The following is a 57,671-nucleotide window of genomic DNA, read 5'->3' as shown; positions in this document are numbered from 1 at the left end:
GAAGTCCGGCGGATCGCTGCCCTGGCCTCCGATGAACTCAGGGCCCTCCCGGGGGTTTCGGGCGTCGGCGGTCACGTGGGACGCGCCATCTCTGCGGATCAGGTGGTTGGCAACAGCTCTGCTGAGCTGTGGGTGTCGATCGCACGGGACGCCAACTTCGGCGAAACGGAGCGGGCGGTACGGGACGTGGTCCAGGGCTACCCGGGCATCGCGCACAACGTGCTGAACTACTCCCAACAGACCGTCGGCGACATGCGCTCCAGCCTGGAGCCGGGATTCGCGGTCCGCGTCTACGGAACGGAAATGCCGGTGCTCCGTGAAAAGGCAGAAGAGGTCCGCCAGGCCCTCCAGAAGATTGACGGTGTGAACAACCCGACCATCGACGCTGCCGCCATGACCGCGATCGTAGAGGTCCAGGTCAATCTCGAGGCTGCCCAAAAGTTCGGCATCAAGCCCGGTGACGCGAGGCGCGCCGCTGCGACACTGATGCAGGGCATCGTCGTCGGGAACCTCTTTGAGGAGCAGAAGGTGTTCGAAGTGGTTGTTCGCGGCGCGGTTGGCGTCCGGGATGACCTGACCAGCATCCGTGAGCTGCTCCTTGACGCTCCTAATGGCGGCCACGTCCAACTGGGCCAGGTCGCCGACGTTCGCATGGTCCCCAGCGAAGTTGTTATCCAGCACGATGCCACCTCGCGGCGGATCGACGTCGTGGCTGACGTCAGCGGACGCCCGCTGGCAGATATCCAGCGGGACATCGAGGCGGCCATCCAACAAATCCAGTTCCCGCTCGAACACCACGCCGAGATCCCCACGAAATACAGCCAGCTGCAGGCCGCAGACACCCTGGTTCATGGACTCGGAATGGCGGCCATCCTGGCTGTGCTGCTTCTGCTTCAGACTGCACTGCGGAGCTGGAAGCTTGCCCTCGCCGTCTTCCTGACGCTTCCCGCCGCGATGGCGGGAGCAGCGGTCGCCGCATGGATCGGGGCGGAGTCCCTGTCCTGGCTGTCGCTGACGGCGTTTGCGGCCGTGGTGGCCATCGCTGCACGTAATGCGGCGCTCCTGTCCGCGCGTGTTGACGAACTCTGGCGGGAGTCCGAACAGATGTCACGCACTGACCTGGTCATGACGGCGGCCCGGGACCGGATATCGCCGATCCTGAAATCCGCCCTCATTACGTTCCTCGTGCTGATACCGCCCGCCATCCTCGGCGGCGCGGTAGGCCAGACCCTGATCGTGCCCATGCTGCTGATCCTAGCCGGCGGGCTCGTGACCACAACGCTCGTGGGGATCTTTGTGCTCCCGCTGCTCACACTCTGGTTCGGTCCCCGCACCGAGCCGGAAGAGTGGTCAGAGGTCTACGAATCGGAAGTTCCAGTCACCCCTGTTATGCCGGAAAAGGTGGAAGTATCATGACCAGCAAATGGACCCTGCGGCGCCTGCCAGTGGCGGCCGCTGCCTGCGCAGCACTGCTGTTTTCACTGCCCGCCTGTGCTCAACCCTCAGCCATGGCAGAAACCGCATCTGAAGCGGCTGCCAAGGTGGAAAAGAATGCCACCACCGGCATAGCACGCATCACCCTGAGCGAGCGGGCCATTGAACGGCTGGAGCTGCTCACCGACACGGTCAAGCCGGGTCCGGGGGACGCAGGCGTCCTGTTCCCATACGCAGCGCTGCTGTACGACGCGGAGGGGAAGACCTGGGTCTACATCAACCCCGAGCCACGGGTGTACGAGCGCCAGCCCGTCACGGTGACCAAAATCGAAGCGGGCGCGGTCACAGCCAGTGTCGGCCCAGCTGTTGGAACGCCTGTGGTAACAGTAGCCGCGGCTGAGTTGTTCGGCGCAGAGTTCGTTACGGGCAAATGACATGCGCCGGATAGTCGCGGCAAGCCTAAGGTTCAGATCGATCATCATCGCGATGGCGGCGGCGCTGCTGATGGTAGGCGGCGCCCAGCTCAGCAGTGCCTCGGTGGACGTGTTCCCTGAATTCGCGCCGCCGAAAGTGGAGGTCCAGACAGCCTGCCTGGGACTTACCGCCGCTGAGGTGGAAGAACTCGTTTCGGTTCCCATGGAAGAAGCCTTCAACGGCATCGACGGCCTCCACCACATGCGGTCCAAGTCGGTACCGCAGCTGTCCTCGATTGTGATGGAATTCGAGAACGGCACGGATCTGCTCACTGCCCGACAGTTGGTGTCCGAGCGGATGGCGACGGTCATTCCGACGCTGCCCACCTGGGCGGCGCCGCCGATCATGCTGCAGCCCCTGTCCTCCACCAGCCGGGTCATGAAGATCGGGCTGTCCTCGGACACCCGGTCCCTGATCGAGATGTCAATGATTTCCTACTGGAACATCAGGGCCCATCTGCTCCGCGTTCCCGGCGTGGCAAACGTGGCAATCTGGGGCGAACGTCTCCAGATGCTTCAAGTCCAGGCTGACCCGGCCAAGCTGGCCGCAAACAAGGTCAGCCTGGAAACCGTCATGAGCACCACCGCCAATGCCCTCGACGCCGGCCTGCTCCAGTATTCCACCGGTGCCGTGATCGGCACCGGAGGTTCCCTGGACACACCCAGCCAGACAATTGGGGTCAGGCACGTCCAACCCATCACCACACCTGCGGACCTCGCGAAGGTGGCACTGGAGGATCGTGAGGGGCAGCCCCCGCTCCAGCTGGGCGACGTGGCCAATGTGGTGGAGGACCACCAGCAGCTGATCGGTGACGCCGTCATTAACGGCGGACCGGGTCTGATGCTGATCGTGGAAAAACTGCCTTGGGGCAACACCCTCGAAGTGACAAAGGGGGTGGAAGAGGCCATGAAACAACTCGAGCCCGGCCTGACCGGAATCGCTGTGGACACGGCCATCTTCCGGCCTGCAACCTTCATTGAGGAATCCCTCGACAACCTGGGCGTAGCCCTGCTGCTCGGATGCCTGCTGGTCATCCTGGTATTGAGTGTCTTCCTCTTCCAGTGGCGGACGGCATTGGTCAGCGTCCTGGCCATCCCGTTGTCACTGGTGGCGGCGGCCCTCGTGTTGTATTGGACCGGCGGCACGATCAATACCATGGTGCTTGCGGGGTTGGTGATTGCCGTCGGGGTGGTGGTGGACGATGCCATCATCGACGTCGAGAACATCGTCAGACGGCTCCGGCACCACCGGGCCAGTGGCGCCACCGGAAGCACCGCCAGGGTGGTGGTCAACGCCTCGCTTGAGGTCCGCGGACCGATTGTGTACGCCACGCTGATCATCGTCGCCGCCACGGTTCCGATCTTCTTCCTGGACGGGCTGACAGGGGCGTTTTTCCGGCCGCTGGCCACCTCCTACACGCTCGCGGTGATCGCGTCCATGGTCGTGGCGCTGACCGTCACGCCGGCAATGGCGTACATCGTCCTGCGAAATGCCAAACTGGAGGACCGGGATCCGCCCGTGGTCAGGGTCCTGAAGCGCTGGTACGCCAACGCGCTCCGGCCCATTGTCCGCCGTCCTGTCCCCGGCTACCTGACACTGGCCGCCGTCGGGATGGTCGGCATTGTGGCGGCGCCGCTGCTGGGCCAATCGTTGCTCCCGGAATTCAAGGAGCGTGATTTCCTGATGCACTGGCTCACGCAGCCGGGCACGTCAAACGCCGAGGAAGTCCGCGTCAGTGAGCTGGCCTGCAGGGAACTCATGACGATCCCCGGCGTGAACAACTGTGGGGCCCACACCGGACAGGCATTCAATGCCGATGAGGTGGTGGGCGTCTACTTCGGTGAGAACTGGATCAGCGTCGACCCCGGGGTGGATTATGACCAAACCCTGGCAGCAGTGGCGGCGGTCGTGGACGGCTATCCCGGAATCCAACGGGACGTGCAGACGTACCTCAAGGAACGCATTCGCGAGGTACTCACCGGAACCGGTTACGCCGTCGTCGTCCGTGTGTACGGCGACGACCTTGCGACGCTGCGCCAGGAGGCTGACAAGATCAAAACCATTCTGGGCGGCATTGACGGAGCCATCGGCGCGAAGGTTGCCCTCCAGGCCAACATTCCGCAGATCGATGTGGAAGTGAACCTGGAAGCGGCGAACCGCTACGGGCTGAAGCCGGGCGATGTGCGGCGTGCCGCGGCGACCTTCGTTGCCGGTGAAGAGGTAGGCGACATTTACCGGGACGGGAAGGCCTACGACGTCCAGGTGTGGAGCCCGCCGGAGGCCCGGACGAGTGTCACGAACATTGAGAACCTTCCCCTCGATACGCCGAGCGGGGTCAAGATCCGGATGGCTGATGTCGCCACGATTTCGGTCAAGCCCACGCCCAACGTCATTGAGCGTTCGGAGGGATCCAGGCGCATCGACGTCAGTGCCAACGTCAAGGAAGGTGATCTGGCGAAGGTCGTGGAGAAGCTCAATTCCGATATGGAATCTGTTCAGTTCCCGGTGGGCTACAGCGCGGTTGTCCTCGGCGAATACGCCGAACGCCAGGCCGCATCCCAACGTCTGCTGCTCTACTCCATTGGCGCGGTCATCGTCGTCTTCCTTCTACTGCAGGCTGCTTTCAAGAGTTGGCGGCTGGCCACCCTGGCCATCCTGACCCTGCCGGTGGCTCTCGTGGGCGGAGTGATCGCCGCACACCTCAGCGGCGGAATCCTGTCCCTCGGTTCGCTGGTTGGCTTCCTGACGCTCATGGGGCTCGCGGCACGCAATGGCATCCTGCTCATCAACCACTGCCAGCATCTGGAGCAGTTCGAGGGCATGGCCTTCGGACCCGCGCTGGTGCTTCGGGGGGCTGCAGAGCGGTTGTCGCCGATCCTTATGACCACGCTGGCCACTGCCCTGGCCTTGGTTCCGCTCGTGGTAATGGGTAACATCCCGGGCCACGAGATCGAACATCCCATGGCGGTGGTGATCCTAGGCGGGCTGGTCACGTCGACGATGGTCAACCTGTTCATCGTCCCGTCGCTGTACCTGCGTTTCGCCAAAGGCGTCCGCGGCCGCCGGCACGGGGCACACGAGCTGGAACCCGCGCCTGCGGTCTAGCAGATCCCCACGAGTATGAAAGGCACGTGAGATGGCTTTTCGAGCACATCGGTTCACGGCATACGGGTCCGCATTGCTGCTGGCCTTCGGATCGCTGACAGTGGTGTCGGCACCCACAGCGGGTGCCGCGCCGCCGGCCCCGGAACTCTGCGGGCCCGGCTCCGCGATCAACTTTGACCGTTCGGATTTCCAGGCTTCCCCGCGGATCGATAACAAATGGTTCCCGCTCAAGCCTGGCATGCAGTACACGACGACGGGGACCGTGACCTCTGCCGAAGGGATCAGCACACGCACTGTCGTCCATACAGTCACCGGGCTGACCAAGGTAATTGACGGCGTCAAGACCCGTGTCCTGTGGGACCGCGACTACTCGGACGGCGAACTGGTGGAATCCGAACTGGCCTTCTTTGCGCAGACTGGAAAGGGAACGGTCTGGCTATTCGGCGAATATCCGGAGGAATACGAAAACGGCGAGTTCGTTGGTGCGCCCAGCACTTTCATCAGCGGGCTTGCCAAGGCCCAGGCCGGCATCGCCATGCAGGCCAGGCCCCGGACCGGCACGCCGGACTATGTCCAGGCCTATGCACCCAAGGTTGACTTCCTTGACTGCGGGACAGTTTTCAAGAAGCACCAGCGCGTCTGCGTCCCGACTGGCTGCTACGACGATGTACTGGTGATCGATGAATACAACCCGCTGGAACCGCCTGAGGCAGGCCACCAGCGGAAGTTCTACTCAGCCGGAACAGGGCTAGTGAAAGTCACCGCCGTCGGCGGTCCCGACCAGGAATTCATGGACCTCGTGAAAGTGAAGAAGCTGGGCGCCGCGCAGTTCGCGGCCGTCAACACACAAGCGCTGGAACTGGATGAGCGGGCATACTCAGTCAGCAGAAGCGTCTATGCGAAGACACCGCCGGCTGAACTCGACGGACCCTGACCACCGTGCTGGCGAGGGTTGGTGACCGGGGGTCCTGACCCGCACAAGACCAGGGAGGGCGGCACTCCTCGGGCCGCCCTCCCTGTTCGTTGCTGTCCGGAGACGGTTCGGAGTGCCTAGCGGACGTCCTCGTCGACCCAATCCATGGACTTCGTCACGGCCTTCCTCCACAGGCGCAGCTGCCGGTCCTGCTCGGCCTGGTCCAGTTTCGGTTCCCACCTCTTGTCCTCGGACCAGTTGGACGAGAGTTCGCCGAGGTCCTTCCAGAAGCCGACGGCGAGGCCGGCTGCGTAGGCGGCGCCCAGTGCGGTGGTTTCCACTACCTTCGGCCGGATCACCGGAACGCCCAGGATGTCCGCCTGGAACTGCATCAGCGCGTCGTTGGCAACCATGCCGCCGTCGACCTTCAGTTCAGTGAGCGGAACGCCGGAATCCGCGTTGACCGCGTCCAGCACCTCGCGGGTCTGGAAGGCTGTGGCCTCCAGCGCCGCCCGGGCGATGTGGTTCTTGTTGACGAACCGGGTCAGGCCCACGATGGCGCCGCGGGCATCCGAACGCCAGTACGGGGCGAAGAGCCCCGAGAAGGCCGGAACGATGTAGACGCCGCCGTTGTCCTCAACGGCCGCCGCCAGCGTTTCCACCTCCGGCGCGCTGCTGATCATGCCCAAATTGTCCCGGAGCCACTGAATCAGGGAACCGGTGACCGCGATGGAGCCTTCCAGCGCATAGTGCGTTGGGGCATCGCCGAGCTTGTACCCGACCGTGGTGAGCAGACCGTTCTTCGAGTGAACAATCTCCTCGCCGGTATTGAAGATCAGGAAGCAGCCGGTGCCGTACGTGTTCTTGGCTTCACCAGCCTCGAACGCCGCCTGCCCGAACGTGGCGGCCTGCTGGTCACCCAGGATGCCTGAAACCGGAACTTCGCGCAGCAGCTGAGAGGTGTGCACGGTGCCGTAGACCTCCGAGGAGGACTTGATGGCCGGCATCATGCTCAGCGGCACTCCGAAGATGCCCAGGATCTCCTCGTCCCAGGTCAGGGTCTCCAGGTCCATGAACAACGTGCGGGAGGCGTTGGTGACGTCCGTGACGTGCACGCCGCCGTCCACCCCGCCCGTCAGGTTCCAGAGGACCCAGGCGTCGGTGTTGCCGAAGACGAGGTCGCCGGCTTCCGCTTTGGCCCGGGCGCCGTCAACGTTGTCCAGGATCCACTTGATCTTTGTCCCTGAGAAATACGTGGCCAGCGGCAGCCCCACCTTCTGCTTGAACCGCTCCGGGCCGCCGTCCTTGGCCAGCTCATCCACGATGTCCTGGGTCCGTGTGTCCTGCCAGACAATCGCGTTATAGACGGCCTCGCCGGTGGTCTTGTCCCAGACAACCGCTGTCTCGCGCTGGTTGGTAATTCCGACGGCGGCAATATCGTGCCGGGTCAGGTTCGCCTTGGAGAGGGCGGACGCGATCACTTCGCGGGTGTTGTTCCAGATCTCAGCAGGGTTGTGCTCCACCCAGCCCGCCTGCGGGAAGATCTGCTCGTGCTCCATCTGGCCCGAGGAAACGATGTTGCCGCTGTGGTCAAAGATGATGGCGCGGGAGCTGGTGGTGCCCTGGTCAATGGCGATGACGTATTGGTTCATGGTGACGTCCTTGTCTGTATTTTTGTGTGTGTTTGAAAATGGTTACTAGCCGGCGACGGCAGGCATGATCGCGGGAACCCAGAACGCCACCAGGCCGGCAAGGCTACCGCCGACCAATGGCCCTACGACGGGGATCCAGGAGTAGGCCCAGTCACTGGAACCCTTGCCCTTGATGGGCAGGATGGCGTGGGCGATGCGGGGCCCGAGGTCGCGGGCCGGATTAATGGCATAACCCGTGGGTCCACCCAGGGATACGCCGATGCCCACCACGAGCAGTGCCACCGCCAGCGGCCCCAGGCCCGAGGGCGTCCCGCCGAACGTCAGGATAACGAATACAAGGACAAACGTGCCGATGATCTCCGTGATCAGGTTCCAGGGCGTGGAGCGGATGGCCGGACCGGTGGAAAACGTCGCCAGCTTGTTGGCTTCCACGGGTTCGGCATCGAAGTGCTGCTTGTATGCGACCCAGCAAAGGACAGCACCCAGGAAGGCGCCGAGCAGTTCGCCACCGAAGTAGGTGAACGTGGACGCGACATCCACCGGGACGTCCGGAGCATACTCCTTGCCGCCCTTAACCAGTAGGCCCAGCGTGACGGCCGGATTGAGGTGGGCGCCGGATTTGGCGGCAACGAAAACACCCGCGAAGACGGCGATCCCCCACCCCCAGGTCACCATCAGGAACCCGCCGCTGTTGCCTTTTGTGCCCTTCAGGGCAACGTTGGCCACGACGCCGCAACCCAGCAGGGTGAGCATCGCCGTTCCGAAGACTTCGGAAAGAAAAACAATTCCAAGAGACATCATTGACTCCTCTATTTTCTATTGTGCGGTCCTTCGCGGGTTGAAGGACCGTTGAACCGGAGCGCTTTGACGCCCCGGCTGCAGCCTGGTCTGCCTAGGCGACCAGGCTGTGGATCTGTACGCGGTGGAATCGCTCCAGTACTTCCCGCGCATGCTTGATCTCGTCGGTCTTGGCTGTGGCATCCCAGCCCAGCGGGGCGGACAGGACGTCCGCAACCTCGACAAGAAGTTCTCCGGTGACAAGTCCACGGAAGGCGAGCGACGTACGCCTGATCAGGACATCGATGAGGTGCCCGATCTGCTCGTTCCGGGCCATAAACTCCAGCTCACGGACGCTGAGTTCACGGGTGGAACGGAGCAACCTGTCCGGGCCGGCATCAAGGTAGCGGATCACGTCGTCAGCCCTCGTGCCGTAGCGGGTCAGCAGGACGGCGGAGCGGTCCGCGTCCCGGCCGGCACCCATATGAGCCTTGATCCATTTCTGGACTCCGGCGTCATCCTCGGGGAAGCCGGCGCCGCCTCCGATGGCGAGTTTCGCCGTCGAGACCTTCCGTTCCATCCTCAGCTCGGCAAGCACATCATTTGCCATGTGCTCGGCCAGAGCCCGGAAAGTGGTCCACTTACCGCCCACCAGGCTGAGTACGACGGCGGTTCCTGCGCCGGGTGCCCCGGCAGCCGGGGTGCGCCGTTCAATCCGGTAGTCGCGCGAGACAAACCCCGGCTGGGTGGCGTCGTGGCGTGGCAGCGGGCGGACACCGGAGAACGTGTAGACGATCTGGTCACGCTGCACGGTGATGTCCGGGAAGACGTGGCCGATCAGGTTGAAGAAGTACTCGATCTCCTCATCCGTGCACACTGCGTCCTGCGTCATGTCGGCAAGGACGTCAGTGGTTCCCACCAGGACCCGGTCGCCCATGGGATAGATGAGGACGATCCGGCCGTCCGTGTGCTCAAAGAAGATCTCCCGGCCTTTGCAGGCCTCGAGCAGGACCGGGTGGTCCAGCACAATGTGCGATCCCTTCGTGCCGCCCATAAAGGCCGACGCCGCCCCCATGGCTTCGTTGGTCAGGTCCACCCAGGCGCCGGTGGTGTTGACGATGACGTCCGCGGTGAAATCAAACAGCTCGCCAGTCAGTTCGTCGCGGAGCTGGACCGTGGTGCCGGACTGTGCGGCAGCCCCGCCGAGCGAATGGAGTGCGAGGTAGTTGCTCGCCCGTGCTGTTGAGCTTTCCGGTCCGCCGCTGCCTTGCCCCGCTTTTTCGCCGTCCTGGAGCACATCGAGCGTAAGGCGCTCGGGGTTGTGGACCGAGGCGTCGAAATAGGTGGCTGCGTATTTGATGCCGGGATGCAGCTGCGGCAGCTCGGCGAGGGCACGCTTGCGTCCGCGGAACTGGTGGCGCTGCACGGAGCCGCCGTCCCGGGAGAACGAGTCGTACATACTCAGGCCCAGTTTGATCAGGAAGGCGCCGCGCTCTTTGGGCTTGCCCTGCTGCTTGTGCGTGAGGAACCGCAACGGTGCGGACAGGACGCCGGAAAAAGTGCTGAAGATCGGGATGGTGGTCTGGAGGGGCTTCACATAATGCGGCGCGATCCGCAGGAGGCGGTTGCGTTCCACCACGGATTCGCGGACGAGGCGGAATTCCCCGTTTTCCAGGTAACGGATGCCGCCGTGAATCATATGGGAGGACGCGCCGCTGGCACCCTGGCAGTAATCGCCACGCTCCACCAGGGCCACGTCCACTCCCTGCAGGGCGAGGTCCCGGAAGGTTCCCACGCCGTTGATGCCACCGCCGATGATCAACACCTTGGCGTGCGGACGATTCCGCAGACCCTGCACCGATACGCGCGGCACGGTGCTGTGGGCGGGCGTGGCTCCGCTGTGGCCGAATGTATGTTTGAGTCCCAACACTGCTCCTTGGGTTTATTGGCGTGCGGGCATCCGCCGGATGCACCGTCGTTCTTCAACTATTGTTTGGAGTAATGGAAAATGGAGTCAAGCACTATGCACAAACGTGCAGAATGGAGTCCGAATGACGCTCTCCCGGCACTCAGATGCGCTTCGGGCTGCACAGATGTATTACCTCCAGGACCTGACGATGGACGCGATCGCCCGGGAATTGCGGACATCCCGGTCCACTGTTTCGAGGCTTCTGTCGGCGGCCAGGGACACTGGACTGGTCCAGATCCAGATCCGCAACCCCCTTGATACGGGCCCCGAACTCGAAAGCATGATCCGGCGCGAGTACAACGTGGACGTGCACGTTGTTCCGGTGCTGGAGTCCTTGAACGAGGCGGAAACACTGGACCGCGTGGCCATGCAGGCTGCACGCACCATCGGCCCGCTGGTGGATTCCAATGCGATCATTGGCATCGCGTGGGGTTCCACGCTCAGCGCGGTCAGCAGGCACCTCACCCGCAAGATCACCCATGACACCGTTGTGGTGCAGCTGAACGGCGCCGGAAACATGCACACCACCGGTATCACCTACGCCAGTGACATCATGCGCCGCTTCGGAAGCGCCTACGGAGCCCGGGTGGAACAGTTCCCCGTTCCGGCGTTCTTTGACCACGCCGCCACCAAGACCGCCATGTGGAATGAGCGCAGCGTGCAGCGGATCCTGAACCTGCAGGCCAGGATGAGCATCGCAGTCTTCGGCGTCGGATCCGTGGACGCGGACTACCCCAGCCACGTCTACGCGGGTGGGTACCTGGACGAAAGCGACCTCAAGGTGCTGGCCCATTCAGATGTGGTGGGTGACGTCGCCACGGTGTTTTTCCGGCGTGACGGATCCTCTGACGGCATCGTCCTGAACGAACGCTCCACCGGTCCGGCGCTCTCCCAGCTGCGCCAGGTCCGGCGTCGAATCTGCGTGGTCTCCGGGGCATCGAAGATCAACGGTCTGCGCGGTGCCCTCTCCGCCGGCCTCGCCACCGACCTGATCTTGGATGAAGCCACCGCGCGCCGCCTGGTGGGCTTTGGCGGTGCCGCCCGGCCCAATGGGTAAAGTCAATGCTATGAAAACCTCACCCCGCCTCAGCCTCAACAACGGCGTGCTGATTGACCAGTTGGGATTCGGGCTGTACAAAGTTCCGGCAGCGGAAACATCCGGCCTGGTGGCCACGGCCCTCGGCACCGGATACCGCCACTTTGACACGGCAGCGATGTACGGCAACGAAACCGGCGTGGCGCGGGGGCTCGGCCCCGCCATGGATTCCGAAGGCAGAAGCGGCGGCTCCGGGGAATCCTCGCCCGGCCTGCGGCGCGAGGACGTATTCATCACCACGAAGGTCTGGAACGATGACCAGGGGTACGACTCAACCCTCCGTGCCTTCGATACCTCCATGGTCAACCTCGGCCTGGACTACGTGGACATGTACCTGATCCACTGGCCCTGCGCCAAGCGGGATCTGTTCACCGACACATACCGAGCCCTCGAAACGTTGTACCGCGAAGGCAAAGTCCGGGCCATCGGCGTCTGCAACTTCCAGCCCACGCACCTGGACCGGCTGCTCGAGAGCGCCGAAGTGGTGCCCGCCGTGAACCAGATTGAACTGCACCCGTGGCTCCAGCAGGCGGAGCTGAGGGACAAGCACCACGCCCTGGGCATCCGGACGGAAGCCTGGAGCCCCCTGGGGCGCGGGCACGTGCTGGCGGATCCCGTGGTGCTTGCCCTGGCCGCCGAACATGGCCGGACTCCTGCCCAGATCATCCTCCGGTGGCATGTCCAGCTGGGAAACATCGCCATCCCCAAGGCAAGCTCCGAGGCCCGGATCCGGGAAAACCTGGACGTCTTCGGCTTTGACCTGTCAGACCGCGACATGGCAGCCCTTGCCGAGCTTGACCGCGGTCAGCGCACCGGGTCCCACCCCGACAACGTCAACTAGGACCGAGGGTCATGAAAACCGCCGATCATCAGCCATCCCCTGTGCCCTCCTTCTTCAGCGCCGGGCTGGCCGCCCGCACCCAGGCCGCCGACATCGTGATTAACGGCAGCACCGTGGCGTACTGGACTTACGAACCGATCCAGGCCACACCGGACACCCGCACCATCCTGGTCATCCATGGTTTCCGCGGCGATCACCACGGCCTGCTCCGGGTTGCAGACCAGTTGCCGGAAATGCGCATCATCATGCCGGACCTGCCGGGGTTCGGCAGCTCCGCCGCGTTCGTGTCCGGGAAACATTCGGTGGAGCAGTACGGCACCTTTGTCACCGACTTTATGGCGGCGCTCGGCCTCGGCCCGGACACCGTGCTGTTGGGGCACTCCTTCGGCTCGATCGTCGCCGCCCATTTTGTCGCCACCCACCCGGGTACCGTCACACCGCTGATCCTGATCAACCCCATCGCCATGCCTGCCCTGGAAGGCCCCAAGGGCATCATGACCAAGCTGGCCGTCCTCTACTACCGGCTGGCGGCCCGTCTCCCCCGCCCGCTGGGACTGGCACTGCTGCGCAGTCCGCTGATCGTCAGGGTCATGAGCGAGGCCATGGCCAAGACCGGCAACAAGGACCTGCGCCGTTTCATCCACGGCCAGCACCACGCCTACTTCAGTGCGTTCGCCGACCGGGAAAGCCTCCTCGAATCGTTCACGGCGTCCGTGAGCGGCCACGTGGCAGAGGTTGCCGGGAAACTGACATTGCCGGTGCTCCTGGTCGCCGGCGAAAAGGACGAGATCGCCACCCTGCCGGACCAGCACCGCCTCGCCGCGCTCCTTCCGGACGGCGTCCTCAAAGTCATTCCCGGCGTCGGCCACCTCATCCACTACGAAACGCCCGGACCGGCCGCCGGCTTCATCCGCAGCTTCCTTAAGGACCACCCCGCGTGAAGATTGTCATCGATGCACGATTCACCCGGACCGACCACCACGACGGCATCAGCCGTTACGGGGCCAGCCTCATCGCCGCCACGGCGAAGGTGGCCGAGGTTTCCATGCTTATCAGCGACACGCGCCAACTGGCGCTGCTCCCGGATGTTCCGTACACGTTGATAAACAGTCCGCTGTCCCCGCTGGAGCTGTTCGTGGCCCGCAGGATCAACCCGCTGGGGGCAGACGTTGTGGTGTGCCCCATGCAGACCATGGGCAGTTGGGGGCGCAAGTACGGCCTGGTCCTGACCCTGCACGACCTCATCTACTACGAGCACCCCGCTCCCCCGGGATTCCTGCCGGCACCCGTCCGCGTGCTCTGGCGGCTCTACCACAAAGCGTTCTGGCCGCAGCGCGTCCTCCTCAACCGGGCGGACACTGTGGCCACCATCAGCCGGACCACGGAAGCGCTGATGGCCAAGTACCGGCTCACCAAAAGGCCGGTGCGGATCATCAGCAACGCCCCGCAGCCCGCGCAGGAACCGCGCGACCCTGCCACCGGGGCGGACCATTCGCTGGTGTACATGGGCTCGTTTATGCCCTACAAAAATGTTGAAACAATGGTGGCCGGCATGTCCGAGCTGCCTGATTTCACCCTGCACCTGCTGAGCAGGATCACCGCCGAGCGCCAGGCCGAGCTGGAGATCATGGTGCCGCCGGGTGCCACGGTGGTCTTCCACAACGGGGTCACCGATGACGAATATGCCGTCCTGCTCAAGCGCGCCACCGCACTGGTGAGCCTCTCCCGCGCCGAAGGCTACGGTCTTCCCCTGGTGGAGGCCATGGCCCTCGGCACGCCGGTCATCGCCAGCGACATCCCGATTTTCCGCGAGGTGGGCGGCGACGCGGCAACCTACGTTGATCCCGCATCCCCGGCAGAGTTCGCCGCGGCCGTGCAGAAACTGCGGGACGACGCCCACTGGCGGCAGGTGTCCCGCCGTTCCGTGGCACGTGCGCAGGAGTTCAGCTGGGACGAATCCGCGCAGCAGCTGGTGGACGTGGCCCACGACATCATGGCGCGGCGCAGCCGCTGACTGGTGCCGCCAAAGGAAGCCGCTAGAGGACGTCCACGCCGTCCAGCCTGACCTGGACCGGTTCCGTGGTCCTCTTGGCGGCGGCCGCAGCCCTTGTTGCACGTAACACCCGGGTGACAGTGGCTGCCTGCCCGTATGCGAAGAACAGCAGGGTCCGGGCGTCCTCCCCGGCCCCCGCGGCACCTCCGGCACTCCCTGCTCCCCCGACGGCCGCTGGACCGGTGAGGACCAGCGGCGCCGGTCCCGCGGTCCGCAGCGTCACGCCGGCGGCGGCCAGCTCCTTCTCCACGGTCCCGGAAAAATGTACGACGGCGGCCCGGGGGCCGGTGACCGAGGCAATCCTGACCGCCGGCGGCAGCTGGAGTTCCATCCGGAGTTCCAGCTCGCGCCGGGCGTACCCGGCCGGGTCCCACCGCAGCAACGCGCCAACAGCAACACTTTCCGTCGCGGTGATTACCACCAATCCGCCGTCGGACGCCGGGCGCACCAAAGCCGCGGCGTTGAACCAGCGGCGGACCGTGTCTTCCCCGGCGCGGAGGTTCTCCCGGCGGAGCAGGGAGTCGCCGTCGAGGAGCAGCGCCGCTGCGTAACCGCCTTCCGCCACGGGCTCGGCCCCGACGGTGGCCACCACCAAGGCCTTGGCGCTGCCAACGCCGGCCTTGATGTTGCCGCCCGAGGACGTAATGACGGTTTTTCCGGGAAATGCCCTGCCCAGCTCTTCGGCTGTGCGCAGGACGCCCGTGGCGCCCTTACGGAGCTTGTGCCCCGCGCAATGGGCACACTGCCACTCCGGCGCCGGCGTGGAACACCAGCGGCATTGCGGGACCGCAGAACTGCCGGTGGCTCCGGCCAGGGCAAGGGGACCCTGGCAGGCCTGGCAGCGGGCGGGTGCGCGGCACGTCTCACAGACGAGCGACGGCGCGTAGCCGGCGCGGGCCACCTGCACAAGGACGGGCCCACGTTCCAGCCCGTCCTTGGCAGCCCGCCACGCGGCACCGGGAAGCCGCGCAACCAGGGCCAGGGGGTCGCGTTCCTGTTCGAAGCTGTCCGCCGTGTTCAGCACCCGGGGCACGGTCCGCCGTGCGAACGCCCGATCGGCCTCAACGGGCATGGCCCAGCCGGCCTCCACCAGCCGCTGGAGTTCCGTGCTCCTGGAATGACCGGCCATGAGGCAGGCTGTGCCTTCCAGGTCCGCGCGCAGCAGCAGCACGTCGCGGGCATGGGCGTACGGGGCGCGCTGTTCGATGTGGAGGTCATCGCCGTCGTCCCAGCAGGCAACAAGGCCCAGATCCCGGACCGGGGCAAACGCTGCTGAGCGCGTGCCGATGGCTACGCGCGCGGACCCGGCAAGGAGGCGCAGGAAGTTCCGGTAGCGGGGGGTGGGCCCGTCGTCGGATGTCAGGCGGGCGATATCGTCGGCGGGCAGCACCGCCAGGAGCGCCTTTTCCAGCTGGTCCAGGTCCCGGTAGTCCGGCACCACCACCACGGCGCCGCGGCCGGAGGCACGGACTGCTGCCACGGCCGTTGCAATCAGTTGCGGCCAAGCTGCCGGGCCGAATCCCTGAATCGGGTTGAAGACCGCCCGTGGGGATCCGCCGTCCCTCAGGTGGCGGACAAATGCCGGGCCGTTGCGGTAACCGGCCCAGTCTGCTTCTATCCCGGCAGGGACGTCCTGGCCGGTCAAAGCCCCGGCATCGGTCGGCAGGTCCGGTGACGCCGGCTCTGCTGACGGCAACGAGAGGAAGTCCTTCTCGAGCCTCGCCATGCGCGGAGGCACCGCGACGCGAAGGACGTCACTGACCGTGCCCGCATACCGGGCCGCGACGGCGGACACCAGATCCCGGACAGCCGGCGTCAGGACGACGACGGGAGAGACCACCTTCTGCAGGGGCACCAGGGTGTGGCCGGCGTCGGATTCTTCAGTCCGTTCAATGATGAACCCGGACAGGTCCTGGCCGTTGAAGCTGACCTTTACCCGGACGCCGGCCTGTGCGGCCCCGTCCAGTTCGGCCGGCACGCTGTAGTCGAAAGGCCGGTCCAGATGCGGCAGCGGCGTCTCCACGAGGACCCTGGCCACCGGAAGGTGCGCGGCCAGCGGGGGCCCGGACGGCCTGGCCTTCGCCGGGAAGCCCTGCAGCAGCGACAACTGGACGGCGCCGGGAGGGACAGACTCATCAGAGGCCATGGCGGACTGGCCTACGCGTTGAAGAAGGCCTTCAGGTCCTCCACCCGGTCCAGGCGCTCCCAGGTGAAGTCGGGATCGTCACGGCCGAAGTGTCCGTGCGCGGCGGTCTTCGCGTAGATGGGACGCTTGAGGTCCAGGGCATCGATGATGGCACGCGGGCGGAGGTCGAAGATCTCCGCGATGGCGGCGCTGATCCTGGCCGGGTCCACCGTCTCGGTGCCGAAGGTCTCGACGTACGTGCCCACGGGGCGGGCCTGGCCGATGGCGTAGGCAATCTGGATCTCGGCGCGCTTTGCCAGTCCGGCCGCCACGACGTTCTTGGCAACCCAGCGCATGGCGTAGGCAGCGGAACGGTCCACCTTGGAGGGGTCCTTGCCCGAGAAGGCGCCGCCGCCGTGGCGGGCCATGCCGCCGTAGGTGTCCACAATGATCTTGCGTCCGGTCAGGCCGGCGTCACCGACGGGCCCGCCGATGACAAACTCACCGGCCGGGTTCAGGATGTTGGCAGCCCGGGAAATGTCCAGGTTGGCTGCAGCCAAGACGGGCTCAATGACAAAGGCGGCGAGGTCCGCGCGCAGCCGGTCCAGGCTGGTGCCTGCGGCGTGCTGGCTGGAGATGACGACGGTTTCGACGGAGACCGGGACGTCCTTGTCGTAGCCGATGGTGACCTGGGTCTTGCCGTCGGGGCGGAGATAGGACAGTTCGCCGGACTTGCGTACCTCGGTGAGGCGTTCGGACAGGCGGTGCGCGATCCAGATCGGCACCGGCATGTAGGACGGGGTTTCGTCGCTCGCGTACCCGAACATCAGGCCCTGGTCGCCGGCGCCCTGGAGGTCGTAGTCGTCCTCCTGGCGGCCTTCGCGGGCTTCGAGGGAGTTGAAGACACCCCCGGCGATGTCGTTGGACTGCTGTCCGATGGAGACGGACACGCCGCAGCGGGCACCGTCAAAGCCGTTGGCCGAGGAATCGTAGCCGATGCCCAGGATGGTTTCCCGGACGATCTGCGGGATTTCGACGTAGGCGTCGGTAGTGACCTCACCGGCAACATGGACCAGGCCGGTGGTGGCCATGGTCTCCACGGCGACGCGGGACTCGGGATCCGCGGCGAGCAGTGCATCCAGGATGGCGTCACTGATCTGGTCGCAGATCTTGTCCGGGTGGCCTTCAGTGACCGACTCGGACGTGAAGAGCCGGAGGGCGGAGGGCGTGGCCCCGTGGGTGTGGGGAATGTGCAGCGGTAAAGTCACTCAACTACCTTACTGGTTGGGAATCGGACGTCCGGCGGCGTGTGTCCCCGTGCTAAGGAAACGGTGCGTGGCTTTCGGTCAGGCGCGTGGCGAAACGTGGTTCAGCTCATAGCCGACCCGCGTGATGACGGCGGCCGAAACCTCTGTTTTGGTTCCGGCGGCCAGTTGTGGTTCGGCGCCGGAGCGGGCAAGGATGACTACCGAGTTGCTGTCCTGGCCAAAAACCTTGTCCGATCCCACATGATTGACCACCAGGAGATCGCAGCCCTTGCGCTTGAGCTTTGCCTCCGCGTAGGTCAGGACGTCGCCCTGGCCGTCACCGGTCTCTGCCGCGAAGCCCACAATCAGCTGGCTCCGGCGGCTGGCATGGTTTTCGGGAGCGTGGTCCCGGACCTCGACCAGTTCCTGGAGGATGTCCGGGTTCCGGACCAGGGAAATGACGGGGTCCGCGGTGTCATCACGTTTCTTGATCTTGGTGCCGGAGATCTCCGCGGGGCGGAAGTCCGCCACGGCCGCAGCCATGATCACGACGTCGGAATCCGCCGCGGCTGCCAGCATGGCCTCGCGCAACTCCAGCGCGGTCTCAACGGTCACGACGTCGACCCCTGCTGGCGCCGGAACCTCCATATGGGCGGCAACCAGGCGGACCGTGGCACCCGCGTTGCGGGCGGCGACGGCCAGCGCCACGCCCTGCTTACCGGAGGACCGGTTGCCTAGGAAACGGACGGGGTCCAGCGGTTCCCGCGTTCCGCCTGCACAGACTGTGACGGTCCGCCCGGCCAGCGGAAGCTGGTAATCGGACTGGCCCTGGGCGAGTGCCATGGCGGCGTCGAAGATGGCTTCGGGCTCAGGCAGGCGGCCCGGACCGGAGTCGGTGCCGGTGAGCCGGCCGCTGGCCGGTTCCAGGACGGCCACTCCCCTGCTCCGCAGCGTTTCAACGTTGGCGCGGGTGGCGGCGTGCTGCCACATCTCCGTGTGCATGGCGGGGGCAAAGAGTACCGGGCCGCTGGCCATGAGCAGCGTGTTGGTGAGGAGGTCATTGGCTTGTCCGGTGGCCGCGCGAGCCAAAAGATCGGCCGTCGCGGGCGCCACCACAATGAGGTCGGCCTCATGGCCGAGCCTGACGTGGTTGACCTGGTGCACGTCGTCGAAGACGCTGTTGCTGACCGGGTTCCCGGACAGGGCCTCCCACGTGGCGACACCCACAAAGCGGGTGGCTGCCTCGGTGGGAATCACCGTGACATTGTGGCCGGCTTCAGTAAAAAGCCGGAGGAGCGATGCGACCTTGTAGGCCGCAATCCCTCCCCCGACTCCGAGGACTATGCGCACGTGACCTCCGTCAACAGGGCAGTCTGAACTTACTCTGCGGCTTCGATCGGCGTGGAAACGAGCTTGCCTTCGTTGATTTCGCGCAGGGCGATGGACAGCGACTTCTCGTTCAGCTTGGTGTCGACCAGGGGGCCGACGTACTCGAACAGGCCCTCGTGCAGCTGGGCGTAGTAAGCGTTGATCTGACGTGCACGCTTGGCACCGAAGATCACCAGGCCGTACTTGGAATCAGCTGCCTTAAGCAGTGAGTCGATCGGCGGGTTGATGATGCCTTCAAGGTTCGTGGACACGAATTCTCCAAATTCTAACGGGCTGGCTGCTACCGGCTACTAGTGCGGGTGCGGGGTCAGCCCCATGAGTGAAACAAGCTCGTCCGCTGCCCGGCGAACGTCATCATTGATGACGGTGTGGTTAAACTCCGGTTCAGCGGCAAGTTCCAGTTTAGCCGTTTCCAGCCGCTGCTGCTGCTCCTGCTCAGTTTCCGTGCCGCGACCCACCAGTCGGCGGACCATTTCGTCCCAGCTGGGCGGCGCCAGGAACACAAACTGGGCGTCAGGAACGGCCTGCTTGACCTGGCGTGCACCCTGCAGATCGATCTCCAGCAGGACGGACCTGCCGGCCGCGATGGCCTCGTCCACGGAACTCCGCAGCGTGCCGTAGGTGTTCTGGCCGTGGACTACGGCCCATTCCAGGAACTCGCCGGCCGCAACGAGCGACTCGAACTCTTCCATGGACTTGAAGAAGTAGTGGACGCCATCCTGCTCACCGGGCCGCGGAGCGCGGGTGGTGGCCGATACGGAAAGCCAGACTTCGGGGTAGTTATCCCGGATGTAGGTGGACACGGTGCCTTTGCCAACAGCCGTCGGACCAGCGAGGACTGTCAGTCCCGGTTTCTTGCTCACGTATTCCTTTGCGGCGGAGTTTGGGTTCGGGCGCCTCTAGGAAACGCCCTATTTCTCGTCTATAAAATCTACCAGCGCCTGGCGCTGGTGAATGCCCAGCCCGCGGAGACGGCGGGATGCCGCTATGCCCAACTGCTCCATAATGGCTGCAGCCCTGACTTTTCCGATGCCCGGCAGGGCCTCCAACAGCTCCACCACCCGCATCCGGGCCAGGGCGTCATCCGCGGCGGCGGCACCGATAAGGTCCGCTGCCGACGTCTTGCCGTTTTTGAGGCGCTCTTTGGCGGCCGCCCTGGCGGCCCGCGCGGCGGCCGCCTTGTTCAGGGCCGCCGCGCGTTCCGAAGGAGATAAGGGTCGCAGGCTCATGGAGGACACCCCCGGATTCATCGGCTGAGTCCAAGGCGACCGCCGTTGGACTTGTCCTGAAACCTACCCCTTGGTGGGCGGTGAATCAATGGATGCCAGCATTGAGGGCGCCTATTTGCCGATGAGCCCCTCAAGAGTGCGCAACGCAGCATCACGGAGACCCTGGGTCCCTGGACCGGCAGCCAGGATATCCCGGCTGGACGTCCCCAGGACCTGCGGGTACGCCGCCCCGAAGGTTCGGCGCAGGTCTGCCGGTGTGGCACCCTGGGCGCCCAGTCCCGGGGCCAGGATGGGTCCACGGACCGCCGGGAGGTCCAGGTGCAGGTCAGTCAACGCTGACCCCACAGTGGCGCCGACGACGAGTCCAACGGACCCCAGGCCGCCGGCATAACGGCTGTTCTCTGCCGCTGCCGCCTCGACGATCCGCCGGGCCACGGAGTCGGCTCCGCCCACATGCTGCACGGAAGCCCCCTCCGGGTTGGAGGTCAACGCCAGGACAAATACGCCCCGGCCGTAGTCCGCTGCCAGGTCAAGCGCCGGGCGGAGCGACTCAAACCCCAGGTACGGGCTAAGGGTCACGGAGTCGGCAGCCAGGGACGAGCCGTCCCGCAGCCAGGCGTCTGCGTAGGCAGCCATCGTGGAGCCGATATCGCCCCGCTTGGCGTCAGCAATGGTGAGGACCTGCGCCTGCGTTGCCGCGGCCAGGACCTCTTCCAGGACTGCCATCCCGGCCGAACCGTGGCGCTCGTAGAGCGCCACCTGCGGCTTCACCGCGGCAGCGAGCGAACCGATGGCTTCCAAGACCGTCAGCGAAAACCGCCTCAGCCCTGCGGCGTCGTCGGCGAGTCCCCAGTCCTTCAGGAGTGCCGGGTGCGGGTCAATGCCCACGCACAGCGGGCCGCGGGCCGCCATGGCCGCCCCGAGCCGGGAGCCAAAGGACTCCCGGCCGGCGGGGCTTGATGCGGCGGAACCGGCCTCAGGCATTCTGCGAAACCGCAGACTCGGCCGCCGCGTTCTCCGCAGCTGCCTTCTGGGACGCCACCAGGGCGGCGGCGTGCTCCTGCAGGCTGGTCACTGACCACTCGTAGGTACGCATCGCCTCGATGGCCTGCACCGCCGCGTTGAACTCGGCCACCGTGGTGATGCAGGGGATGCCGATGGAGGTCGCGGCGGCACGCAGGGCGTAGCCGTCGCTGCGGGCCTCGCCGCCGGAGGGGGTGTTGAAGACCATGTCGATCTCGCCGGCGATGACGAGGTCCGCGATGGTGCCCTCACCTTCGGCACTGCTGCCCTCGGCGACCTTGCGGACCGTGCTGGCCTGGATGCCGTTGCGGCGCAGGACGTCGGCGGTGCCACCGGTGGAGACGATCTCAAAGCCGAGGTCCGAGAGGCGCTTGACGGCCATGATAACCGCACGCTTGTCCCGGTTGGCCACGGAGACGAAGATCTTGCCTTCAGTGGGCAGGGCGTTGTTGGCTGCTGCCTGGCTCTTGGCGAAGGCGGTGTCGAAGTGCTTGTCGATGCCCATGACTTCGCCGGTGGACCGCATCTCCGGGCCGAGCAGCGAGTCCACTACCTTGCCTTCCGGAGTACGGAAGCGGCTGAACGGAAGCACTGCTTCCTTGACCGAGACCGGCGCGTCGAGCGGCAGCGTGGAGCCGTCGCCGGTTTCCGGAAGCATCTTGTAGGCGGTCCGGAGCTGGTGGATGGTGACGCCCGTGCCGATCAGCGCGGCGGCCTTGGCCATCTGGACGCCCGTCGCTTTGGAGACGAACGGCACGGTGCGGGAGGCACGCGGGTTCGCTTCGAGCACGTAGAGAACGTCTGAGGCCAGCGCGAACTGGATGTTGATGAGGCCGCGCACGCCCACGCCCTCGGCGATGGCGCGGGTTGCCGTGCGGACACGCTCGATCACGTTGTTGCCCAGGGTGATCGGAGGGAGGACACACGCGGAGTCGCCGGAGTGGATGCCGGCTTCCTCGATGTGCTCCATGATGCCGCCCAGGTACATGTCGGTGCCGTCAAAGAGGGCGTCGACGTCGATTTCGACGGCGTCCTCCAGGAAGCGGTCGATCAGCACCGGGTGGTCCGGGGTGATTTCGGTGGCGTTGGCGATGTACCGGGAGAGGTTCGGCTCGTCGTAGACGATTTCCATGCCGCGGCCGCCGAGCACGTAGGACGGGCGGACCAGGACAGGGTAGCCAATCTCGTCGGCGATCTTCTTGGCGTCGTCGAAGGAAACAGCGGTGCCATTCTTCGGGGCGATCAGCCCGGCATTGTCGAGTACGCGGGAGAACTCGCCGCGGTGCTCGGCGAGGTCGATCGCTTCCGGGGACGTGCCCAGGATGGGGACGCCGGCGTCGGCCAGCTGCTGTGCCAGCTTCAGCGGCGTCTGGCCACCGAGCTGCACAAAGACGCCCATTACGCCGCCTGTGCGTTCCTCGGCGGCGATGACCTCGAGGACGTCCTCAAGGGTCAGCGGCTCGAAGTACAAGCGGGTGGAGACGTCGTAGTCGGTGGAGACGGTCTCCGGGTTGCAGTTGACCATAACGGTCTCATAGCCGGCCTTACGCAGCGCCATGGAGGCGTGGACGCAGGAGTAATCGAATTCGATGCCCTGGCCGATGCGGTTGGGGCCGGAACCGAGGATCAGGATGGACGGCTTGGAGTGCAGCGCAATCTCGTCCTCCTCGTCGTATGACGAGTAGTGGTACGGGGTGTAGGCGGCGAACTCGGCGGCGCAGGTATCCACCGTCTTGTAGACCGGACGGATCCCGAGGGCCTGCCGGACACCGCGGACCACGGCTTCGGGGTTGTGCGTGAGGGCGCCGATCTGCTCGTCCGAGAAGCCGTGGCGCTTGGCGCGCTTGAGCATCTCCACGGTCAGGGATCCGGCCTTCCGGATCTCGTGGGAGATCTCGTTGAGCAACTGGAGCTGGTCCAGGTACCAGGGGTCGATCTTGGTGGCTTCGAACAGCTGTTCCACGGTGGCGCCGCCGAGCAAGGCACGCTGGACCTGGTGCAGGCGTTCCGTGGTGGGCCGCTTGGCCTTCTCGATCAGCTCCGGGACTTCCCATTCGGGGACGGAGGTGAAGTCCAGCTGCGAGCCCTTCTGTTCCAGGGAGCGGAGCGCCTTCTGCAGCGCTTCGGTGAAGTTGCGGCCCATGGCCATGGCTTCGCCCACGGACTTCATGGTGGTGGTGAGGGTGTCATCTGCGGCCGGGAACTTCTCGAAAGCGAAGCGCGGAACCTTGACCACCACGTAGTCCAGGGTGGGTTCGAAGGACGCCGGGGTCTTCTGCGTGATGTCGTTCGGGATCTCGTCCAGTGTGTAGCCGAGGGACAGTTTGGTGGCGATCTTGGCGATGGCGAAGCCCGTGGCCTTGGACGCCAGGGCGGAGGACCGGGACACGCGCGGGTTCATCTCGATGACCACTACCCGGCCGGTGTCCGGCTCGATGGCGAACTGGATGTTGCAGCCGCCGGTGTCCACGCCCACCTCACGGATGACGGCGATGGAGATATCGCGCAGCCGCTGGTATTCACGGTCCGTCAGCGTCAGTGCAGGTGCCACGGTGATGGAGTCGCCGGTGTGCACGCCCACGGGGTCGAAGTTCTCGATGGAGCAGACCACCACGACGTTGTCGTTTTTGTCGCGCATCATCTCAAGCTCGTATTCCTTCCAGCCGAGGATGCTCTCTTCAAGCAGCACTTCGCTGGTTGGGCTGTACTGCAGGCCCTGGCCGACGATGCGGCGGAGGTCATTTTCGTTGTAGGCCAGGCCGGAGCCGAGGCCGCCCATGGTGAATGAGGGCCGAACCACCATCGGGTAGCCGAGGTCCTCGGCCGCGGTGAAGGCCTCGTCCAGGGTGTGGATGATGTGGCTGCGGGCCGATTCGGCCCCGCAGCGTTCCACTACGCCCTTGAACTTTTCGCGGTCCTCGCCGAGCTCGATGGCGGCGATGTTCGCGCCGATGAGCTCTACGTTGTACTTTGCCAGCACGCCGTTCTTGTCCAGCGCGATGGCCGTGTTCAGCGCAGTCTGCCCGCCGAGGGTGGGCAGGATGGCGTCAGGGCGCTCCTTGGCGATGATCTTCGCCACCACCTCGGGGGTGATGGGCTCGATGTAGGTGGCATCGGCGAACTCGGGGTCCGTCATGATGGTGGCCGGGTTCGAGTTCACCAGGATGACCCGCAGGCCTTCCTCCTTGAGGACACGCAGTGCCTGGGTGCCGGAGTAGTCGAACTCAGCGGCCTGGCCGATGACGATCGGGCCGGAACCGATGACCAGGACGCTCTTAAGGTCAGTTCTCTTAGGCATTACTTCTTGTCCTCAGTCTTGGAATCGGTGGTGTTCTTGGTGCCGGCTGCTTTTGTGTCCGCCATCAGGTCGATGAAACGGTCAAACAGGTAGGCGGCGTCGTGCGGGCCGGCCGCGGCTTCCGGGTGGTACTGCACCGAGAAGGCGGGTATGTCCAGGCACGCGAGGCCTTCGACGACGTCGTCGTTAAGGCTGATGTGGCTGACCTCAACGCGGCCGTATCGCTCCTCGGGAGCCTGCGTGGCGCCGTCGAGCGGTGCGTCCACGGCGAAGCCGTGGTTCTGCGAGGTGATCTCCACTTTGCCGGTGCGGCGGTCCAGGACGGGCTGGTTGATGCCGCGGTGGCCGTAGCGGAGCTTGTACGTCCCAAAGCCCAGGGCGCGTCCCAGGATCTGGTTGCCGAAGCAGATGCCGAAGTACGGCAGTTTTTCGTCCAGGACGGAACGCAGCAGCTTGACCTGGGCATCGGCCGTGGCGGGGTCGCCCGGGCCGTTGGACATAAAGAAGCCGTCCGGGTTGACGGCCTTGACGTCCTCGAGGGTGGACGTTGCCGGCAGGACATGGACCCGGACGCCGCGCTCGGCGAAGCGGATGGGGGTCATGGCCTTGATGCCGAGGTCGATCGCGGCAATGCTGAAGCGCGGCTCGCCGTCCCAGCCGTGTTCCTGGGGGTCCACCACATAGGCTTCGCTGACGCTGACTTCCTCGGCCAGGCGGGCGCCTTCCATCGGGGCGCTGGCCAGGACTGCGTCCAGGAGTTCCTTGTCCGTGGCCTTGGCCGCGCCGCCGGAGAAGATGCCGGCCCGCATGGTCTTGTGCTCGCGCAGGTGGCGGGTAATGGCGCGGGTGTCCACGCCCTGGATACCGACTATCCCCTGCTCAATGAGCTCCGCGTCCAGGGAGCGTTCGGAGCGCCAGCTGGAGGGGCGGCGGGCAGCATCGCGGACGATGTAGCCGGCCACCCAGATACGGCGGGACTCGGCGTCGTCGCTGTTCACACCAGTGTTGCCGATGTGCGGCGCCGTCTGCACCACCAGCTGGCGGGCGTAGGAAGGATCGGTGATGGTTTCCTGGTAGCCGGTCATGCCGGTGGCGAACACCGCTTCGCCCAGGGCAGTGCCCTGCGCGCCGTAGCTGGTGCCGCGGAACATGCGGCCGTCCTCGAGGACCAGCACCGCCGGTGTGGGAACTGTGGTGGAAAGGGCTGCTGGTGCCGCAGTCCCTGCTTTTACTGTCGCTGTTTCTGTCACTGTCTTACTTTCCACTCTGGGGATCTGCCTGGCGGGCCGCGGCGATCAATTGCTGAAGGGAGTCATAGAGGGCGTCTTTGTCGGCGGCCCGGCGGGTCCGGAAGCCCGTGTCGAATTCGTGGGTCCCGAGGTCCCAGGTGAGGACCAGGAGTCCGTCCTTTTCAACGAATTTGCCGGCCATTCCGCTTTCCTGCCGGACGGCGGTGAGGCTGCCAGCCGGGATGTAGAGCGCCGGGGCACCGGTTCTGTCGAAGAGGACGCCGTGCGGGTACACGCTGAGAACGGCATTGGTGCGGATGCCGAGGCGGTGTACCGCGATCCGGTCCAGCCAGTCTCCGGCGGTGGTGGACGCAACGTACTGGCCGTCGGCTCCGGCGAGCGGGACCCCGGGCGCCTCGGGTACGTCGGGCAACCGGCCGACGTCGGCCTGCCGCCTGAGTCGGTTGCGCCAGCCTACCCAGATCATCAGCAGGACGACGGCGATGAGCGCGGCCGTGATGAGGCCGGTGAGTAGTTTGGTGTCCATCAGGAGGCGCCTGCCGCGGACGGTTCGCGGTACGGCGTGTTGAGCTGGCCGTCCAGGACGGTGGGGTGGCCCTTGTAGAACGTGGCCACCACCTTGCCCGGCAGCTCCAGGCCGGCGAACGGGGAGTTGTGGCCCATGGTTGCCATCTTGGCTGGGTCAACGGTCCACCGGGCAGCCGGGTCCACCAAAACAATGTTGGCGGGTTCGCCGGCGTCCAGTGGACGGCCCTGGTCCGCCACTCGGCCGATCAGGGCCGCCGCGGTGGAAGTCACGCGGGCGAAATCGGCCCAGGTCATGAGGCCGGTTTCGATCATGGTGTGCTGGACCACGGACAGCGCGGTTTCCAGCCCGGTCATGCCCATCGCGGCCTGCGCCCACTCGCATTCCTTGTGCTCGCTCGGGTGCGGGGCGTGGTCGGTGCCCACCACGTCAATGGTGCCGTCCGCCAGGCCGGCGCGCAGTGCCTGCACATCTGCATCCGTCCGCAGCGGCGGGTTGACCTTGTACACAGGGTTGTAGCTGCGGACCAAGTCGTCGGTGAGCAGGAGGTGGTGCGGGGTGACTTCGGCGGTGACGTTGATGCCGCGTTCCTTGGCCCAGCGGATGATCTCCACGGAGCCGGCGGTGGAGACGTGGCAGACGTGCAGGCGGGAGTCCACGTGCTGCGCCAGCAGGACGTCACGGGCGATGATGCTCTCCTCGGCCACCGCCGGCCAGCCGGTGAGTCCCAGGACGGCGGAGACGGCGCCCTCGTTCATCTGGGCCCCGGCGGTAAGGCGGGGTTCCTGCGCGTGCTGGGCCACCACGCCGTCGAACGCTTTGACGTACTCCAAGGCGCGGCGCATCAGCACCGGATCATGGACGCAGATGCCGTCGTCGGAGAACATGCGGACCTGGGCACGGGAATCTGCCATGGCACCGAGTTCGGCGAGCTGTTCGCCGGCCAGGCCGACGGTCACGGCGCCGACGGGACGCACGTCCACCCAGCCGGCCGCGCGGCCCAGGCTGTGGACCTGTTCCACCACACCGGCTGTGTCCGCCACCGGGTTGCTGTTGGCCATGGCGTGGACCGCGGTGAAACCGCCCAGGGCGGCGGCGCGGGTGCCGGTCTCCACGGTTTCGGCATCTTCGCGGCCGGGTTCGCGCAGGTGCGTGTGCACGTCCACCATGCCGGGCAGTGCCACCAGGCCGGCGGCTTCGATGACGGCGGCGCCGTCCACGTCTGGGTGGGTGGCAGCGGCTGCGCCCCGGGCGGCGATGACGCCGTCACTGATGAGCAGGTCCTCGGCCCCGGCGCCCAGGATTGATGCACCGCGGATCAGGTAGGTTCCGTTGTTCTCTGCCATCAGTTGCTCTCCTTGGTGGAATGGTTGCGGGTCGCGCCCGCTGTGGCGGCTGGTTCGCGGGTATCCCCGGAGAGCAGCAGATAGAGGGTGGCCATCCGGACCGAGACGCCGTTGCGGACCTGTGCAAGCACAGTGGAACGGGGCGAGTCGGCGGCGGCGGAGGAAATCTCCAGGCCACGGTTCATGGGTCCGGGATGCATGATGATGGTGTCCTTCAGTCCCAGGCTGTCCAGCGCCCGGAGCCGGTTGTCATCGAAGCCCCAGCGGCGCGAGTATTCGCGGGTGGACGGGAAGAACGAGGCGTTCATCCGCTCGCCCTGCACGCGCAGCATCATCACGGCGTCCACACCCTGCGCCAGGGTGTCATCCATGTCGTAGCTGACCTTGCACGGCCAGTGTTCGACGCCGATGGGCAGCAGGGTGGGTGGCGCCACAAGGGTGATTTCGGCGCCGAGCGTGCGGAGCAGCCAGACGTTGGAGCGGGCCACGCGGGAGTGCAGGACGTCCCCGGCGATGGCTACGCGCATGCCTTTGAGGTCCGCCCCGGTCGAGGCAGAGCCGGCCAGCTGTGACCAGTGCCGGCGCATGGTGAAGGCATCCAGGAGGGCCTGCGTGGGGTGTTCGTGGGTGCCGTCGCCGGCGTTGATGACGGCGGCGTCGATCCAGTCCGTCGCGGCGAGCCGGTGCGGCGCGCCCGAGGCCCAGTGGCGGATCACGACGGCGTCCGCGCCCATGGCTGCCAGCGTTTGGGCCGTGTCCTTGAGGGATTCGCCCTTGGAGACGGAGGAGCCCTTTGCGGCGAAGTTGATGACATCGGCGGACAGCCTCTTGGCGGCCGCTTCGAAGGAGATCCGCGTGCGGGTTGAGTCTTCGAAGAAGAGGTTCACCACGGTGCGGCCGCGGAGGGCCGGGAGCTTCTTGACTTCGCGGTCCCCGACGGCAGCCATTTCCTCGGCGGTGTCGAGGATGCGGATGGCGTTGGCCAGGCTGAGGTCTTCAGTGGAGAGGAGGTGTTTCACGCGCCGCCCTCGATAACCACTTCGTTGACTACGGAACCGTCGGCTGCGGTGTCGGTTTCCTCCAGGCGGACCCGGACCTTCTCGGCGGACGAGGTGGGCAGGTTCTTGCCCACGTGGTCGGCGCGGATGGGCAGCTCACGGTGGCCGCGGTCGATCAGCACAGCGAGCCGGACGATCCGGGGACGGCCGAGGTCGATGATGGCGTCAAGGGCGGCACGGATAGTGCGGCCGGAGTACAGGACATCATCGATGAGCACCACAACCTTGTTATCGATTCCCGTTCGCGGGAGCTGTGTGGGGTACGGCGGCCTGGTGGGCTGGTGGGAAAGGTCATCGCGGAACATGGTGACGTCCAGCTGCCCGACAATGGCGGTGGCGTCCACGGTGGGGTCCGCGGCCGCAATCTTGTGTGCGAGGCGGACGGCCAGCGGGTAGCCGCGGCGCGGAATGCCCAGCAGAACCAGGTCCTTGGACCCTTTGTTGGCCTCAAGGATCTCGTGGGCGATTCGAGTGAGTGCACGGTCGATGTCCGCCTGGTTGAGGACAACCCTGGCTGGAACCGGTGCGTTTGTGACAGAAGTCAAACTCTCGTCTCCCCTTTCCCCGCCTCACGGGACGGAATTAAAAAAGGATCATTTGCGTCTCAAAATTACCACATCGGCAGGGGCATCATAGGCTTCCAGTATGTCCATGCACCCTCATCAGCCGGGTTCCGGCCAGGCCGGCGGGCCGGCCGGCCCACCGGATCCTTTCCCCACGCAGGCGAACCCCAGCTGGATGGGCCGGGTTGAACCGGAGTACTACCGGCCCGCGCCCGGAACCAACGCGGCCAGGCTGCCGCCGCTGGGGCCTCCGCAGGCAACCCTGGCTGGCCGCCGGCCCGCAGGCCTTCTGGCACTCACGGTGGGCGGCGCCGCCCTTGTTTTCCTGAGCCTGTTCCTGGTGGTGCCGTTCTTAGTGGCCAACATCGGCGTGGGCGGGTTCCTGGCAGGGTTTGTGCTGTCACTGATCCCGCTGTCCGCGGTGCTCCTTGCGGTTTATCTGATCGACCGGTGGGAACCGGAACCCAAGCGGCTCCTGGTCTTCGCGTTCACCTGGGGCGCTGCGGTGTCCATCGCGGTCACGCTGCTCATCCAGCCGTTCTTCGCCCTGACTTTCCAGTTCAGCGAGGTGGCTGACTTCCAGACGTTTATGGCCACCGTCCAGGCGCCTGTAGTGGAAGAGTTTGCGAAGTCCCTGGGCCTGCTGATGATCCTGCTGCTGGCGCGCAAACACTTCGACGGTCCGGTGGACGGCATAGTCTTCGCCTTCACCATCGCCGGCGGCTTCGCGTTCACCGAAAACATCCTCTACTTTGGCCGGGCCATCGCTGAATCCGCCAACCCGGGAACGGATCTGGCCCAGGTCTTCCTCCTCCGCGGCGTGATGTCACCCTTCGCCCATGCCATCTTCACGGGGTCCACCGGCCTCATCATGGGTTTCGCCGCCCGCCGCTGGCACTCCGGAGCCTCGGTGCTGGCCTTTGTCATCGGGCTGATCCCCGCGATGCTGCTGCATAACCGGTGGAACAGCATGGGCGCGGGGTTCCTGGCGGAATACATCCTGGTCCAGGTGCCCATCTTTGTGCTGGCCGTTGTGGGCATCGTCCTCCTCCGCGTCGCTGAAAACCGACTCACCCGCCAACGGCTGATGGAATACTCCGCGGCTGGCTGGTTCAGCCCCGCCGAGGTGGAACTGCTGGCCACCCCGCGCGGCCGGCGGACCGCCCTGCAGTGGGCGGCCGGCTACCACCGCCGCCCGCAGATGAAGGCGTTCCTCCACGCTGCCACCCAGCTCGCCTTCATCCGGCAGCGCATCCTCAGCGGCCGCGACGTCCGGCTGCACCAGATGGAGGAGCAGCAGCAGCTGCAGCGGATTCTGTCCCTGCGCGCCGCCGTCGCGGGCTGACTCGGGCGCCGTTCGGTTCCTCCTGTTCGGTTCCTCCGGCTAGGTTCCCCGGAGAACCTCCTGCAAAGCCGTCATTGACAGTGCCTCATCAAGGACTTTGCCGAAGTTCGCCGCATCGTGGGCGAACCGGCCCAGGAAGAGCCCGGAGACGCTGTCGAGCGCGGGCAGCAGCCCTGGCTTGGCCGACCCGCCATAGATAACCGGCGGGTCCCCCAACGCGTCACCTGCCTCGTGCGAATGGGCAGCCAGCAGCGTCCGCAGTGAACGCACCACGGCGGCGACGTAGCCTGCATCGGCGGGCTCCGTTGCGCCAATGGCCCAGACCGGTTCGTAGGCGATCATGAGCCGGGATGCCAGGGCCCAGTCACCGCCGACCGCCTCGTCGATCTGCTGATGGACAAATGCAGCCGCTCCGCTGGCTCCGGTCCCGCTTTTTTCACTGCGTGTGTCCTCGCCCACGCACAGCAGCGGGGTGATGCCGGCGTCGTCGGCTGCCTTGACTTTCCGGGCGATCATGGTGTTATCCTCGCCGAAGTGCCGCCGCCGTTCGGCGTGGCCGATCTCCACGAGGCTCACCCCAAGCTCGGCCAGAAGCGACGGCGACACCTCACCTGTCCACGGGCCGTCCGCCCAGCCGCAGTTCTGGGCTCCCAGCAGAAGCGGTGATCCTGAGATGACGCCGCTGGCGGCCGGAAGGACCGGGAAGGAAGGGATCACAAACGGGACCACCCGCCCGGCCGCAAGGGCCGGACGGGAGTCGACTTCATGCTGTATGCGGGCGAGCCAGTCCAGGCAGTCCCGGTATCCCATGTACATCTTGGTGCTGACGCCGATGTAGAGGATCTCCGGGGTGCCGCTCTGGTCCGCGCTGCTGCATTCAGTCATGGTGTCCGGTCACTTGTTATCGAGCAGATCGTCGGCCTTGTTGCGGAACCTCTTCGTGGCGTACATCATGATGGCCGCCAAGAACGGAAGGACACCCAGGGCGTACACGCCCATGGTGCCGGTGTCCGATGCGGTGACCTGGTTGACCGTGGTCCGCAGGATGGGGGCCACGAAACCGCCCAGGTTACCCAGCGAGTTGATCAGGCCGATGCCCGCAGCGGCCGCCGTTCCGGTGAGGAACGCCGTCGGGTAGGACCACGCGATGGGACCGATCGAGAGGAAGCTGCACACCGCGAGCGTGATGAAGATGATGCCCAGCGCCGGGAGGTGGTTGGAGCCCGCCCAGGCGGAGCCGAAGATGCACAGGCCGGTGGAGATAAACAGCCCGGTGCCCCAGACACGGCGGCGGACGATGGTGTTGGCCGCCTTGCCGATGAAGTAGCACGCGAAGATGCCGAAGAACCAGGGGATGGCGGCCAGCAGGCCCACTTCGATGCCCACCTTCTGCCCGGTGAGCTGTGCCACCTGCTGCGGCAGGTAGAACGTCACGCCGTAAACGGCGATCTGGAGGCAGAAGTAGATGGCGGTGAAGTACCAGACCTTGCGGTTCTTCATGGCGGCGAGGACACCGCGGGGGCCGTCCTTTTCCTTGACCCCGTCCTCGAGGGCCATAACGTCCAGCAGCGCCTTCTTCTCGTCCTTGTCCAGGAATTTCGCGTCTTGGGGGGTGTTGATGAGGAAGAAGTAGGCGGCAATACCGGCGAGTACTGCCAGCATGCCTTCAACGAAGAACATGACCTGCCAGCCGGCAACGCCGGGAACCTGGTCGCCGATGTTGATGAGCCACCCCGACAGCGGGGCGCCCATCATCTGGGAGAACGGCTGGGCCAGGTAGAAGATGGCGAACATCTTGACGCGGACCTTGTTGGGGAACCAGGCGGCCAGGAACATGATGACGCCCGGGAACAGGCCGGCCTCGGTCACGCCGAGCAGGAAGCGCAGGATGATGAAGGAGGTCTCGCCCTGGACGAAGGCGAAGCAGGCCGAGACGATGCCCCACGTGATGGCGATGCGGGCCAGCCACACCTTGGCGCCGAACTTGGTCAGCAGCAGGTTGGAAGGGATCTCGAACAAGGCGTAGCCGATGAAGAAGATACCGGCACCCAGGGCATATGCGCCGGCGGTGATGCCCCTGTCCACTTCAAGTGCTGCCTCGGCGAAGCCCACGTTGGTGCGGTCCAGGAAGGCCACGACGTACAGGATGACGAGCATCGGCATCAGCCGGAAGGAGGCTTTGGAGATCGCCGATTTGAGGACCGGTGAATCCAGTAACTCCTTGGTGGCATTTGTTCCAGTGGTGACAGTCATTCAAACTCCTCGTTGAGTAAGCAGGTGAGCAAATCAGTGGAAGGTGGAGCGGTTAGAGCGAGAATGCGATGAGTATTGCGCCGATCAGGCAGGCGAACACGCCCACGGCCAGGTAGATTCTGCGTTCCTTGGTCCAGGTGCCCATGGTGGTCCTTCCTAGTGCATGTAGAGTCCGCCATCCACGTTCAGTGTCTGGCCGGAGATGTATCCGGCGTCCTCGCTGATGAGGAAGGCGATGGCTGCTGCGATGTCGCGGGTGGATCCGACGCGGTTGACCACGAGGTCCTTGGTGAGTTCGTCTTTGCGTTCCTGGCTGAGGGTGCCGCCCATGATGTCCGTGTCGACAGGGCCGGGGGAAATGGCGTTCACCGTGATGTCGTACTCCCCCAACTCGCGGGCGGTGGCGCGGGTCAGGCCGATGACCCCTGCCTTGGCCGCGGAGTACGGCGTTTTGGAGAAGGTGCCGCCGCCGCGTTGGGCGGACACGGAAGAGATGTTCACGATGCGTCCGATCCGGTTCTTCGCCATGGATTCGGCGACGCGGCGGGTGGCGTAATGGACACCGTTGAGGTTGATGCTCATTACGCGGTCCCATTCAGCGGCGTCCAGTTCAAGATACGGAACAGGTGAGCTGACGCCGGCCACGTTGGCCAGTGCGACGACCTGCGGCAGCTCTGCTTCGATCGAGTCGATAGCTGCGCGGACGGAGGCTTCGTCGCCGACGTTGGCGCCGACGCCGTGGGCCTTCACGCCGTACTGGGCGGCGATTTCCTTGGCGGCGGCTTGGGACTGGGCGTCGTCCAGGTCGATGATGCCGATGTTCCAGCCCTGGGCGGCCAGGTAGCCGGCCGTGGCGCGGCCGATACCGCGTTCGGAGACGGCGCCCGTGATGATGGCGGTGCGTTCAGCAGGGAAAGTGGCCATGGAAATGCTCCTTAGTTGATGGGGGCCGGGCCGAGCTCGTCGATGAGCTTCTGCATGGCCACGTAGGCCCGGTTGCGGTAGGCGATGAGTTCCGGGGTGCGTTCGGCCGGGACGTTGAGGAAGCCCGCGCCGGACTTGGTGCCGAGTTTGCCCGCTTCCACCAGGTCACTCAGGATCTTGGGCGTGGCGAAGCGTTCCGGGAATTCGGTCTGCAGTGACTTGTAGCAGAAGTTGTACACGTCCAGGCCGGCCATGTCTGCGATGGCGAACGGACCGAAGAACGGCAGGCGGAAGCCGAAGGTGGTGCGGACCAGGGTGTCCACGTCCTCAGCGGTCGCGATTCCCTGCTCCACGAGCTGCGCGGCCTCGTGGAACAGGGCATACTGCAGGCGGTTCAGGACAAATCCGGTGACGTCTTTGACCACCGCGGTCTGCTTGTTGGCGGCATGGACCAGATCCCGGACGGCGCCGATGGTGGCGGCCGAAGTGCCTGCATGCGGGATGATCTCCACGCCAGGGATAAACGGGGACGGGTTCGAGAAGTGCACGCCCAGGAAGCGCTCCGGGTTGGCGACCGGCTCGGACAGCTCCGCGATGGAGATGGTTGACGTGTTGGAGCCGATGACGGCATCGGCCCGGGCAGCGGCGCTGATCCGTGCCAGTGTCTGGTGCTTGATGGCGATGACTTCGGGTACGGCTTCTTCGATGAAGTCGGCACCCGCCACGGCTTCCTCGATGTCCTTGGCGACCCAGAGGTTCTGCTTGAGGATGGCGGTGGAACCCTCGGGGAACAGACCGTCGGCGACGAACTGGTCGGATTCGGCCAGCAGCCGGTCATAGTTCTTCTGCGCCACCTCGGCGGAGACGTCGGCCAGGGCGACGCGGGCTCCGCCCAGTGCCAGGACCTGGGCAATGCCGCCGCCCATGTAGCCCGATCCGACGACGGCGATCTTGCGTGAGCTGTTAGGTGTTGTGGTCATGATCAGACTGCCTTCGTGTATGCGGGCTCATAGGAGCAGATGGCGTCGACCTTGCCGGCGGACGCTGAACTTTCATCAAAGCGGTACTCGAGCCACTCGCCCACGAGCTTCTTGGCGAGCTCCAGGCCGATGACCCGCTGGCCCAGCGTGAGGACCTGTGCATTGTTGCTGAGGACGGAGCGCTCCACGGAATAGCTGTCGTGGGCCGTCACCGCACGGATTCCGGGTACCTTGTTGGCCGCGATGGCAACTCCCAGTCCCGTTCCGCAGATGAGGAGTGCGCGGTCCGCTTCGCCTTCCGCCACTTTACGGGCGGCATTAACCGCGACGTGCGGATAGGCGGTGGCATCGTTGGCCCCAACGCCGATGTCCAGCACGGCGGCAACGCGGCTGTCTGCGGTGAGCAGCGCCTTCAGTGCTTCCTTGTACTCGACGCCGGCCTCATCGTTGCCGATGACGATGCGCCAACCTGCGTGGGTGTTCATGCTGTTGCTCCTTTTCCGGCCGCGTAAGCCAGTTCAGACTGAACCAACCCTGGCTCCGTGAAGTTTGGCTCCGCCAGGCCAGAGTGGATGTATGCGGCAATCCGTTCGGCGATCAGTCCAAAGGAGACCGCGCCGGGGTCGGGGTGCCCGAGGCTCTTTTCGGCCAGCGGACGGGCGCGGCCCTTGAGCGGGCGCAGTTCCGCCGTTTTGGCAGCCGCCGCCCGGGCAGCGACTGCGGCTGCGGTGAGAGACCCTGCGAGGGAGTTGCCGCCGTCGGACTCCCGGAGGAACGCCTCCCGGAAGGGCAAGAGCGCGTCCACCATGGTCTTGTCGCCCGGCTCGGCCTTGCCGAGCTCGGTAATGGCGCCCACCAATGCGGTCACGGCGGCGATCGCGTCCTCAATGGTGTAGCTTTCCCGGTTGCCCAGGGCAAGTCCAGACGCGATGATTGCAGATCCCCACAGTGCGCCTGAGGTGCCGCCCGCGCGTTCGCTCCAGGCTTCTCCGGCTGCTTCAAGCACGCGTCCCACCGACGCGCCGGACTCTGCGGCCTGTGCCGCGGCGTCGGTTGCTGCCTCCACGCCGCGGCGCATGCCGATGCCGTGGTCGCCGTCGCCGGCTATGGCGTCCAGGTTGCCCAGTTCCTCTTCGTGTTCGACGACGACTTCCCGCACTTGGGCGAGCACGGCGGCTGCCAGCCGGCCCAGGTCCGCTGCTGCCGCCGTCGTTTCTTCCACTTCGCCGGCGACGGCGTCTTCCGGTCCGGTCAGCTGGCGGCGGGCACGCGGAGCCAGGTTGCCCTTGCGGTAGGCCGGTGAGTCTGCTGGCGCGGCCCAGTAGCGTTCGAGTTCCTCATCCAGCCAGAACAGCGTGAGGGATAGCCCGGACATGTCCAGGCTCGTGACCAACTCGCCGCATTCCGGTTCCACCACGGTCAGTCCGGCGTTGACGAGGAGTCTCTCGATCTTGCCGAACAGGAGGAAAAGTTCGTCGTACTTGACGGTACCGAGGCCGTTGACGATGGCCACCACACGGTTTCCGCGGTGATCCGGAGTGTCCGCGAGGAGGCGCGAGACCAGCAGTTCGGCGAGTTCGGACGCCGTGGGCATGGGATGTTCCGAGATGCCCGGTTCCCCGTGGATGCCCAGGCCCAGGGACATCTGGCCTGCCGGGACGTGGAAGAGCGGTTCGCTGGCGCCGGGCAGGGTGCAGCCGTCGAAGGCCACGCCGAGCGAACGCGTTCGGTGGTTGGTCTTGATGGCCAAGCGCTCGACGTCGTCAAGGTTCAGTCCCGCTTCGGCGGCGGCACCGGCGATCTTGAACACCGTGAGGTCGCCGGCGATGCCGCGGCGCTTCCCGATCTGGTCGGTCGGTGCACTGGCGATGTCGTCCGTGACGGTGACCGTGCGGGTCTCGATGCCCTCTGCGTTCAGGCGCAGCTGCGCCTGACCGAAGTGAAGGACGTCGCCCGCATAGTTGCCGTAGCTCAGCAGCACTCCCCCGCCGGCATTTGCCTCTTTGGCCACCCGGTAAATCTGCCCGGCAGCCGGCGAAGCGAACATGTTGCCGCAGGCCGAGGCCGTCGCCAGCCCTGGACCCACGAGTCCGGCGAAAGCCGGGTAGTGACCGGAGCCGCCGCCTACCACCAGGGCAACCTGGCCGGCGGGGACTTCGGTTGACCGGACCACTCCGCCATCAACGCGTGCAACGTAACCGCGGTTGGCGGCGACGAAGCCGTCCAGTGCATCGTCCGCAAAGTCTGCGGGGTTGTCGAAGATCTGGGTCATGGCTTTTCCTTAGACGCCAGCGAATTCCGCGGCGGGCAGTTGCCGGCCCTGGGCAACCTGGCTCTGGCCCAGCGCATAGCCATCGGTCTTGGGCAGGATGTGGCGGCGTAGGTACTCCTGGTTGCTGGCCGTAACGCTGAGTCCGTCTCCGCCGTAGTGTTCGGTGCAGAGGATGCCCTGGAAGCCTACGGACAGTGCAACCTTGAAGGCTTCGCGGTAGTTGATGAGGCCGCTCTCCATCGGGGCGGGCATGGTGATGTAGCTGTCCCGCGCCACGTCCTCGTCCCGGATGTAGTTCTTCATGTGCCAGTAGTTCGAGTACGGCATGGTCTTGGCTACCATTTCGCGCCAGTCCTCGATGGGCCGGTGCAGCCGGATCAGGTTGCCGAGGTCCGGGTTGAGCCCAACATTGGCCAGGCCGATGTCCTGCACCAGCTGTATCGAGGAGTCCGCCGTGCCGAGGTAGGTATCCTCGTACATCTCCAGGGAGAGCAGGACACCGGCGTCTGCTGCGTGCTGGCCCAGCTCACGGATGCGGGAGACTGCCTTGCCCCACACTTCCTTGTCCCCCACCGGGTCCTTGTAGCCCTCAACGGTCCAGAACCACAGCTGCTTCTGCTGCTCCGGGGTAATGGCTTGGTGCAGTCCGAAGGAGACTACTTCGCAGCCGAGCTCGGCGGCTGCGTCGATGGTCCGGTGGCTGTAGGCGAGGTTGTCGGCCCAGTCCGTCTGGTGGATCACGCTGCGGCGGATGGCGGAAATGACCGGTATCCCGATGCCCACATTGTCTGCAGTCTGCTTGAACTCGGCGAGCCGCTCCTTGCTCAGATCGCCGGGACGGACCCAGCTGTCGGTCAGGTCAGCGTTGGCGAAGCCGGCTTCCTTGACCTCGGTCAGGACTTCCGCCCAACTGGACGCATCGGCGTCGTTGATCTGCATTCCCTTGCCGTCAGTTCCCGGAAACTGCAGCAGTGCTGCGGTGATGGGCCAATTCTCAGCTGTGTAAGCCACGATGCTTCACTCCCTCGTAATCCTCTTTCCTATAGGATCTACTATCAAAAAAGAGTTGTCAAGATCACATCCCTGAGTGGGCCCCGCCCAGCCGGGATTAGCTTTCCGGGGCGTCGGCAATGGCCCGGGAACGGACCTTGCGGATGTGGTCCGCCATGGCTGCGGCTGCTTTGTCGGGATCGCCGGTGGTAACGGCAGCCAGGACTGCCTCGTGTTCCGCGATGGCGTGCTCGGCATCCGTAATGCCCACGCCGCCGAAGAGCCGGAACCGTTGGACCTGTCCCCCGAGGGCTGAGTAGGCGGCCTCCATAAACTGGTTTCCGGTTTGCCGCGCAATCAGCTGGTGGAACCTCTCGTCCGCCTCGAGGTAGTCCTTGAACTCGGCAAACGAAGGTCCCCGAGGTGCGGATTTCAGGTCCTCGACGGCCTTCCCGAGCTCGGCCAGGCCATGCTGGTTGATGCGTTCACAGGCCAGCCGGGCGTTGACGGGCTCGATTGCCAACCGCGCCTCCATCAGCTCCGCAAAATCCTCCTGCGTAAAAACGGGAGCCACGCGGTAGCCTTTCAGCGCCACCCTCCGGACCATTCCGGTGTGCTCAAGCCGTGCAAGGGCCTCGCGGACCGGAGTGGGAGAAACGTCCAGTTCGCGGGCCGTCCCGTCAATGCTGACCACGGCTCCGGGCGCCAGCCGGCCATCCATAAGGGAGGCCAGGAGTTCCGCGTAAACGTGGTCCGCCAGCACCTCGCGGCTGACCGCGCGGCCGGTCCTGCGGGGGCCGGTCTGGTCATCTGTGCTGCTGCCGGCGCGTGGGCCTGTGGACGCGTTTTGCATAGTCAGATCCTATAGGAAGCGCCGGTCAGCGATCGTTTCCGGGTACGCAAAGAGCCCCGGCCAGGTGGACCTGGCCGGGGCTCTTCACGACGCCGTGCGCGGGCTCTTTACCCGCCGCCGTAGCAGCTCAGGCCAAGAGGGAGGGCTTCAGCTGCTGCAGCCGGCCCAGGAGGCCGTTGATGAACGACGGCGATTCATCCGTTGAGAGCGTCTTGGACAGTGCCACTGCCTCACTGACCGCGACACCGTCGGGAACGTCGTCGTTGTACAGCAGTTCCCAGGTGCCGATCCGCAGGATGATGCGGTCCACCGAAGGCATACGTTCCAGGGTCCAGCCCTGGGAATAGGTCTCGAGGAATTCGTCGATGGCGGTCTGCTGTGAGACGACGCCTTCCACGATTTCCAAGGTGTACGGGTTCACGATCTGGTCTGTCAGTTCGCGCCGGGACCTGAGTACATCGAAGGCGGAAACCGAGCGCTGCTCGGCCTCGAAGAGGACATCCAGTGCCCTGTTACGGGCCTTACCGCGTGCGCTCACTACTCGCTGACCCGGCCGAGGTAGCTGCCGTCGCGAGTATCAACCTTGACCTTGGTGTTGTTCTCGACGAACAACGGAACCTGGATCTCGTAGCCGGTTTCCAGCGTTGCGGGCTTGGTGCCAGCCGAGGAGCGGTCGCCCTGCAGGCCAGGCTCGGTGTAGGTGATCTCGAGGACAACGCTGGGCGGAAGTTCGATGTAGAGCGGGTTGCCTTCGTGGATGGCGATGTTGACCATCTGGTTCTCCAGCATGAAGTTGGTGGCGTCACCAACAGTGGCGCCGGAGACAGTGAGCTGGTCGAAGTCCGAGGTGTCCATAAACACGAAGTCGGCGCCGTCCTGGTACAGGTACTGGTAGTCCCGGCGGTCAACCGTGGCGGTTTCGATCTTAAGGCCGGCGTTGAACGTCTTGTCTACAACTTTGCCGGACATCACGTTCCGCATCTTGGTCCGCACAAACGCGCCACCTTTGCCGGGCTTGACGTGCTGGAATTCAATGATGTTCCAGAGCTGGCCCTCGAGCTTCAGGACCGTTCCGTTCTTGATGTCGTTAGTGGTTGCCACTGGTATCCTCTGGTTTCTATCTGTCTGGTCAGTTGTCAGACGTTCTATGCCGGCCAGGCAGGCCGAACGGCCCGCCAGCGCGTGTTTATCAAAAATCCAAGAACCATTCTACCGGTAAAACCCGGGCGGCTTGCGTCCGGGCCTCCCGGCCACCCACCTCAGAACCGGATAGGCGTGTCAGCAGGCGAGATCCAGGACGTCGCGGGCCCGCTGAAGGGCAACGGTGGACGAGTAGATCTGCGCGGCATCAGCCGATTGCGCAACCCGAAGATCCAGTGCCCGGGCAAAGGCTTCTACCGCGGCGGACGTGTGTCCGGCGGCGTACTGGGTCTTGCCCAGGTATTGCAGTACCAGTGCTTCACGGTCAGTCCCTTGGAACTCAGCGAGTAACTGCCTGAACAAATCAACGGCGCGGTCGGTGCGGTGGGAGACACGCAGTACCTCGGCCTCGAACGTGCGGAGCCGGAAGGACTCAGGGTCCTTGAAGCGGGCCTCCGCGAGCAGTTCGGCCGCCTCCGCAGCATGCCCTTCCACGATCAGGACGAAAATCTGGTCTGACGGGTCCGCGGACGCCGCCAGGGCCGCGCGGCAGGCATCCTCGTTGACGATCTCCGGCAGCAGGGAGACCGGGTTGATCCGGATTCCGGGGAAGCCAGCCTCGGGCCAGTCGCTGGTGCCCGCCACGTCGCCCTGCATCAGGAGGCGATTTCCTGGTAGGCCGCGAAGAGCAGGGACGTGTCCGGGACATCCAGGATGCCCGGCTTGGCGATGCCGTCCAGAACCACAAAGCGCAGGAGGTCCCCGCGTGATTTCTTGTCGCGCCGCATGCCGTCCAGCAGCCCCTGCCAGCGGTCTCGCCGGTATGTGACCGGGAGGCCCAGTGTTTCCAGGATGCTGCGGTGGCGGTCGGCGTCCACGTCGCTGAGCCGGCCAACGCTGCGGGCAAGTTCAGCGGCGAACATCATGCCCACCGATACTGCCGCGCCGTGCCGCCAGGAGTACCGCTCCACCAGTTCAATGGCGTGGGCCAAGGTGTGGCCGTAGTTAAGAATTTCGCGCAGCCCGGATTCCTTGAGGTCTTCCGAAACCACTTTGGCCTTGACCGCGATAGCGCGTTCGATGAGTTCGCGCAGGGCGTCCGATCCGGGGTCGGTGGCCGCCGCCGGGTCCTTTTCGATCAGGTCAAGGATGGCCGGATCTGCGATGAAGCCGCACTTGATGACTTCAGCCATCCCGGAAATGATTTCATTCCTGGGCAACGTGTTAAGGGTGTCCAGGTCCACCAGCACTCCGGCCGGGGGGTGGAAGGAGCCCACCAGGTTCTTGCCCTCAGCCGTGTTGATGCCGGTCTTTCCACCCACGGAAGCATCCACCATGCCCAGCAGGCTGGTGGGCATGTGGATGACCTTCACGCCGCGAAGCCAGGTAGCCGCCACAAAACCGGCCAGGTCGGTGACGGCCCCGCCGCCCACTGCCACGATGGCGTCCGAGCGCGTGAAATCGTTCTGGCCCAGGACCTGCCAACAGAAAGCGGCGACCTGGATGTGTTTGCCTTCTTCGGCGTCCGGGATTTCCGCGGTCAGCGAGGTGAAACCCGCTGCAGCCAGCTCATCGCGGACCGTGTCACCGGTGAGCCGCAACGCACGGGGATGGATGACCAGCACACGCCGGACCCGCTCCCCCAGCAACGCCGGAAGGTTCCCCAGCAGACCGCGGCCAACTACGACGTCGTAATTCTGCCCAGCGGATTCGCCGGTGACCTTGATGACTGTTGAATCGACGCTCAATTTTCAACTTCCTGTTTGGCGGCCGCGTAGTCACGCAGCGCAACTTCGAGCCGGTGTCCCAGCTCGCTGACCGAGCCCTGGCGGACATCCACCACAAGGTTGGCCAGCCGTTCGTAAACGGGTTTCCTGGTAATAAACAGAGCGGACCATCGGGCCATGGCATCGCCGGCGAGTAGCGGCCGACCCGAGTTCCGGGCGATGCGGCTGGCCACGGTTTCCTCATCACATTCGAGGTACACCACAGTGCAGCGGCCCAGGAGCTGCTGCGTGCCGGAATCCAGCACGGCGCCGCCACCCAAGGAAATCACGCTGGCCGCGCTTTCTGCATGCTCCACCGCGCTGGCAACGGTCCGGGCCTCGATCTCCCGGAACGCGTGCTCGCCGCGGCCGGCAAAAATGGAGGCGATGCTGCCATGGGCTTCCACGATCAGGTTGTCCGTATCGACGAAGGGCACGTCCAGCAGCTTGGCCAGCTCGTGGCCGATCGCGGACTTTCCCACCGCCATGGGTCCGATGAGGACAATGGGCCGGTCGCCAGGCACACCGGCCTTACGGCTCCTTGGCACTAGTGGCCGATCGAGTCCAGGGATGCCGGAATGTTGTCCAGGTAACCCTTGATGTTGCGGGCGGTCTCCGCCACGGAGTCACCGCCGAACTTTTCGGTGACGGCTTCCGCCAGAACCAGCGCAACCATCGCCTCGGCCACCACGCCGGCAGCCGGCACGGCACAGACGTCGGAGCGCTGGTGGTGCGCCTTGGCAGGCTCCCCCGTGCTGACGTCAACCGTGCGAAGGGCGCGGGGCACCGTGGCGATGGGCTTCATGGCCGCTCGCACGCGCAGGACGTCGCCGATGCTCATGCCGCCTTCAATGCCGCCGGCCCGGTTGCTGGTCCGGATGATCTTGCCGTCCGCGTCCTTGACGATTTCATCGTGGGCAGCGGAGCCGCGGCGCGCAGCTGTCAGGAAACCGTCGCCAACTTCCACGCCCTTGATGGCCTGGATGCCCATCAGGGCGGCGGCGAGGCGCGAATCAAGCCTGCGGTCCCAGTGGACATAGCTGCCCAGTCCCGGCGGCAGTCCGTACGCGAGGACCTCCACCACACCGCCCAGGGTTTCGCCTTCCTTGTGGGCGGCGTCAACCTCGGCCACCATGGCGTCTGAGGTCTCGCGGTCAAAACAGCGCAAAGGATCGGCGTCGAGCGCAATCACGTTGGCTGGAACGGGCAGCGGACGGCCCTCGGGCACGGTCACACTGGCGATGGAGACGGTGTGGCTGACCAGTTCGATGCCGAGCGCCTTGAGGAACTGGGACGCCACAGTGCCCATGGCGACCCGCGTGGCGGTCTCCCGGGCGCTAGCGCGTTCCAGGACGGGCCGGGCCTCGGTGAACCCGTACTTCTGCATCCCGGTGAAGTCTGCGTGGCCCGGACGGGGCCGGGTCAGCGGTGCGTTGCGGGCCTGGTCCGCCAGGATTTCCGGATCCACCGGATCGGCAGCCATGATCTGCTCCCACTTGGGCCATTCGGTGTTGGCGACCTGGACGGCCACCGGGCCGCCCTGGGTCAGGCCGTGGCGGACGCCGCCGAGAATGGTCACGACGTCCTGCTCGAACTTCATCCGGGCGCCCCGGCCGTAGCCAAGGCGGCGGCGTGCCAATGAATCGGCGATCTGCCCGCTGGTGAGTTCAACACCGGCGGGGACGCCTTCAATAATTCCCATCAGGGCCGGACCATGGGATTCACCGGCAGTCAACCAACGCAACATAATTTCCATCCTGCCACGTATGGCGGTCAGAACGCCCGTCGGGGAAGGCCAACTGAGTCGCACATCACATCTATGACAGACGCATTAACGTCGTCACCGCGGCCGGTGAACAGGCGAACCTGTTCCACCGCCTGGTACAACAACATTTCGAGCCCGGGCACCACCGCACCGCCGCCGGACTGCCACGCCGACGCAATCTGGCTGGGCCACGGATCATAGGCCACGTCCAGGAGGACACCGGGTGTTCCGGTTCCCAACGCGGCGATCTCCGCCGCCAGCCCGTCCGCTGCGCGCGGCGGGAGCGTGGAAATTACGACGTCGGCACTTGCGGTCGGAACGGCGGCTTCGGTCAGCGGCCGGACGGCTATGGAAAGGCCTACTCCGGCCGCGGCGGCGCGTGCTTCGTCGGCCCGGGACGTATCCCGGACGAACACCTGGGCGTGCTGCGTGCCCAGATCCTTCAGCGCGGCCACTGCGGCTGCGGCTGTACCGCCGCCGCCCAGCACCACCGCGGCGGGGCTGGCCGCCACTCCGGCGTTAAGGACAGCGTTGACGATGCCGGCGACGTCGGTGTTGTAGCCGATGCGCCTGACGGAACCCAGGTCTTCCTCGAAGGCGACGGTGTTGACCACGCCCAGCGTCCGTGCCACGCCGCGGACTTCGTCCACCTCGGCAAACATGCCTGATTTCAGGGGCATGGTGACTGAGAGTCCACGCCAGCCCTGCTGCGTCCTGACCTGTTCCATAAAGGCGGGCAGAGCCTGCTCGGTCAGGTCCAGGGCCGTGTAGGCGATGTCCATCCCGAGTTTGCCGTAGGCCGCCAGGTGCAGGGCCGGGGACTTGGAGTGGCTGATCGGATGGCCCAGGACGGCGGCCCGGAGACTCATGTGCAGCGGCCCACGTTGGCCTGGCACCAGGTGTTGTACTGGTTGACGTAGACGTTGTGTTCGTCGAGCGTCTTGGAGAACTTTGTCTCCTTCGTGTCCAGGTTGATGGTTACCCAGTACAGGTAGTCGTTGGTTTTGGGCTTCGCCGCCGCATCGATGGCGGTCTTGCCCGGGGAGCCGATGGGGCCCGGCGGCAGGCCCGGGTTGGCGTAGGTGTTGTACAGGTTGGATTTGTCCCGGCGCTCTTCATCGGTGAAGTTGAAGCTCTTGGTGCCCAGCCCGTACGTCACGGCAGAATCCACCTGCAAATATCCGGAGGTCTGGTCATTCGGCTTGAGGCGGTTGTAGATGGCCCCGGCAACGTCGCCGTACTCAGCCTGTCCGCCCTCAGCCTGGACAATGCTCGCCACGATCACAGCTTCATACTGCTTCGCCGGATCGGAGATGCCCTGTGCCACCAGTTCGTCCGTGGTTACTTTCACCAGCGACTGGAGGATGTCCTTGGCCGGTGTGCCAAGCGGGAAGCGATACTCCCCCGGAGCGAGGAAACCCTCAAGGTTTTTGGCGTTGGCTGGGAGCCCAAACTGCGCGGGAGCGTTGCTGAGCTCCTTCAGTTGCTGCAGCGACACACCGGAGCCTTCTGAGATGGCCTGAAGCGACTCGCCGACCCTGAGACCGGCACTCAAAGCGAAGTAGATGACCTTGCTCTTGTCGGTGCCGAGCAGGACGCTGACGGCGTCGGAGTTTTTCATTTCCATCTTGAACGCGTAGTCCCCCGGCGACAGCGTTCCGCCGGAAGAAGCAAATGCCTGCAGGAAAGTGTCAGCATTTGCCACAACTTTCCCGCTTTCCAGTTTGGTGGCCACGGAGCGCGTACCTTCACCTGGCTGGACTGAAACTATGACTTCGCCCGTGCCGGGGCCGGGGTAGTCGGCCGCTTTATCGTTTCCCAGCAGGGGCTTCAGGAACTGCGCGCCCACGGCGATCGCTGCCACGAAGACCACAAGTGTCAGGAACAGGGCCAGGAGGCGGCGCCGGCGCCGCACCTTCTTGGAGGGCTTCGCCACTACGGGAAGCGCGACTGCGCCAGCGAACAGGCCGGTGTCGGGGTGGTGATCATCAAGGTAGTGGTCATCGGCATGGTGATCATCGTGGTGGCCTGCATCGTGGTGTTCTTCGTCCGGATAGTGGTGCCCGGCGTCATGGAGCGCTTCGTCAGGGTGGTGGTGCCCGGCGTCGTGCGCTTCATGAAAGTGCTGGTCTTCGGGGTGGTATTCCTGAACCTGGGCTTCGTCCGGCTGGTGGTCTGCGGCCGGACCGGCGTCCTGGATGGAAGGCGGGGTTTCCGGGACTGTGGGGACGGCCGGCTGCGGCTCCGGATCCGGTTCAGGCGCCTGAACCGGTTCGGCCGCCTGGACCGGAACGGGGGCAGGCGCAGGAGCGGGGGCAGGAGCGGGGGCAGCTTCGGGAACAGGAGCCGTGACAGGTGGGGGCGCATCCTGCCCCGTTTCGTAGGCCTGCTCGGGAACCACATCGCTGCCTCCCGTGTGCTTCTCCAGGGCGCGGAGCTCTTTTCGGGTCAGCGGCCTGGCGCCATCGTTGCTCGTGGCGCCTGAGGCGTCGTCGTTACTGGACGGGCTCACTGTAGCCTTCCGTGTTCTGAGATCGGGTCGTGCCTTCCGGGGCCGCATGCTCGGGCTGGACTGCCGAACCTGCTCCGGATGGCCGAGTACGGGGCGGCGCAGTCACGCGGCTGCCAACGTCCGTTCCCCTGGCTTTTTGCATGTCGATGGCGTGCTGGAGGATGCCTGCCGCCGCGACCTGATCCACCACTTTACGGTGGTTCCGGCTGCTCATGCCAGCTTCGTGCAGGTTACGGTGCGCCGTAACACTGCTCAGGCGCTCGTCGACCAGGTTGACCGGAACATCCATTCCCCGGGCAACGAACTCCGCGACCAGCAGTTCGGCGTAGTCGGTGGCCATCCTGGCAGAGGCGTGTTCCTCGCCCTTCATGGTGCGTGGCAGCCCCACGAAGACCTGGACGGCGCCCAGTTCCCCAGCGAGGGACGCGATGACACTCACGTCGGAATTCTTCTTGGCGTTGCGGTCCAGGGTCTTGTGCGGAGTGGCCAGGATTTCGTCCCGGTCGCAGAGGGCCACGCCCACGCGGACGGTGCCGACGTCTACCCCCAGTTTGATGCCCTGGGGGTAGCCGGCGGCGCCAGCGGATTCTGTCACGGGTTCCCTAGCGCCGGGAGATGGCGTCCACAACGGCGGCCAGCGCCGGTGCGACCTTGGCGGCGTCCGTGCCGCCACCTTGGGCGACGTCGTCCTTGCCGCCGCCGCCGCCGCCGAGGATTCCGGCCGCGAGCCGGACCAGGGCCCCGGCCTTCACGCCGGCTTCCCGGGCTGCCTCGTTGGTGGCCACCAGGATCATGGGCCGGTCATTGCTGACACCGGCCACTGCCACGGTGGATGCTGCCGAACCGAGGCGGTTGCGCAGGTCGAGGGCAAGGTTGCGGATGTCGTCAGCGCCGCCGATCTGGCCGGCGTCGTGTGCGATGACCTGGACGCCGGCTGCGTCCCGGGCTGTGCCCACGAGGTTTCCGGCCGCCGCGGCGATCTGTTCCTTGCGCAGGCGGTCGAGTTCCTTCTCCGTGGCCTTGAGCTTGTTCAGCGTGCTGGCGATTCTGTCGGCGAGCTGACCGGAAGGCACTTTGAGCATCTCGGTCAGTTCAGTCACCAGGGCGCGCTCGGCGGCCAGGTGGCGGAAAGCATCCATGCCCACGAACGCCTCCACACGGCGGTTTCCTGAACCGACTGACTGCTCGCCGAGGAGCGACAGGCTGCCGATCAGGGACGTGTTGGCTACGTGCGTGCCGCCGCAGAGTTCCCGGGACCACGCGCCGTCGATCTCCACAACACGGACTTCGCTGCCGTAGTTTTCGCCGAAGAGCGCCATGGCGCCCAGCGCCTTGGCCTCGGCCAGGCCCATGACCTTCGTGTCCACGCGGAAGTTGTTGCGGATGGCGAGGTTGGAGACTTCCTCGATTTCCGAACGCGTTGCGGTGCTGAGGCCTTCGCCCCAGGCGAAGTCGAAGCGCAGGTAGCCGGCCTTGTTGTAGGAACCGCGCTGGGTGGCCTCGGGGCCGAGGATCTGGTGCAGGGCGGCATGGACGATGTGCGTGCCGGTGTGGGCCTGCTCGGCGGCGTGGCGCCGCTCGCGGTCCACGGCTGCGCGGACCAGTGAGTCGGAGCCGATCTCGCCTTCGCGGACGATTGCCTTGTGGACGCTCAGTCCCTTGATGGGGCGTTGGACGTCCAGGACCTCGACCACGAATCCGTCACCGGTGATGAGGCCGGTGTCAGCCGACTGGCCGCCCGCCTCAGCGTAGAACGGGGTCTCCGCCAGGACGAGTTCAATCTCGTCGCCGGTGGCAGCATGCCCCACGTTCTGTCCGCGGCTGAGGATGCCCCGGACCCGGGACTCGCCATCCAGGTCGGTGTATCCGGTGAAGACGGTCTCGCCCTGGGCCAGCAGCTCCTGGAAGGCGCTGAGATCGGCGTGGCCGCCCTTCTTGCCCTTGGCGTCCGCCTGGGCACGCTGGCGCTGTTCGAGCATCAGGCGGCGGAATTCCGGCTCGTCGACCTTGAGTCCGGCTTCTTCCGCCATCTCCAGGGTGAGGTCGATCGGGAAGCCGTATGTGTCGTGCAGGGCGAAGGCATCTGCACCGGACAGCGACGTGCCGGCGGCCTTGGACTCCGTGACGGCGTCTTCGAGGCGGGCGGTACCTGAAGCGATGGTGCGCAGGAAGGCCCGCTCTTCGGCATAGGCGATCCGGCTGATGCGGTCAAAGTCCGTCGCCACGATGGGGTAGACGCCCTTCATGGCATCGCGTGAGGCGGGGAGCAGGTCCGGCAGGCAGGCCTTTTCGACGCCGAGCAGGCGCATGGAACGCACGGCGCGGCGGATCAGGCGGCGCAGGACGTAGCCGCGGCCCTCGTTGGACGGGGTCACGCCGTCGGCGATCAGCATCAGGGCCGAACGGATGTGGTCACCGACAACGCGCATGCGGACGTCGTCCGTGTGGTGCGGATCCTCAGGTGTTTCGGCCGAGGTGTACTCCCGGCCCGACAGCTCGGCAGCCTTGTCGATCACAGGCCGGACCTGGTCGGTCTCGTACATGTTCTCGACGCCCTGCAGGATCATCGCGAGACGCTCCATGCCGAGGCCGGTATCGATGTTCTTTTTGGGCAGTTCGCCGACGACGTCGAAGTCGTCCTTGGAGCGGACGTTGTCGATCTGATACTGCATAAACACCAGGTTCCAGATTTCAACGTAGCGGTTTTCGTCGGCGATGGGACCGCCCTCGACGCCGTAGGCAGGGCCCCGGTCGTAGTAGATCTCCGAGCAGGGGCCTGCCGGGCCCGGCTGGCCGGTGTGCCAGTAGTTGTCGGCCTTGCCCATACGCTGGATGCGCTCGGACGGGACGCCGGTGTTCGTCAGCCACAGCTCCTTGGCTTCGTCGTCCTCTTCGTAGACCGTCACCCACAGCAGTTCCGGCGGAAGGCCGTAGCCGCCGTCGTCCACGCTCTTGGTGAGCAGCTCCCAGGCGTACTTGATGGCGTCTTCCTTGAAGTAATCACCGAAGGAAAAGTTGCCGCACATCTGGAAGAACGTGCCGTGGCGGGCGGTCTTGCCCACTTCCTCGATGTCGCCGGTCCGGATGCACTTCTGGACGCTGGTGGCCCGGGCGAAAGGGGCCTCTTCGCGGGCAGTCAGGTAAGGGATGAACGGGACCATGCCGGCCACGGTGAACAGGAGGGAGGGGTCGCTGGAGACCAGCGAGGCGGAGGGAACCGCGGTGTGTCCTTTGCTGACAAAAAAGTCCACCCAGCGCTTTGTGATCTCCTGCGACTTCATGAGCTGATTACATACCCTTCTCGGTTCACGCGTTGTGCCACGCATGACTTATTGATTCAGACGGCAGTGCCGGCAAGCGGCGGCTGCTGGTTTAATTCTCGCGCGTTTTTCCCGCGCGTTCAGCGGCGGGCTGCATCCTGGGAGTCGATCCCGAGAGCGGCCCGAAGGTCCGTCTCGCGCTCACTCATTCCGGCACGCACGGCATCGGCGAAGTCGTACACGCCGTCAGCCAGCCGGCCCACCGCGCGGTTCAGGCCTTCCGGCCCCAGGTTGGACTGGGCTTCGCTGATCTTGCGGAACGCAATGACTCCGATGGCCACGCCGATTCCCATCCAGACAAATCGTTTCATTTCAGTTCTCCGGTGGCTTAGCGGCTGCGGCGGCCGGGTGCGGGCTTCTTGCGGTTGGCGAGGGCGGAACGCACGCCGTAGCTGAAGGCTGCCACCTTGATCAGCGGTGAACCGACTGTCGCTGCAACGAGTGAGGACAGTGCGGAAAGGTTTGCCGACGCATCCGAAACGTTGGAGGCGATGCCATCCACTTTCTTCAGCTGCTGGTTGGTGGTGTAGACGGTCGCGGTGACTTCGTCCATCAGCGGCGTGGCGCCGTCGCTGAGGGAGCGGATGGAGGTCCGAACTTCCTCCAGCACACTGCCGAGCTTCAGGATGGGCACGGCGAGCAGCAGCACCAGGAGCGCGAACACCCCGGCTGCGATCAGGCCGGCAATATCGCCACCAGACATAGACGTTCATCTCCTTGAAACTGACGTGGATCTTTTACGTCCGCGCACGCTGCCTTGATGCGTTCCGCAGATGTCCCCCAAGTACCTTACATACAAAGAAGCCCGTGGCGCTTGCCACGGGCTTCTTTGGATACGCTGCTGGGATTTAGCGTGCGTAGAATTCGACGACGAGCTGCTCTTCGCAGGTTACGGGAACCTCGGAGCGCTTCGGGCGACGGACCAGGCGGGCCTGCAGGGCGTCAAGCTTGACGTCCAGGTAGGCCGGAACCTGGGGCAGGACGTCACGGTGTGCGCCTGCTGCTGCAACCTGGAGCGGAACCATGGTTTCGCTGCGGGTGTGGACGTGGACAAGCTGGCCTTCGCTGACGCGGAAGGACGGGCGGTCAACGCGGATGCCGTCAACCATGATGTGGCGGTGCACAACGAGCTGGCGGGCCTGGGCGATGGTGCGGGCGAAGCCGGCACGCAGCACGAGGGCGTCGAGACGCATTTCGAGCAGTTCGATCAGGTTTTCACCGGTCAGGCCCTTGGTGCGGCGGGCTTCTTCGAAGGCGCGGGTCATCTGGGCTTCGCGGATGCCGTACTGGGCGCGCAGACGCTGCTTTTCGCGCAGACGGACGGCGTAGTCGGAGTCCTGCTTCTTGCGGGCACGGCCATGCTCACCGGGGCCGTACGGGCGGCGCTCCATGTACTTGGCGGCCTTGGGGGTCAGAGCAATGCCGAGTGCACGCGAGAGGCGTGCTGTACGGCGAGCACGAGTGTTGTTAGCCACTTGTGTCCTTCCAATATCTGCGGTGTGTCAGTGTTACTGGCCTCCATAATGGAGAGCATCGGCCAACCGCTGCCTTTTGCTACTGGGCACAGGGCTACCCCACGAAACAGCAGAAATACTTAAGGATGGGGAGATTGCGTCCGCGCCTTGCCAGACAACGAACAATCTTAGCAGGATTCGGCTGCATTCCCACACTCCGCCGGCCGCTCCGGCCGCCGCTCCCCCACGTCACTCCGGTGGCATCATTGCCGGGGCCACTCCACCGACGACGCCGGTCAGTTGCCGCGGATGATCTTGCGCAGGCGTTCGAGGCGGACGACGATGTCCCGTTCCGCACCGTTGGCGGTGGGCTCGTAGTAGTCCCGACCCACCAGATCATCCGGCGGGTACTGCTGGCTGGCCACGGAATGGGGGGCATCGTGGGCGTACTTGTAGCCGAGCCCGTGGCCCAGCTGCTTGGAGCCGGGGTAGTGCGCATCACGCAGGTGCGCCGGGATCCCGTTGCCCAGGCCGGCACGGACATCCGCGACGGCCTTGTTGATTCCCATGTACGCGGCATTGGATTTCGGCGCGGTGGCCAGATGCACCACGGCTTCGGCCAGGACGATCCGCCCCTCGGGCATGCCGATCAGCTGGACTGCCTGGGCGGCGGCGACCGCCGTCTGCAGCGCTGTGGGGTCCGCCATTCCCACGTCTTCCGCCGCGGAAATCACGATGCGCCGGGCAATGAACCTCGGGTCCTCCCCTGCCTCCAGCATCCTGGCAAGGTAGTGCAGTGCGGCGTCCACGTCGGAGCCGCGGACCGATTTGATGAATGCGCTGGCGACATCGTAATGCTGGTCCCCGGCGCGGTCGTAGCGCACGGCAGCCACATCCAGCGCGCGTTCGGTGTGCTTGAGTTCCACGGTGACCAGCGAGTCGGCAGCGGCGTCGTCCGCATCGCCGAAGGCCACGCCCGCTGCTGCTTCGAGGGCCGTCAGGGCGCGCCGGGCGTCGCCGCCCGCGAGCCGGACGAGGTGCGCCACGGCCTCGGCGGTGAGCTCCACTTTTCCGTTCAGGCCGCGTTCGTCCGCCACGGCGCGCTGCAGGAGCCCTTCAATGTCCGCCTCCGTCAGCGGTTTCAGGGTGAGCAGGAGGGAGCGGGACAGCAGTGGCGAGACCACCGAAAAGGACGGGTTTTCCGTGGTTGCTGCTACGAGCACCACCCAGCGGTTTTCGACGCCGGGCAGCAGGGCATCCTGCTGGGCCTTGTTGAAGCGGTGGATCTCGTCGAGGAAAAGCACAGTGGTGGTCTTGTACAGGTCCCGCGCTGTCAGGGCTTCGTCCATAACCCGCCGGACGTCCTTGACGCCTGCGGTGATGGCGGACAGCTCCACGAACTTCCGCCCCTTGCCCTTGGCGATCACGTGCGCCAGCGTGGTTTTTCCGGTCCCGGGCGGTCCCCAGAGGATCAGCGAGCTGGGCCCCGCGGGACCCAGGGCGTCGGTGCCGGCCGCCAGCTGCCGTAACGGCGATCCCTGCCCCAGCAGGTGCTGCTGGCCCACCACGTCATCCAGGGTGCGTGGCCGCATCCGCACGGCCAAGGGACTGCGGGGCGCGGCGGTACGGCCGGACGACGACGGTTCGTCAGTGTCGTCGTCGTCATTGCCATGCCCTTGGGCGAAGAGATCATCCACATAGATAGGCTACTCATTAGTTCACTGCCCCACTTCCGCCCTCCATGCAAGGGATCCCGCCATGAGCGCACGCAGTACCCCCGGCGGCGCCGGCCGGCCGGGGTCCGTCAGGACCGCGTTTGTGTCCGGCGGACGCCTGGCCGGATGGGCGGCACGTTTCGGTGCCGCGCACGGCGGCTTCCGGATCAGCGATGACGACGACGGTGTGCGGCTGGTGGCGGCCGACGGCACCACTGCGTTGATCCAGGCGCCCTGGCCACCTGACGGAAGGCCGGGACGGGGCGCCGATCCGCTGGAGCGCCTGGCCTCCGTCGCCGCCCAGCCCCGGACGGCCGGCCTGGTGCTCGTGCGGCGCGGCGGCTATGCGGTGGCCGTGGCCAGGGAAGGCATCCTGCTTGCGTCCAAGACAGGCTCCCGCTACGTGCAGTCCCGGACGGCGGCTGGTGGCCAGTCCCAGCAGCGGTTTGCACGCCGCCGGGCCAACCAGGCTGACGAGCTGGTGGAGAAAGTGGCAGCACACGCAGCAACGGTCTTCGGCGGCCAGCAGATCGAGTATCTTGCTCCCGGTGGGGACCGGACCCTGGCCGGGCTGGTCATGGACCAACCGGCGCTGAGGCGCTACGCCTCAGTCCCCCGGCTGGATTTCCTGGATGTGCCCGATCCCAACGGCGCGGTGATGCGGAAGGCAGCAGCGGATGTCTGTGCCGCGCGGATCGAGGTAGCGGACGCGCCGGATTGAAACGGGCCTGCTTCCTAGGTCAGGGTCCAGGAGCGTTTCGACAACCCGTACCAGAACCCGTCGATTGCAGTCTTCGCGTGCAGTTCACCGGAGCCATAGGCTGCGCCGAGCCCAACATAGAGCGGCGCCCAGTGCTCGCTGCGCGGGTGAGCCTGCCGGGCGGCTGGGGCCTTGTTCAGGAAATCGAGGATGGCGTCGACGTCGCCGCGCGCCATGGCCTCTTCGGCCCAGTGGTCAAACTCGCTCGAGGCTGCCGGCGGCGCAACGTCTGGCCCTCCGGACGGGCTGAACCAGCGGAGATTGTGAGTGGTGAACCCGGAACCGACAATGAGGGTGCCGCGTTCGCGCAGCGGTGCCAGCGACATGCCGAGGTTAAACAGACCCTGCGGATCGAGGGTGGGTATGGACATCTGGACCACCGGAACATCTGCTTCGGGGAACATCTCCTTGAGAGGCACGTAGGCTCCGTGGTCCAGCCCACGGCTCTCATCGCGTTCGACATGATGGCCATGCCCGGCCACCAGCCGTTCCACCTCCGTGGCGAGCCCCGGAGCCTGCGGTGCGTCGTACGTGACGTCGTAGTACTTCTGCGCGAAGCCGCCAAAGTCATAAACAAGGCCTGGATCCCGCTGGGTGGCGCTCAGCGTAACGGGGGCGTGTTCCCGTGCGCTGACACCATCAGGATGTCCTTGGGCTTGTTAAAGGTGCCGGACCAGTCGTGAAGCTGCCGTGTCCAGGTAGCGTCGTCGGCAAGCGGCGGAGCACCGTGGCTGAGAAAGAGAACCGGAGACAGGCCAAGTGTTTGTGTCACGGAACCATGCTACCTTTTTTTATTGAATCTTAAAGCATTAATAGTTATCCACAACCGGCCGGCGGTGACAAGCGCCGGCCACCCCTTCCTGCCTAGACTCCCCAGCAAGGGGCCGCTGCCGCGGCCCGGATCAGCTGCCGGGGAAGATATGAACTTACGAATGAGACTGGCTGCCGTTGTGGCAGCGCTGACACTGTTTTGCACCGCCTGCACCGACGGCAGCTGGCTGGACCGGACCCGCCTGTCGTTCCACACCGGGGGCATCGACACCGCACTGGCCAGCGAAGACCGCACCAGGAATTCACTGACAGCAATGGCTAGCCGGGGGCAAGAAGTCCTCGCCGTCCTGGACATCACCACGTCAACTTCGACGGCCACCGCGCTGCCTACTCCCCAGACAACGGCGCCTCCTGGCAACCAGTCTTGTTTGATGGCCAGACAGATCCCGGCATGGCGCTGGCCAACAAGCCCACCGCCCGCCAGGGCCAATGGCTCCTGCTCGGGCACCGCAATGGAGAGGTCTTCGCCTTCACCAGCAGTAACGGCACGGACTTTAGCCTTCAGCCGGAACCAATTCTTGAAACCTCCGCCACCAGCCTGAACGCAGCCGTGGGCATGGCCCAGGGCTGGCTCCTCGCCACAACACCCGACCGCGAATCCGGCGGCACGGCCATTACGCTCTATCAGAGCAGCGACGGATCAGCTTGGACCGCCCGGGACGGGACAGCTGCCGGGCTGCCCCGTCCGCACTGCACCTTCCATCCCCTGAACATGGCCGCGGGCCCAGCAGCCGTGCTTCTCGTGGGGCAGGAAAACGATCCCAGCCGTCCACCATTTTCACGCGCCTCCTCCTCCACCGACGGCGGGAATAGTTGGCAGAATGCCACACCGGACAGCTCGGGTGTGGGTCTCCTCGGCAACGCCCTCTGGGGGTATCTACGCGGAGACAAGATCAGCCAGGCTCAGACCTGGTTGATCGACCACCAGGAGCCTAATGGATTGTTCACGGGACATCTGTTGCGGGACCCGTTACCACGACTTACAACTGTGGTTCACTCTGGCCGTGTGCCGGACACTCGGCCGCATGCCGCAGCCCTGAGCCGGCGCCGCGCAAGAACTGCCCTGCGCAAAGCCGCGAGGATGGACGGCCCGGGACCGCAAAGAGCGAAAAGGCAATCCCTAGGAGGGTTCCCTCCGCACCGGTAGCGGTTATTCCTCGTGCTTAACCTTGTGAACGCGGGTAACAACGGTGGGGCAGGGTACCCGCTGCAGGACCGCATGAGCGGTGGAACCCAGCAAGAGCCTGCTGAACCCGCCGCGTCCACGGCTGCCTAGGACCAGCAACCGTGCGCTGGCTGCCGCATCCACTAGCGCCTTCGCGGGATCCTCGTCATTTTCGAGCCGCTGATGTACTACGAGGTCCGGATACTTGTCCGTGAGGCCCGCGACTGATTCAGCCAGGACGATCTTGTCCTCTTCTTGAATCGCCTGGGCCAGGCCTCTGCCAGGCATCCCACGCTGAATCCACCAGGCGGGGCGCCGGAAAGCCAGCACCGCGGTGAGCTCGTCCCCCTCGCGGTCCGCTTCTGCCGCTGCCAGTGCAACAGCCTGGAGTGATTCCTCAGAGCCGTCCACGCCGACCACAACTCCCCGACCCTCCGGGCCCTGGCCTTGCGGAATGACGGCCACCGGGCTATCCGATACCATGACCACCTGCAGCGCGCGGTCCGTCATGGGTCCTCCGTCTGCCCAGTTCCGAGTGTGTGATCCGATGACCACCATGGACGCGCTTTCGCAGGCGGCTGCGATCCTGCCTCAGGCCGGCACGACGCACGTGTGGAGCGCGCGAGGTCCGCAGCCCGGGTTGAGCAGGAAGCCTGCGACCAGGACACACGGTTGTTGGAACAGGCAAGCCGTGAGGCCGCTGCGCTGCAGGAGTCGGGCCGGGACCGTATTCCCGCAGCCGTCGGCAGGGGTGTTGACACGTTACCGAGCCCGCAGAGTGCCGGACAGAAATGAAAGCGATTGGGTCGCGGTCTCTGTTCGGGCCCGATCCATGGCCAGGCGCCGTTCGGCGCCGGAACCAGCCGGCGCATGGCCGCCCTGCCGACTCTGCAAAGTGAACTGCCCCTAAGCCGACTGACCAGCGTCGTGCTCTACCTGTCTTCAACCGGGCTTTCGTCCCGGTGGGGACCGTTTTGGTGCCGTTGCCAGTACCCCCACCGGAAGCGGTCCAAGCGGCGCCGGAGGGGCGGTTCATGCGCGAACTCGACGCGGAACGTCACCAGGGACATTGCAACGCGGCGTCGAAACGATGACCAGCTGGCGAAGGGCCGCGCGGAAACCCCGACCCGCAAGGTGGGGTCGTAGATAACCGTCATGTCCGGTCGCAGGCGGTAGGAAATATCGAAGTCATCATGGACATCGGCGTTGTCCCGGACCACGATGGTGCGGATTGCCGCCCAGACACCCCGCCGCAGCGCAAAGTTGGAACCAAACACCGGCGGATGGCCCATCAGGAAGCCAACGACAGTGAAATAGCCTCCCAGGAACAGGTACCGGCCCGTCCAGCGGACCAAGAGGTTCCCGCCGTAAAAATCAGCGGGTCCAGTGACAGCCGTGAGCGGCCCGGATGCCTGAAGGATCCGCTCCACGTGCTCAAGCCAGTCTTGGGGCGGCCTGGAGTCGGTGTCCAGCCTGGCGATGATCTCCCCCGCTGCGGCATCAAAACCTGCAGCAGCCGTTGCCGGAATGCCTGGCAGGTCCACAGGTATGCGCCTCACGCCGGCCGTGGCGCAGATGGCAGATGTGTCATCGCTGCTTGCGTTGTCCACCACGATGATTTCATCGGCAGGCCTGCTCTGTTGGGACAGCAGGGCGAGGCACGTTTTCAGCTTTGGAGCGTCATTGCGGGTGGGGATGATAACCGAGACGGTGGGCATGGCGCGGCCTCCTTTGGCGGTCAACCGGCAAGCCGGGCGCCGGCCGGCCTGGAAATCCCGATGGTCGGGGTCGGGGTACGTCAGGGCGATCGGGTATTCCTGGAATGTCCTCCAGCAGCTTCCGGGGAGCCGCCTCGTCCTCCTCGATCCGTTCGATCAGGAAGTCGACAATGTCCAACAGCGAGAGCCCGCCCCACTGCCAGCGAAGCGGCACTCGTTGCCCACTAAATGCACGAGGAGCGGGATCACGAGGAAGGCAACGATCACTTGCGCCGTCATTGTCAGCACGGCCGACCAGCCGCCGTCGAGCGTCGGATCCAGCCCAGATGGCATTCTAGGCGTCTGCCATGCAGCCGGCTGTCCGGCGGGCCCAGACAACGTTGAGGCGGCGGCGGGCACGGGACCGAAGCTCGGCCGAGGCATCGACGGGCCGCAGCGCTCAGTACCGCTCAGGTTCGTCTCCCAGTTCAAAATGGCGACCACTAATGCGTGTCGGCGTGATCTCGACATAGGTGTATTTCCGCGTCGGAATCCACGGTT

At 65.4% G+C, this 57,671-nt stretch carries 51 protein-coding genes and 1 pseudogene (1 of these 52 running past the window's edge); 11 read left to right on the top strand and 41 right to left on the bottom strand.

Annotated elements, in window-relative coordinates; translation table 11 throughout:
* The 4 genes in view from NG697_RS15315 to NG697_RS15300 are tightly spaced (at most 31 nt apart) and all read left to right on the top strand, a layout consistent with a single transcriptional unit that may run on beyond the window.
* A protein-coding gene (locus tag NG697_RS15315) for an efflux RND transporter permease subunit (protein ID WP_252614592.1) crosses the window boundary here: on the top strand, positions 1–1,416 show its 3' portion. The gene continues 1,731 nt to the left of window position 1, outside the view; the window shows 1,416 of its 3,147 coding nt (coding positions 1,732–3,147); the start codon falls outside the window, past its left edge; it ends in the stop codon at positions 1,414–1,416.
* Entirely contained in the window at positions 1,413–1,868 is a 456-nt protein-coding gene (locus NG697_RS15310) for a hypothetical protein (protein WP_252598880.1), read from the top strand. The genes NG697_RS15315 and NG697_RS15310 overlap by 4 nt, the downstream gene beginning before the upstream one ends.
* A 1-nt stretch (position 1,869) precedes the next feature.
* Positions 1,870–5,013: an efflux RND transporter permease subunit gene (locus NG697_RS15305; RefSeq protein WP_256470733.1), complete on the top strand. Its 3,144-nt coding sequence runs from the start codon at positions 1,870–1,872 to the stop codon at positions 5,011–5,013.
* Between the two features lie 31 nt (positions 5,014–5,044).
* Positions 5,045–5,947, top strand: a complete 903-nt coding sequence (locus tag NG697_RS15300; protein ID WP_252614591.1) for a hypothetical protein — start codon at positions 5,045–5,047, stop codon at positions 5,945–5,947.
* A 116-nt stretch (positions 5,948–6,063) separates the two neighbouring features.
* Here the strand turns inward: NG697_RS15300 and glpK are convergent, their stop codons facing one another.
* From glpK to NG697_RS15285, 3 genes are all read right to left on the bottom strand, one after another.
* Positions 6,064–7,578 (bottom strand): glycerol kinase GlpK, encoded by a 1,515-nt coding sequence (gene glpK / locus NG697_RS15295; protein WP_104060713.1) that lies wholly within the window; start codon positions 7,576–7,578, stop codon positions 6,064–6,066.
* 45 nt (positions 7,579–7,623) lie between these two features.
* Positions 7,624–8,376: an MIP/aquaporin family protein gene (locus NG697_RS15290; protein ID WP_252598929.1), complete on the bottom strand. Its 753-nt coding sequence runs from the start codon at positions 8,374–8,376 to the stop codon at positions 7,624–7,626.
* A 94-nt stretch (positions 8,377–8,470) separates the two neighbouring features.
* Complete coding sequence (locus NG697_RS15285) at positions 8,471–10,282, bottom strand: glycerol-3-phosphate dehydrogenase/oxidase (RefSeq protein ID WP_374209939.1); 1,812 nt, start codon at positions 10,280–10,282, stop codon at positions 8,471–8,473.
* 124 nt (positions 10,283–10,406) lie between these two features.
* Between NG697_RS15285 and NG697_RS15280 the strand changes: the two genes are divergently transcribed.
* Genes NG697_RS15280 through NG697_RS15265 form a run of 4 tightly spaced genes read left to right on the top strand, consistent with a single transcriptional unit; the run spans position 10,407 to position 14,275 of the window.
* The gene (locus tag NG697_RS15280; RefSeq protein ID WP_252598883.1) at positions 10,407–11,381 is read left to right on the top strand and encodes a sugar-binding transcriptional regulator; all 975 of its coding nucleotides are present in this window, start codon (positions 10,407–10,409) and stop codon (positions 11,379–11,381) included.
* Positions 11,382–11,391: 10 nt separating this feature from the next.
* Positions 11,392–12,261, top strand: a complete 870-nt coding sequence (locus NG697_RS15275) for an aldo/keto reductase (protein WP_252598884.1) — start codon at positions 11,392–11,394, stop codon at positions 12,259–12,261.
* A gap of 11 nt (positions 12,262–12,272) precedes the next feature.
* A complete protein-coding gene (locus NG697_RS15270) occupies positions 12,273–13,202 on the top strand; it encodes an alpha/beta fold hydrolase (protein WP_252607995.1) in 930 nt (309 codons plus the stop codon).
* Positions 13,199–14,275, top strand: a complete 1,077-nt coding sequence (locus tag NG697_RS15265; protein WP_252598886.1) for a glycosyltransferase family 4 protein — start codon at positions 13,199–13,201, stop codon at positions 14,273–14,275. Before NG697_RS15270 ends, NG697_RS15265 begins: the two co-directional genes overlap by 4 nt.
* A gap of 22 nt (positions 14,276–14,297) precedes the next feature.
* Here NG697_RS15265 and NG697_RS15260 read toward each other — a convergent pair whose 3' ends face one another.
* The 13 genes from NG697_RS15260 to pyrR form a co-directional block, all read right to left on the bottom strand.
* Positions 14,298–16,460, bottom strand: coding sequence for a primosomal protein N' (locus NG697_RS15260; protein WP_252614590.1), 2,163 nt, complete (start codon positions 16,458–16,460; stop codon positions 14,298–14,300).
* An 11-nt stretch (positions 16,461–16,471) separates the two neighbouring features.
* Positions 16,472–17,707: a methionine adenosyltransferase gene (gene metK / locus NG697_RS15255; protein WP_252598888.1), complete on the bottom strand. Its 1,236-nt coding sequence runs from the start codon at positions 17,705–17,707 to the stop codon at positions 16,472–16,474.
* 78 nt (positions 17,708–17,785) lie between these two features.
* Positions 17,786–19,036, bottom strand: coding sequence for a bifunctional phosphopantothenoylcysteine decarboxylase/phosphopantothenate--cysteine ligase CoaBC (gene coaBC / locus NG697_RS15250; RefSeq protein ID WP_252598889.1), 1,251 nt, complete (start codon positions 19,034–19,036; stop codon positions 17,786–17,788).
* A 29-nt stretch (positions 19,037–19,065) separates the two neighbouring features.
* Positions 19,066–19,326 (bottom strand): DNA-directed RNA polymerase subunit omega, encoded by a 261-nt coding sequence (rpoZ, locus tag NG697_RS15245; protein ID WP_056340218.1) that lies wholly within the window; start codon positions 19,324–19,326, stop codon positions 19,066–19,068.
* A gap of 39 nt (positions 19,327–19,365) precedes the next feature.
* Positions 19,366–19,938 (bottom strand): guanylate kinase, encoded by a 573-nt coding sequence (gmk, locus tag NG697_RS15240; RefSeq protein WP_252614589.1) that lies wholly within the window; start codon positions 19,936–19,938, stop codon positions 19,366–19,368.
* Between the two features lie 48 nt (positions 19,939–19,986).
* Positions 19,987–20,304, bottom strand: a complete 318-nt coding sequence (gene mihF / locus NG697_RS15235; protein WP_168223552.1) for an integration host factor, actinobacterial type — start codon at positions 20,302–20,304, stop codon at positions 19,987–19,989.
* Between the two features lie 111 nt (positions 20,305–20,415).
* Entirely contained in the window at positions 20,416–21,288 is an 873-nt protein-coding gene (gene pyrF / locus NG697_RS15230) for an orotidine-5'-phosphate decarboxylase (RefSeq protein WP_252598891.1), read from the bottom strand.
* Complete coding sequence (carB, locus tag NG697_RS15225; RefSeq protein ID WP_252607997.1) at positions 21,281–24,625, bottom strand: carbamoyl-phosphate synthase large subunit; 3,345 nt, start codon at positions 24,623–24,625, stop codon at positions 21,281–21,283. Before carB ends, pyrF begins: the two co-directional genes overlap by 8 nt.
* On the bottom strand, positions 24,625–25,899 hold the full coding sequence (gene carA, locus NG697_RS15220) for a glutamine-hydrolyzing carbamoyl-phosphate synthase small subunit (RefSeq protein ID WP_374209941.1): 1,275 nt from the start codon (positions 25,897–25,899) through the stop codon (positions 24,625–24,627). Before carA ends, carB begins: the two co-directional genes overlap by 1 nt.
* On the bottom strand, positions 25,880–26,401 hold the full coding sequence (locus NG697_RS15215) for a PH-like domain-containing protein (RefSeq protein WP_252614588.1): 522 nt from the start codon (positions 26,399–26,401) through the stop codon (positions 25,880–25,882). The genes carA and NG697_RS15215 overlap by 20 nt, the downstream gene beginning before the upstream one ends.
* On the bottom strand, positions 26,401–27,747 hold the full coding sequence (locus tag NG697_RS15210; RefSeq protein WP_252614587.1) for a dihydroorotase: 1,347 nt from the start codon (positions 27,745–27,747) through the stop codon (positions 26,401–26,403). The genes NG697_RS15215 and NG697_RS15210 overlap by 1 nt, the downstream gene beginning before the upstream one ends.
* Complete coding sequence (locus NG697_RS15205; RefSeq protein ID WP_252598895.1) at positions 27,747–28,766, bottom strand: aspartate carbamoyltransferase catalytic subunit; 1,020 nt, start codon at positions 28,764–28,766, stop codon at positions 27,747–27,749. The genes NG697_RS15210 and NG697_RS15205 overlap by 1 nt, the downstream gene beginning before the upstream one ends.
* Positions 28,763–29,350 carry a bifunctional pyr operon transcriptional regulator/uracil phosphoribosyltransferase PyrR gene (gene pyrR, locus NG697_RS15200; RefSeq protein WP_056340241.1) on the bottom strand — a complete coding sequence of 196 codons (588 nt, stop codon included), beginning with the start codon at positions 29,348–29,350 and terminating at the stop codon, positions 28,763–28,765. Before pyrR ends, NG697_RS15205 begins: the two co-directional genes overlap by 4 nt.
* A 100-nt stretch (positions 29,351–29,450) precedes the next feature.
* On the opposite strand from pyrR, the gene NG697_RS15195 reads away from it, so the two are divergent.
* On the top strand, positions 29,451–30,713 hold the full coding sequence (locus NG697_RS15195; protein ID WP_252608000.1) for a PrsW family intramembrane metalloprotease: 1,263 nt from the start codon (positions 29,451–29,453) through the stop codon (positions 30,711–30,713).
* 39 nt (positions 30,714–30,752) lie between these two features.
* Here NG697_RS15195 and NG697_RS15190 read toward each other — a convergent pair whose 3' ends face one another.
* The 22 genes from NG697_RS15190 to NG697_RS15085 form a co-directional block, all read right to left on the bottom strand.
* Entirely contained in the window at positions 30,753–31,598 is an 846-nt protein-coding gene (locus tag NG697_RS15190) for a triose-phosphate isomerase family protein (protein WP_252614586.1), read from the bottom strand.
* Between the two features lie 9 nt (positions 31,599–31,607).
* Positions 31,608–32,966, bottom strand: a complete 1,359-nt coding sequence (locus NG697_RS15185; RefSeq protein WP_252598899.1) for an MFS transporter — start codon at positions 32,964–32,966, stop codon at positions 31,608–31,610.
* Positions 32,967–33,122: 156 nt separating this feature from the next.
* Positions 33,123–33,890: an SDR family NAD(P)-dependent oxidoreductase gene (locus tag NG697_RS15180; RefSeq protein WP_252608002.1), complete on the bottom strand. Its 768-nt coding sequence runs from the start codon at positions 33,888–33,890 to the stop codon at positions 33,123–33,125.
* Between the two features lie 11 nt (positions 33,891–33,901).
* Positions 33,902–34,870 (bottom strand): 3-hydroxyacyl-CoA dehydrogenase family protein, encoded by a 969-nt coding sequence (locus NG697_RS15175; RefSeq protein WP_252598901.1) that lies wholly within the window; start codon positions 34,868–34,870, stop codon positions 33,902–33,904.
* Between the two features lie 2 nt (positions 34,871–34,872).
* Complete coding sequence (locus NG697_RS15170; RefSeq protein ID WP_252598902.1) at positions 34,873–35,355, bottom strand: ribose-5-phosphate isomerase; 483 nt, start codon at positions 35,353–35,355, stop codon at positions 34,873–34,875.
* Positions 35,352–37,142, bottom strand: a complete 1,791-nt coding sequence (locus tag NG697_RS15165) for a dihydroxyacetone kinase family protein (RefSeq protein WP_252614585.1) — start codon at positions 37,140–37,142, stop codon at positions 35,352–35,354. The genes NG697_RS15170 and NG697_RS15165 overlap by 4 nt, the downstream gene beginning before the upstream one ends.
* Positions 37,143–37,151: 9 nt before the next feature.
* A complete protein-coding gene (locus NG697_RS15160; RefSeq protein ID WP_252614584.1) occupies positions 37,152–38,153 on the bottom strand; it encodes a sugar phosphate isomerase/epimerase family protein in 1,002 nt (333 codons plus the stop codon).
* Positions 38,154–38,250: 97 nt separating this feature from the next.
* Complete coding sequence (locus tag NG697_RS15155) at positions 38,251–38,985, bottom strand: GntR family transcriptional regulator (RefSeq protein ID WP_252598905.1); 735 nt, start codon at positions 38,983–38,985, stop codon at positions 38,251–38,253.
* Between the two features lie 127 nt (positions 38,986–39,112).
* A complete protein-coding gene (gene nusB / locus NG697_RS15150; protein ID WP_056340263.1) occupies positions 39,113–39,523 on the bottom strand; it encodes a transcription antitermination factor NusB in 411 nt (136 codons plus the stop codon).
* On the bottom strand, positions 39,523–40,086 hold the full coding sequence (gene efp / locus NG697_RS15145) for an elongation factor P (RefSeq protein WP_056340266.1): 564 nt from the start codon (positions 40,084–40,086) through the stop codon (positions 39,523–39,525). Before efp ends, nusB begins: the two co-directional genes overlap by 1 nt.
* Before the next feature lie 177 nt (positions 40,087–40,263).
* A complete protein-coding gene (locus NG697_RS15140; RefSeq protein ID WP_252614583.1) occupies positions 40,264–40,782 on the bottom strand; it encodes a tetratricopeptide repeat protein in 519 nt (172 codons plus the stop codon).
* On the bottom strand, positions 40,782–41,873 hold the full coding sequence (aroB, locus tag NG697_RS15135; RefSeq protein WP_252614582.1) for a 3-dehydroquinate synthase: 1,092 nt from the start codon (positions 41,871–41,873) through the stop codon (positions 40,782–40,784). Before aroB ends, NG697_RS15140 begins: the two co-directional genes overlap by 1 nt.
* Entirely contained in the window at positions 41,870–42,439 is a 570-nt protein-coding gene (locus tag NG697_RS15130; protein WP_374209938.1) for a shikimate kinase, read from the bottom strand. Before NG697_RS15130 ends, aroB begins: the two co-directional genes overlap by 4 nt.
* Entirely contained in the window at positions 42,439–43,638 is a 1,200-nt protein-coding gene (gene aroC / locus NG697_RS15125) for a chorismate synthase (protein ID WP_058932358.1), read from the bottom strand. Before aroC ends, NG697_RS15130 begins: the two co-directional genes overlap by 1 nt.
* Positions 43,639–43,664: 26 nt before the next feature.
* Positions 43,665–44,525 carry a shikimate dehydrogenase gene (locus NG697_RS15120; RefSeq protein WP_252598908.1) on the bottom strand — a complete coding sequence of 287 codons (861 nt, stop codon included), beginning with the start codon at positions 44,523–44,525 and terminating at the stop codon, positions 43,665–43,667.
* Complete coding sequence (mltG, locus tag NG697_RS15115; protein WP_445260451.1) at positions 44,522–46,108, bottom strand: endolytic transglycosylase MltG; 1,587 nt, start codon at positions 46,106–46,108, stop codon at positions 44,522–44,524. Before mltG ends, NG697_RS15120 begins: the two co-directional genes overlap by 4 nt.
* Positions 46,109–46,151: 43 nt before the next feature.
* Positions 46,152–46,763, bottom strand: a complete 612-nt coding sequence (gene ruvX, locus NG697_RS15110) for a Holliday junction resolvase RuvX (protein WP_252614580.1) — start codon at positions 46,761–46,763, stop codon at positions 46,152–46,154.
* A gap of 7 nt (positions 46,764–46,770) precedes the next feature.
* Entirely contained in the window at positions 46,771–49,449 is a 2,679-nt protein-coding gene (gene alaS / locus NG697_RS15105; protein WP_252598911.1) for an alanine--tRNA ligase, read from the bottom strand.
* A 119-nt stretch (positions 49,450–49,568) separates the two neighbouring features.
* Positions 49,569–49,799: a DUF6167 family protein gene (locus tag NG697_RS15100; RefSeq protein WP_252598912.1), complete on the bottom strand. Its 231-nt coding sequence runs from the start codon at positions 49,797–49,799 to the stop codon at positions 49,569–49,571.
* 17 nt (positions 49,800–49,816) lie between these two features.
* A complete protein-coding gene (locus tag NG697_RS15095; protein ID WP_252598913.1) occupies positions 49,817–50,191 on the bottom strand; it encodes a DUF948 domain-containing protein in 375 nt (124 codons plus the stop codon).
* 145 nt (positions 50,192–50,336) lie between these two features.
* Positions 50,337–50,963, bottom strand: coding sequence for a 30S ribosomal protein S4 (gene rpsD / locus NG697_RS15090; RefSeq protein ID WP_058932352.1), 627 nt, complete (start codon positions 50,961–50,963; stop codon positions 50,337–50,339).
* A 275-nt stretch (positions 50,964–51,238) separates the two neighbouring features.
* A complete protein-coding gene (locus tag NG697_RS15085) occupies positions 51,239–52,639 on the bottom strand; it encodes a replication-associated recombination protein A (protein WP_252598914.1) in 1,401 nt (466 codons plus the stop codon).
* A gap of 61 nt (positions 52,640–52,700) precedes the next feature.
* Between NG697_RS15085 and NG697_RS15080 the strand changes: the two genes are divergently transcribed.
* Entirely contained in the window at positions 52,701–53,378 is a 678-nt protein-coding gene (locus NG697_RS15080) for an acVLRF1 family peptidyl-tRNA hydrolase (protein WP_252608007.1), read from the top strand.
* A 14-nt stretch (positions 53,379–53,392) separates the two neighbouring features.
* On the opposite strand, the pseudogene NG697_RS15075 reads toward NG697_RS15080, so the two are convergent.
* Positions 53,393–54,189, bottom strand: a pseudogene (locus NG697_RS15075) (dioxygenase family protein).
* 450 nt (positions 54,190–54,639) lie between these two features.
* On the opposite strand from NG697_RS15075, the gene NG697_RS15070 reads away from it, so the two are divergent.
* Positions 54,640–55,395 (top strand): hypothetical protein, encoded by a 756-nt coding sequence (locus tag NG697_RS15070; protein WP_252614579.1) that lies wholly within the window; start codon positions 54,640–54,642, stop codon positions 55,393–55,395.
* A gap of 3 nt (positions 55,396–55,398) precedes the next feature.
* Here NG697_RS15070 and NG697_RS15065 read toward each other — a convergent pair whose 3' ends face one another.
* On the bottom strand, positions 55,399–55,923 hold the full coding sequence (locus tag NG697_RS15065; protein ID WP_252614578.1) for a universal stress protein: 525 nt from the start codon (positions 55,921–55,923) through the stop codon (positions 55,399–55,401).
* A 422-nt stretch (positions 55,924–56,345) separates the two neighbouring features.
* Positions 56,346–57,131 (bottom strand): glycosyltransferase family A protein, encoded by a 786-nt coding sequence (locus NG697_RS15060; protein WP_252603975.1) that lies wholly within the window; start codon positions 57,129–57,131, stop codon positions 56,346–56,348.
* Between the last annotated feature and the right edge of the window lie 540 nt (positions 57,132–57,671).

The organism is Pseudarthrobacter raffinosi (genome assembly GCF_023913835.1).
Taxonomy (GTDB): Bacteria; Actinomycetota; Actinomycetes; order Actinomycetales; family Micrococcaceae; genus Arthrobacter; species Arthrobacter raffinosi.
Note: the sequence above shows the minus strand (reverse complement) of the source record. Positions and strands in the feature narration are given on the sequence as shown.

Excerpts from the sequence above, each read along its gene's own strand:
- NG697_RS15190 (WP_252614586.1), bottom strand. The coding sequence starts at position 31,598 with ATGACTGAATGCAGCAGCGCGGACCAGAGCGGCACCCCGGAGATCCTC.
- NG697_RS15300 (WP_252614591.1), top strand. The coding sequence starts at position 5,045 with ATGGCTTTTCGAGCACATCGGTTCACGGCATACGGGTCCGCATTGCTG.
- NG697_RS15185 (WP_252598899.1), bottom strand. The coding sequence starts at position 32,966 with ATGACTGTCACCACTGGAACAAATGCCACCAAGGAGTTACTGGATTCA.
- NG697_RS15175 (WP_252598901.1), bottom strand. The coding sequence starts at position 34,870 with ATGACCACAACACCTAACAGCTCACGCAAGATCGCCGTCGTCGGATCG.
- NG697_RS15270 (WP_252607995.1), top strand. The coding sequence starts at position 12,273 with ATGAAAACCGCCGATCATCAGCCATCCCCTGTGCCCTCCTTCTTCAGC.
- glpK (WP_104060713.1), bottom strand. The coding sequence starts at position 7,578 with ATGAACCAATACGTCATCGCCATTGACCAGGGCACCACCAGCTCCCGC.
- NG697_RS15140 (WP_252614583.1), bottom strand. The coding sequence starts at position 40,782 with ATGCAGGGCGACGTGGCGGGCACCAGCGACTGGCCCGAGGCTGGCTTC.
- carB (WP_252607997.1), bottom strand. The coding sequence starts at position 24,625 with ATGCCTAAGAGAACTGACCTTAAGAGCGTCCTGGTCATCGGTTCCGGC.
- NG697_RS15170 (WP_252598902.1), bottom strand. The coding sequence starts at position 35,355 with ATGAACACCCACGCAGGTTGGCGCATCGTCATCGGCAACGATGAGGCC.
- NG697_RS15310 (WP_252598880.1), top strand. The coding sequence starts at position 1,413 with ATGACCAGCAAATGGACCCTGCGGCGCCTGCCAGTGGCGGCCGCTGCC.
- NG697_RS15120 (WP_252598908.1), bottom strand. The coding sequence starts at position 44,525 with ATGAGTCTCCGGGCCGCCGTCCTGGGCCATCCGATCAGCCACTCCAAG.
- NG697_RS15155 (WP_252598905.1), bottom strand. The coding sequence starts at position 38,985 with ATGCAAAACGCGTCCACAGGCCCACGCGCCGGCAGCAGCACAGATGAC.
- NG697_RS15095 (WP_252598913.1), bottom strand. The coding sequence starts at position 50,191 with ATGTCTGGTGGCGATATTGCCGGCCTGATCGCAGCCGGGGTGTTCGCG.
- mihF (WP_168223552.1), bottom strand. The coding sequence starts at position 20,304 with ATGAGCCTGCGACCCTTATCTCCTTCGGAACGCGCGGCGGCCCTGAAC.
- NG697_RS15080 (WP_252608007.1), top strand. The coding sequence starts at position 52,701 with ATGAGCGCACGCAGTACCCCCGGCGGCGCCGGCCGGCCGGGGTCCGTC.
- NG697_RS15275 (WP_252598884.1), top strand. The coding sequence starts at position 11,392 with ATGAAAACCTCACCCCGCCTCAGCCTCAACAACGGCGTGCTGATTGAC.
- NG697_RS15290 (WP_252598929.1), bottom strand. The coding sequence starts at position 8,376 with ATGTCTCTTGGAATTGTTTTTCTTTCCGAAGTCTTCGGAACGGCGATG.
- NG697_RS15070 (WP_252614579.1), top strand. The coding sequence starts at position 54,640 with ATGGCGCTGGCCAACAAGCCCACCGCCCGCCAGGGCCAATGGCTCCTG.
- NG697_RS15060 (WP_252603975.1), bottom strand. The coding sequence starts at position 57,131 with ATGCCCACCGTCTCGGTTATCATCCCCACCCGCAATGACGCTCCAAAG.
- NG697_RS15165 (WP_252614585.1), bottom strand. The coding sequence starts at position 37,142 with ATGACCCAGATCTTCGACAACCCCGCAGACTTTGCGGACGATGCACTG.
- NG697_RS15260 (WP_252614590.1), bottom strand. The coding sequence starts at position 16,460 with ATGGCCTCTGATGAGTCTGTCCCTCCCGGCGCCGTCCAGTTGTCGCTG.
- NG697_RS15210 (WP_252614587.1), bottom strand. The coding sequence starts at position 27,747 with ATGGCAGAGAACAACGGAACCTACCTGATCCGCGGTGCATCAATCCTG.
- NG697_RS15065 (WP_252614578.1), bottom strand. The coding sequence starts at position 55,923 with ATGACGGACCGCGCGCTGCAGGTGGTCATGGTATCGGATAGCCCGGTG.
- NG697_RS15305 (WP_256470733.1), top strand. The coding sequence starts at position 1,870 with ATGCGCCGGATAGTCGCGGCAAGCCTAAGGTTCAGATCGATCATCATC.
- NG697_RS15215 (WP_252614588.1), bottom strand. The coding sequence starts at position 26,401 with ATGGACACCAAACTACTCACCGGCCTCATCACGGCCGCGCTCATCGCC.
- aroC (WP_058932358.1), bottom strand. The coding sequence starts at position 43,638 with ATGTTGCGTTGGTTGACTGCCGGTGAATCCCATGGTCCGGCCCTGATG.
- NG697_RS15100 (WP_252598912.1), bottom strand. The coding sequence starts at position 49,799 with ATGAAACGATTTGTCTGGATGGGAATCGGCGTGGCCATCGGAGTCATT.
- pyrF (WP_252598891.1), bottom strand. The coding sequence starts at position 21,288 with ATGCCTGAGGCCGGTTCCGCCGCATCAAGCCCCGCCGGCCGGGAGTCC.
- NG697_RS15195 (WP_252608000.1), top strand. The coding sequence starts at position 29,451 with ATGTCCATGCACCCTCATCAGCCGGGTTCCGGCCAGGCCGGCGGGCCG.
- NG697_RS15280 (WP_252598883.1), top strand. The coding sequence starts at position 10,407 with ATGACGCTCTCCCGGCACTCAGATGCGCTTCGGGCTGCACAGATGTAT.
- alaS (WP_252598911.1), bottom strand. The coding sequence starts at position 49,449 with ATGAAGTCGCAGGAGATCACAAAGCGCTGGGTGGACTTTTTTGTCAGC.
- NG697_RS15180 (WP_252608002.1), bottom strand. The coding sequence starts at position 33,890 with ATGGCCACTTTCCCTGCTGAACGCACCGCCATCATCACGGGCGCCGTC.